The organism is Pseudomonas sp. B414, assembly GCF_055408445.1.
The window spans coordinates 56,297-100,873 of sequence record NZ_JBUZTQ010000018.1 but is presented as its reverse complement, the minus strand read 5'-3'; the positions used below and the strand labels follow the sequence as shown (position 1 = coordinate 100,873).

Genomic DNA, 44,577 nt, shown 5'->3' with positions numbered 1-44,577 from the left:
CCAGCGGTGGTCTGGTTTATCAAACACAACTTGCACTCGTAGCTCAGCTGGATAGAGTACTCGGCTACGAACCGAGCGGTCACAGGTTCGAATCCTGTCGAGTGCACCAAACACCAAAAAGCCTGCACATTGTGCGGGCTTTTTGCTGTCTGCGATTTGACGATTGCTGTCATGCTGGCGACTTGTCTTGTGTCTATTCTGGCTATTCCCTGTAGCCGCTGACGAGCTCTGCGAGGCTGCGAAGCAGTCGAATCAGATATTGCGGTGTATCAGTTAAATCCGGTTCACAGGGTTTGCGGTCGCTTCGCAACCGGACGCAGCCTTCGTTCCTCGTCAGCGGCTACAGGGTTTGGCGCTGTAACGTTTTGCGCAAGCTTGAGTTTCATCTTTGAGTTGTGCCTTGCGGTCTTCATCCTGCGTCGCACAAACACTGTGCAAGCGCCGTATGACGCCGCTTCGCAAGCTTTTGTTATTGCCAAGATTTATGCGTCATTAATTTTCAAGCCGTGTATGATTGCGCCCGTCAGCCCCGCCGGGGCTTGTGGAATACCTCCATGGACTTACCCAGTAGTAACTCAGCATCCCGTTTTACCAATCATGAATTGACTGATTGAACCTTCCGGCGTGCCCTGCTGCTGGGAGTGGAGTTCGCCTATGACCGAAGTTGAAGTAAAGAAAACACAAGAAAGCCTGCAAAGCCGCCTTGCTCAAGTGATTGAGCTGCTTAATCGCCAGCGTGTGGTCGAAGACCTGACTCATCGTCAGGAAGGCCATCACCATGACCGGGTCGAGAACCTGGTCCACCGGCAGAACCTTGTCGAGCTCCAGCGCAAGCTGGAAGACCTGCACTCCGCAGACGTTGCCTATATCCTCGAAGCATTGCCCCTGGACGACCGCCTTACGGTCTGGCAGTTGGTCAAGGCTGATCGCGATGGCGACATCCTGCTTGAAGTATCCGACTCGGTACGAGAAACCCTGATCGCCGACATGGACGATCACGAGCTCCTGGCAGCCGCCAAGGAGATGGATGCCGACGAACTTGCTGACCTGGCCCCCGAGCTGCCGCGAGACGTCGTCCACGAGCTGATGGAGACCCTGGATGGTCAGCAGCGTGAGCGCGTGCGCTCCGCACTGTCCTATAACGAGGATCAGGTCGGCGCGCTGATGGACTTCGAGATGGTGACGATCCGTGAGGATGTCAGCCTTGAAGTCGTACTGCGTTACCTGCGCCGTCTCAAAGAGCTGCCGGGGCATACCGACAAACTGTTTGTGGTTGATTACGACGGTGCGCTCAAAGGCGTGCTGCCGATCAAGCGTTTGCTGGTCAACGACCCTGAAAAACAAGTGTCCGAGGTCATGGCCAACGACCCGGTGAGTTTTCACCCGGACGAAGACGCCTACGATGCGGCTCAGGCGTTCGAGCGTTATGACTTGATCTCGGCCCCTGTAGTCGACAAGAACGGCAAGCTGATCGGCCGTTTGACCATCGATGAAATGGTCGACCTGATTCGTGAAGAGAGCGAAAACGAAGTTCTCAACATGGCCGGTTTGCGTGAAGAGGAAGATATCTTCGCCTCGGTGTGGAAATCCCTGCGTAACCGTTGGGCCTGGCTGGCGGTTAACCTGGTCACGGCATTTATTGCTTCGCGAGTGATCGGCCTGTTCGAAGGCTCGATTGAAAAGCTGGTAGCACTGGCAGCACTGATGCCCATCGTGGCCGGTATCGGCGGTAACTCCGGCAACCAGACCATCACCATGATTGTGCGGGCGATGGCGCTGGATCAGGTCAACACCGGCAGCACCTCGCGCCTGATGCGCAAGGAGCTGGCCGTGGGTCTGATCAATGGCCTGGTGTGGGGCGGGGTGATCGGTATTGTTGCCTACCTGTTGTATGGCAGCTGGTCACTGGGTGTGGTGATGACTGCGGCCATGACCCTCAACCTGCTGCTGGCAGCGCTGATGGGGGTATTGATTCCCATGACGCTGGCCAAGATGGGGCGTGACCCGGCCATGGGGGCGAGTGTGATGATCACTGCCATGACCGACAGTGGCGGGTTCTTTATCTTCCTGGGGCTGGCGACCATCTTCCTGCTCTGATTGCATTAGCCCCAGGCGTAAACAGCGCCCATAAAAAAAGCCAGCGAAAGCTGGCTTTTTTATGCCTGATTTAAATCAGGATTACTCGGAGGCTGCTTCAGCGTCGTGAGCAATCAGAGAGACCAGGGCGTTCTGTTGGCGGTGGGACAACTGGCGGAAGCGTTGGAGCAGCTCACGCTCATGCAGGGAAAGCTCGGGGCTGTCCAGGCGCATGCTGAGCTCGTCACCCAGTACGCCTTCCTGGATAAGGCTTTGCTCAAGGCGAGCAATGATTTCGGAGTTCATGCTGCGGTGATGGTTGCGAGCCACTTCGGCGATGCGCTCGCGCATTCCGTCTGGCAGGCGAACGACGAACTTGTCAGCCGTACGGCTGGAGTAAATAGCCTGTTTCAATGGGCGCATTTTAGTTAACCGGTTAGTTCAGGGGAGCGGTTCTCGGGAATTGGCCGCAGGATGAGATTAAGACCGTCCTTATAGCCAAATGTTCAACCTGAATTGCTAAGAGGCGCGCATCATGCCTCAAATCTGCCACTTCCCTGGCGTCAATTCTGTGACAAATATTGAACCGGATACAGGCGTTATGCCAGTAGCGATTAACAAAAATATACACCTGTAGGGGTGGGGTAGCGATTCACCGTTCATCCAGAAGGGCAAGAACCCTGATTTCAGCGCAATTGCGGGTCAAATTTGATTCTGCGGCCCAGGACCATTGCCACCAGCCAGCCGCTGAAAAACACCGCGGCGGCGATCAGCGGCAGATTGCCAAATTCATTACCGGCAAAGACATCGAGGGCAAGGCTCGATAACGCCAGCATTAACAGACCCAAAGCGATTTTGGACATGATTTCCTACCCATCTCTCAATGTGCTGTTCAAAAGACCCAGCGTTCCCCCGCATGGGGCTGGTCGGCGACGGGCTGATTGGTCGCCAGGTGAGGCGTCGCGCTACTGGCACCTTTCATTACCGCGACCTGTGGCAGCGGTTTGTTGAAAGTAGCTGCCATTTCCACAGGCTGCCCGGCCGAAGCAGGCTCGGGTTGAAAATGAAAAACCAGCAATACGGCCAGCGCGAGGGTGTTTAACAGTAATAGCGTGCTGTTCATGGCGGTCATCTCTGAGAGCATGGACGGGATACTGTTAATAGAGCAGCCTTCGTGCCAACTGCCTAAAGGCTGAAAAGCCTTATAAAACAGCTGTTTGAGGTGCATATTCAAGAGTGTTTGATTGCATTTTGCAATGATGGCTTTTTGATGTAGTGCAAATTGCACGATGACGCTGGATCGGTTGCGTAGATAGCCTGAGAGGTGTGCAGATTTTTGTAGCAGCTGACGAGCTCCGCGAGGCTGCGTCCGGCTGCGCAGCAGTCGTAAAATCATTCAGCCCAAGAGTTTCATATGCATCGCGCTCACCGGCCTTACGACGATTGCATCATCGGACGTAGCCTCGCTGAGCTCGTCAACTGCTACAGGGGTTTTGCCCGCATTGTGGGTGCTCTGTTCCTGGCCGGCATTGCTGAGGCGTTACGTAAAATGTGCTTAGGCAGTGTCTTACAGTTAAAATCCCTACTGACGACATGACAAACCCCGGCATGCCCGTTACCATGCACGCCGTTATTTGTCTCAGTAGCTCAATTGGATAGAGCATCCCCCTCCTAAGGGGAAGGTTGCAGGTTCGAACCCCGCCTGGGACACCATATTTTTCAAGGCTTCACGACCATCGATCCTGTGGTCGTTCATATCGTCTACCCCTTGTCCAATGACTAGAGCTGCACCCGTAGCCAGTCTCCAGGCGCTCGTCCTTGAATCCTGCGGGGCAGGGGCTCGTGCAACTGACCGCACACCACATCATGAACATGACTAATGTTTTAGTGAAATCAATTCGTTTTCATTCATGCAGTGGCCCGGCCTAACATACGTCTTAATGATTAACACTATTAAGATTGCTGAGTTAAACCCCTAAAAAATGTGCGGTGCTGATAAAGCAATTCGCAAACTCAGGGTTTATCTCAGGTGTCAGGGCGGCAGATCACCATGAGCAAAGAGTTCGAGTTTACGATAAAAAGTATTTGTTTTGATGAGAACTATCAGCCTTCAGACAATACGCGCGCCACCACCAACTTTGCCAATTTGGCGAGAGGGCAGAGCCGTCAGCAGAATTTGCGCAATACGCTGGCGATGATCGACAATCGTTTCAATGCCTTGGCGCATTGGGATAACCCTAATGGCGATCGTTATGCGGTTGAACTCGAAATCATTTCCGTTGCGATGGAGGTTGATAGCGAACGCCGCGGCAATGCCATCCCCTTGATTGAAGTCTTGAAAACGAAGATTGTTGATCGAAAAACCAACGAGCGTATTGAGGGCATTGTCGGGAATAATTTTTCCTCTTATGTGCGAGACTATGACTTTAGTGTGCTGTTGTTGGGGCACAACAAGCATCAATCCGAATTCAGCACGCCAGATAATTTTGGCGACCTGCATGGCAAACTGTTCAAGTGCTTTGTGAACTCAAGTACTTACCAAGAGCATTTCAACAAACCGCCTGTGATTTGCCTGAGTGTTTCGAGTAGCAAGACCTATCAGCGGACTGAGAATCAGCATCCGGTATTGGGTTATGAGTACCAGCAAGATGAATACTCGTTAACGGATGAGTACTTCAACAAGATGGGGCTGAAGGTTCGCTATTTTATGCCTGCCAACAGTGTGGCCCCACTGGCTTTTTATTTTGCCGGCGATTTGCTGGGCGATTACACCAATCTCGAATTGATTAGCACCATCAGCACAATGGATACCTTTCAGAAGATTTACCGGCCGGAGATTTACAATGCGAACTCTGCTGCGGGTAAATCCTATCAGCCCAGTTTGAAGCACCAGGATTATTCATTAACCCGAATTGTTTACGATCGGGAAGAGCGCAGCCAGCTGGCCATTGAGCAGGGGCGGTTTGTCGAGGAGCACTTTATCAAGCCCTACCAGGCGGTGCTTGATCAGTGGTCCGCCAGTTACGCCCTTTGACTCATCAAAAAATTACAAGGTTATCCGTCATGAAAAAATTGTTACCCACCTCAACGGCTGGCAGCTTGCCTAAACCCTCCTGGCTGGCACAACCTGAAACGCTTTGGTCACCCTGGAAGTTGCAAGGTGAGGAGTTGGTTGAGGGCAAACAAGATGCTTTGCGCCTTGCGTTGCAAGAGCAACAACAGGCCGGTATTGATATCGTCAGTGATGGTGAACAAACGCGCCAACATTTCGTCACTACCTTTATTGAACACCTCAGTGGCGTTGATTTCGAGAAACGTGAGACCGTTAGAATTCGTGATCGCTATGACGCGAGCGTGCCGACGGTGGTGGGGGCTGTGACTCGGCAAAAGCCGGTGTTTGTTGAAGATGCCAAGTTTTTACGTCAGCTCACCCAGCAACCCATTAAGTGGGCGCTGCCAGGTCCGATGACGATGATCGATACGCTTTATGATAATCATTATAAAAGTCGCGAAAAACTGGCTTGGGAATTCGCTAAAATTCTCAATCAGGAAGCTCGGGAGTTAGAAGCGGCGGGGGTTGATATTATCCAGTTTGATGAGCCCGCCTTTAATGTGTTCTTCGATGAGGTGAATGACTGGGGGGTTGCCACCCTGGAAAGGGCAATTGAAGGCCTTAAGTGTGAAACGGCTGTGCATATTTGCTATGGCTATGGCATCAAGGCCAATACCGATTGGAAAAAGACCCTGGGCTCGGAGTGGCGACAATATGAAGAAGCTTTCCCCAAGCTGCAAAAATCCAGTATCGATATTATCTCGCTGGAGTGCCACAACTCTCATGTGCCCATGGACTTGATTGAACTTATTCGCGGCAAAAAAGTAATGGTCGGGGCCATTGATGTGGCCAGCCATACCATTGAAACCCCCGAGGAAGTTGCCAACACACTGCGCAAGGCACTTCAGTTTGTTGATGCCGACAAGCTTTACCCGTGCACCAACTGTGGCATGGCTCCGTTACCTCGTGCAGTTGCAAGCGGCAAGCTGAATGCCTTGAGTGCCGGCGCGGAAATCGTTCGTAGAGAACTCTTGATCACGCCGAACACACCGCAGGTGATCACCTGATCGTGATTGGTGAGGTGAAAGCGTTGAATCTGCAAGAAACGGCTGCTACGCAGCCATTGGTGTATTTCAAAGGACAATATTGCAGCCTCGCCGTCCATGGCGCGCTGTGAGCGTTGGTCTGCATTGAGACACCTACAGGCTCCAGATAGGGTACTGGAGCCTGACCAGGATAAATTGCGCCTGACCACGGGCCTACTGCGGCCACAATGCCGACAAAAGCAACCTGGCATTTAACCGAGCAGGCCGCGACCTGCCAGGTTCTTCATCAACGCACTCACCCCAAACGCCCATTGCGGCGCTTGATCACTGCCGGTAACGCGGTTGTGCAAGGCACCCAAGGTTGGTGACGAGATGCTCACCACATCGTCCGCCTTATGGGTAAAGCCCTGGCCCGGCTGGTCACGGTCTTCGGTAGGGGCGAACAAGGTGCCGAGGAACAGTACAAAACCGTCCGGGTACTGGTGGTTGGCGTTGAGCGTTTGCCCGGCCAGGTCTGCCGGGTCGCGGCTGATCTGGTTCATCGAGCTTTTGCCATCAAGCACGTAGCCGTCGCTACCTTCTACACGCAGGGTCACTTCGCACTGGCGCACGTCGTTGAGGCTGAAATGTTCGTCGAACAGGCGGATAAACGGCCCCAGGGCGCAAGAGGCGTTGTTGTCCTTGGCCTTGCTCAGCAGCAGCGCGCTGCGGCCTTCGAAGTCGCGCAGGTTGACGTCGTTGCCCAGGGTGGCGCCGTGAATCCGGCCCTGGCTGTCCACCGCCAGCACCACTTCCGGTTCCGGGTTGTTCCAGCTTGAACCCGGGTGGATGCCGATTGCGTTGCCGCTGCCCACGGCGGCCAGTATCGGTGCCTTGGTGAAAATTTCAGCGTCCGGGCCGATGCCGACTTCCAGGTACTGCGACCACATATTCTGTTCGATCAGCACTTGTTTGAGGCGCATGGCTTCCGGCGAACCGGGGCGCAGGTTGCGCAGGTTGTTGCCGATCACTTCATGCACCAGGGCGCGGACTTCTTCGGCACGCAGGGCGTCGCCGCCAGCTTTTTCTTCGATCACTCGCTCGATCATGCTGGCGGCAAAGGTCACGCCCGCCGCCTTGATCACTTGCAAGTCTGCAGGGGCCAGCAGGTAGGGTTTGGCCATGTCGCGCTGTTCGCCGCTGTTGGCCAGCAATGCTTCAATCTTGCCCAGCGAGCTACCACGGATTTCACGCACGGCCTGTAGCGGGTTGTCGCTGTCGAGCAGCAGGCTGAGGGTAGGGAAGTGCGCAGTGCAGTCGATCACTTCGCCATCACGAATCACCACTACGGCCGGTCCGCCACGCTCGCCGGGCAGCCATACGCGACCGACCAGCGTGGCGCGTTGCCAGTCCTGTGGCAGGGAGTTTTCTACGGTCAATTGCAGGGTTTGCATTAGCGTGATCCTTGAAAGAGGGGGTGGGAGCGGGCTTGCTCGCGATGCAGGCGCTGCGGTTTTTCAGGAAAACCGAGGTGATGTCATCGCGAGCAAGCCCGCTCCCATAGGTCAGGTCATGTGTCCAGTGTGTTTAGTGAGAGTGGCGGGGTGGGCCGTTTTCCGGGATCACGCGCCAGTACAGGGTCGCCGGTTCCAGGCAGCCACCGGTGGACAACTGGCCAACCAGTTGGCGATAGAGTTCCTGCCACGGCGTTTGCGACGGGGCCAGCGGTGGTAGCGGTTCCTGGCGACGCTCGTTGAGCACGCTTTCGTCCACCAGCAGGTTGACGCTGCGGGCATTGAGATCGACGCGCAGGCGGTCACCGGTACGCAGCAGCGACAGACCGCCACCCACTGCCGATTCCGGGGACATATTGAGGATCGACGGGCTGGCGGAAGTACCGCTCTGGCGGCCATCGCCCATGCACGGCAGCGAATCGATGCCAGCCTTGATCAGATTGGACGGCGGCGCCATGTTCACCACTTCGCCACTGCCGGGAAAGCCGACGGTGCCGCAGCCGCGAATCACCAGGATGCAACGCTCGTCGATATCCAGCGACGGGTCGTTGATCCGCGCCGTGTAGTCTTCCGGGCCCTCGAACACGATGGCCCGCGCTTCGAAGCTGTTGGGTTGCAGCGGGTCGCTGAGGTAGGTCTTGCGAAAGGCCTCGCCCACTACCGACATTTTCATGATGGCGCTGTCGAAGAAATTGCCGCTGAGCACGATAAAACCGGCACGGTGCATCAGCGGGTCTTCGTAGGAGCGGATTACATCGCGGTCACCGGTGACGCAGTCGGCAACCACGTCACCCATGTTGCGACCACTGACCGTGAGGCAGTCGCGGTGCAGGCGGCCGACTTTGTCCAGTTCATGCATCACTGCCGGTACGCCGCCAGCGCGGTGGAAGCTTTCACCCAGGTATTCCCCGGCCGGCATGCAGTTGACCAGCAAGGGTACGTCTTCGCCGACGCGCTGCCAGTCTTCCAGCGACAGGTCGATGCCGCTGTGGCGGGCGATGGCAATCAAGTGCGGCGGGCAGTTGGTGGATGCGCCCAGCGCCGAGGCCACGGCAATGGCGTTTTCAAACGCAGCGTGGGTCATGATTTGCGACGGGCGTACGTCTTCACGCACCAGATCGACAATGCGCATGCCGGTGGCATAGGCCATCTGCCCGCGTTCGCGGTAGGGTGCCGGGATGCTGGCGCAGCCGGGCAACGACATGCCCAATGCTTCGGCCAGGGCGTTCATCGACAGGGCGGTGCCCATGGTATTGCAGTGGCCCACCGACGGTGACGAGGCGGTGGTCAGGGTCATAAAGCCTTCGTAGTCGATCTCGCCTGCACTCAGCAGATTGCGCGCATGCCACAGCACGGTGCCGGAGCCGATACGCTGGCCCTTGTGCCAACCGTCGAGCATCGGCCCGCCCGACAGCACAATCGACGGCAGGTCGGTGGTGGCCGCAGCCATCAGGCAGGCCGGGGTGGTCTTGTCGCAGCCGGTGGTCAGCACTACGCCGTCCAATGGGTAGCCGTGCAGCACTTCCACCAGACCCAGATAGGCAAGGTTGCGGTCCAGCGCGGCAGTGGGGCGGCGGGATTGCTCGGCGATCGGATGCACCGGGAATTCCATCGGAATGCCGCCCGCGTCGCGAATGCCGTCCTTGACCCGCTTGGCCAGTTCAATGTGATGACGGTTGCAGGGCGTCAGGTCGCTGCCGGTCTGGGCGATGCCGATAATCGGCCGCCCCGATTGCAGTTCAGCGCGGGTCAGGCCCTGGTTCATATAGCGTTCCACATACAGCGCGGTGAGGTCGGCGTGGCTTGGATCGTCGAACCACAGCTGGCTGCGCAGGCGGCGTGGGGTTGAATCGGTCATGGCAGGCTCCAGCAGGTTATTCAGGCAAAGTGTTGTTGCGGCGCAGTTGGCGGATCAGTCCGGCGTGGTCGAGTTCGCCGTCACCGGCCTCGACCATGGCCGTAAACAGGCTGTTCACCAGCGTGCCCACGGGCAGGTCCAGGCCCAGTTTTTGCGCCTGGGCCAGGGCCGTGCGGGTGTCCTTGAGCTGCCATTTGGCCGGGCCGCCGGGGGTGAAGTCGTTGTTGAGCATGCGTTGGCCGTGTTGGCGCCAGATTGGCGAATCAACAAAGCCACCCATCAACGCTTCATGGACTTTTGCCGGGTCCGCGCCGCCGCGCTCGGCTAGCAGCAGGCCTTCGGCGACGGTGGCGATGGTGCTGGCAACGATCAACTGGTTGACCAGCTTGGACAGCTCGCCGGTGCCCGCCGGGCCGACATGCACCGGGCGGCCCATGGCGGCCAGCACTTCGCGGCCTTGCTCGAAGGCTGCTGACTCACCGCCGACCATGATCGCCAGGCTGGCTTCTCGCGCACCGCGCTCGCCCCCCGACACCGGGGCGTCGAGGTAGCGCAGGCCGCGTTCGGCACATAGTTGTGCCTGTGCGGCGGCGGTGTCGACCGGGATCGAACTCATCACAATCACCAGCGCCCCCGGCGCCAGGGCCAGGGCGGCGCCGTTCTCAGCAAACAGCACCTCGTCACAGGTCGGGCCATCGCTGAGCATGCAGATCAGCACCTGAGCGCCGTCTGCGGCCTGGGCCGGGCTCTGGAACACCGCGGCGCCCTGTGCCGCCAGTTCCTGCAGCCTGGCCGGTGAGCGGTTCCAGGCCCGTACCGGGAAGCCAGCGTGTAGCAGGTTGCGGGCCATGGGCTGGCCCATGATCCCGGTACCGATAAAAGCTACGGTTGGCAGACTCATGCTTTGCCTCCTGCTGCGGGGGCCATGGCGGCGCCAATTTGCGACTCTTTATTGCGTGGCATCAGCACCATGCCCAGGCCACCGAGGCCGACCAGTGCGGCAATCACCATAAAGCCCGGGGTGTAACTGCCGGTCACGGTGAACAGGTAGCCGGTCAGGTAAGGGCCGATAAAGCCGCTGAGGTTACCGATGGAGTTGATCAGGCCGATGCCCACGGCCGCGCCGACGCCGGTCAGCACTTGCCCCGGTACGGCCCAGAACACGTTGATCGCGCTGTACACGCCCATCGCCAGCAGGATAAAGCCGATGACGATAATCCACGGCTGGTTGAGCCACAGCGCAACGGCAATCGAGACGGCCGCGAGCATCGCTGCACCGCCGGCATGCCAGTGACGTTCTTGCAGGCGGTCAGAGCGACGGCTCCACCAGATCATCGCCACCGCAGCTACGGCGTAGGGGATGGCGGTAATCAGGCCGTTCTGCATCAGGCCGATTTCCAGGCCGAAGGTGCCGCGGAACGAGGCCAGTACCGTGGGCATAAAGAAGTTCATTGCGTTGGAGCCCGAGGTGATCCCGAAGTACACCAGTGCCAGCAGCCATACCTGACGGTTGCACAGGGCCTTGCGGATCATCTGGCCTTTGGTTGGCTGCACGCCCACCACCAGCGGTTTGTTGCGCTCTTCCTGGGCCAGGGTGTTGATCAGCCAGTTGCGCTGTTTGTCGGTCAGCCAGTGGGCATCGGCCGGGTGGTCAGTGAGGTAGAAGTAGCAGACCACGCCGAGGATCACCGCAGGTACGGCTTCGACGATATACATCAGGCGCCAGCCGACAAAGCCCCAGGCATCGCCCATTTCCATCAGGCCCACCGACAGCGGTGCGCCGATGATTTGTGCGATGGGAACGCCGAGGTAAAAGCTGGCGATCATGCGTGCGCGATAGCGGCTCGGGAACCACAGCGACAGCAGGTAAATCACCCCCGGGAAAAACCCGGCTTCGGCGATGCCCAGCAACACGCGCAGGGACACGAAATGCACCGGCGTCTGCAAGAAGCCCATGGCCCCGGCGATAATGCCCCAGGTCACCATGATCCGCGCGATCCATACACGGGCGCCGTAGCGGTGCAGGAGGATGTTGCTCGGCACTTCGAACATAAAGTAGCCGAGGAAGAAAATCCCGGCGCCCAGGCCATAAATGGTCTGGCTGATACCGATGTCTTCGTTCATCCGCAGGGCGGCGAAACCGACGTTGTTGCGGTCCAGAAAGGCGACCACAAACAGCAGCACAAGAAAGGGGATCATGCGTTGGGTCACGCGTTTGATCGTCTGTTGTTCGATGTCGGAGACATCGGGGAGCGGGGTAGTGGTCATATCGCACGGCCTCATTTTTATTGTTGTGTGTAACGCCAACTTTTTTGCTCTTTGTGGGAGCGGGCTTGCCCGCGATGCAGGCACCTCGGTGTTGCAGTTAAACCGCAGTGATGCCATCGCGAGCAAGCCCGCTCCCACAGGTGGGGATCTGCATTTCTCTTAGTTGGCAGTGTCCTCGATATGCGCCCGTACGATGGCGTCGAAATCGGCGTCGGCAGTAAAGCCCAAGGCACGGGCGCGTGGCGCCTCTACCTTGCTTGGCCAGCTCTCGACGATGCGCTGGATGGTTGCATCCGGCTCCCAGCGAATCAGTTGGGTCACTTCATCACCGGCCACCCGTTGCAGCGCCGCCACCATATCGGCCACGGTGGTGGTCACCCCCGGTAGCGGGATGATGCGTTCATTGCCCAGGGTTTGCGCTGACAGGGTCATGCCCAGCAGCATTGATTCGATAATGCGTCGTGGCGAGGACAGGTAAACCCGGGTGTCCGGGCGTACCGGGCAGACGGCGGGCAGGCCCACCAGCGGCTCGCGGATGATCGAACTGAAAAAGGTCGATGCCGCCTTGTTCGGCTTGCCGGGGCGCACGGCCACAGTTGGCAGGCGCAGCACCCGGCCATCGACAAAACCCTTGCGCGCATAGTCGGCCACCAGCAATTCGCCCACGGCTTTTTGCATGCCATAGGACGATTGCGGGGTCAGTACGGTGTTGTCATCGACCACTTGCGGCAGTGCGCCGCCAAACACGGCAAAGCCGCTGGCGTAGACAAAGCGTGGTGCGTTGCCCTGTTTGCGCAGGGTTTCGAGCAGCAGCATCAGGCCGTGCAGGTTGACCTGCATGCCCAGGTCAAAGTCCGCCTCGGCGGCCGAGCTGACCACCGCTGCCAGGTGCCATACCAGGTCCACGCCATCGGTAACCCGGGCGATCACTGCGGGGTCGGCGACATCGCCGGTCACCAGTTCGATACGCGGGTCGGTGGGCAGGTCTTCGCCAGCGAAAGCGTCGAACAGCACGATACGTTCAATGGCCCGAGGTTTTTCGCCTTCGAAGGTCAGGGTGTTGAGGTCAAGCAGGCGCTGGGCCAGTTGTTTGCCGATAAAGCCAGTGCCGCCGGTGATCAGAATGCGCATATGTAGCTCCGTTTCTTATAGTTGTTTGAGCGTTGTATCAGTCGGCCTGCACGGTGAGCTGGCGCTGTTCGCCAAGACCGCTGATGCCCAGGTGCATGACCTGGCCTGCGCGCAGGTATACCGGTGTCGGCTTGACGCCCAGGCCTACGCCCGGCGGCGTCCCGGTGGAAATCACATCCCCAGGCTGCAGCGACATGCAGCGGCTCAGATAGGCAATCAAGGCCGGGATCTGAAACACCATGGTGCGGGTGTTGCCGTTCTGGTAGCGCTGTCCGTCGACCTCAAGCCACAGGTCAAGCTGGTGCGGATCGGCGATTTCGTCGCGGGTCACCAGCCATGGGCCGAGGGGGCCGAAGGTGTCAAAACCCTTGCCTTTGTCCCAGGTGCCGCCGCGTTCGATCTGCCATTCGCGCTCGGATACGTCGTTGATCACGCAGTAACCGGCCACATGCTCAAGGGCGTTGTGTTCATCGATATTGCGCCCGCCCTTGCCGATCACCACGCCCAGCTCGACTTCCCAGTCGGTCTTGGTCGAGTCGCGGGGGATTTCCACGTTATCGTTGGGGCCGCAGATGGCGCTGGTCCATTTGCTGAATACCACCGGTTCCGAGGGCACCGCCAGGCCGGACTCGGCAGCGTGGTCGGCGTAGTTCAGGCCGATGCAGATAAACTTGCCGACCTGACCGACACAGGCGCCGATACGTGGCGAGCCAGTAACCAGAGGCAGGCTGGCAGGGTCGATTTTGCTCAGTGTTTCAAGGCTGGCGGCTGACAGTGCAGTACCTGCGATATCGGCGATATGTGCCGACAAATCACGGATATTGCCTTGGGCATCGAGCAGACCGGGTTTTTCCTGACCTTTATCGCCGTAGCGCAGCAGTTTCATAAAAGCTCCTTTGGTGCATGGAAATAAATCTGGAGTGGGAGCGGGCTTGCTCGCGATTGCATCACCACAGTGTCACTGAAACACCGAGGTGCCTGCATCGCGAGCAGGCTCGCTCCCACAGGGTTTCCCACAAAATGCTTAGTTACTCATGCCGCCATCAATCACCTGGACGGTGCCGGTGGTGTAGCTGCTGGCATCACTGGCCAGGTACAGCGCCAGCTGGGCGATTTCTTCCGCGCTACCAATGCGGCCCATGGGCTGGCGATCAACGAAGGCCTGATACACCTCGGCCTCGGAGCGCCCCTGTTCAAGAGCCTGCTCGGCGATGCGCTGGCGCAGCGAAGGCGAGTCCACCGTGCCGGGGCAGATGGCGTTGCAGCGAATGCCCTGGCGCACATAGTCGGCGGCTACCGATTTAGTCAGGCCGATCACCGCAGCCTTGCTCGCGGTGTAGGCAAAGCGGTTGGGCACGCCTTTGACGCTGGATGCCACCGAAGCCATGTTGATGATCGAACCGCCGCCATTGCCCAGCATGCCCGGCAGGAACGCGCGGATCATGCGGTACATGGCGGTGACATTGAGGTCGAAAGAAAACTGCCAGGCCTGCTCGTCGCACTCCAGCAAGGCACCGCTGTGCACATAGCCTGCGCAGTTGAACAGGACATCGATAGCACCCACCTGCTGGCAGATGGCATCAATGGCGGATGCCTGGGTCACGTCCAGGGACAGGACTTGAATACCGGGGATGTCGTGCAGGGCTTCGATATGCAGGTCGGTGGCGATAACCTGCGCGCCCGCATCCCGGAAGGCCAGTACCGAAGCGCGGCCTATGCCTTGCGCCGCAGCGGTGATCAGAACGCGTTTGTTGGCTAGGTTCATGACGAGAGTCCGTTGTTATTATTTGGCCCAACGGATGCACACTAATATTGCTTTGCGATAATCGCCAATGAGATATTCTCAGGACTTAATAACCGGAGGTTATCGGATGGCGGATGTCGGATTTAACCAGTTGTGCAACTGGCTGCGGTTTCGCCATTTGGTGCTGATCGACACCCTGGCGCGCACGCAAAACATGCATGCCACCGCCCAGGAAATGAGCATCAGCCAGCCAGCCGTGAGCAAGATGCTGCGTGAAATCGAACATCAGTTGGGCTTCGACGTCTTTGCCCGTCTGCCGCGCAGCATGACCCTTACCGACCTGGGCAGCCACGTGGCGCGGTTCGCCCAGATTGCCTTGAATGACACCGGCCAGTTTGTCAGCCAGATCAACCATCTGCGTCAGGGCGGGCATGGCCTGCTCAAGGTCGGCACCATCTATGCGGCAACGGCCCTGGCGGTGCCGGCGGCGATTGTGCGGGTCAAGCAGGACTGGCCCTTGCTTACCGTACAGGTGCTCGAAGGCACCAGCGCCAATATGCTGACCCTGCTCGAACACAAGGAGCTGGACCTGGTGGTGGCGCGCTTTACCCTTGACCGTCACCGTGAACTGTTTGAGTTCCAGGCGCTGGCGCCGGAGCCGTTGTGTCTGGTCACGGGCAGTCAGCATCCATTGGCCGGTGCCAGTGAAGTGCCCTTGGCTGAACTCGGCAGTTGGCCCTGGGTGATCTACCCCACGGGTACACCCATGCGTGCGCGGGTAGAGAAGGCCTTTGTCGAAGCGGGCATGCAGACCCCGGAAAACACCGTCGAAACCGTGTCCCTGCAAACCACCATGCAACTGCTGCAAACCACACCCGCAGTGGCGATGCTGGCCGAGTCCATGGTTGAGCCGGAAATCCAGGCCGGGCGCCTGACCCGACTAGCGTTGCCGTTTCCGCTGGTGCTGGCCGATTACGGGGTGATCACCCGGCGCAACGAAGTGCCGCAGTGGTCGGCAAAAGCCTTTATTGATGCTTTATTGAGTGGCCCCGATGCCCTGCGTGGTGCTCGCCAGACGCCTTGATAACTCGCAGTTATTAACTGATCCAATCATGTAATTGGGCACAGGCCCAATCGCCCTCTAAAGTGAGCGTCGCCCCACCTGTCGGGTAGGGGCGCAACCGCTCATGAGAGGCGCGTATGAGAACAATAAAAAGCTACAAAACCCTGACCATCTTCTTTTTGTTTTTGATCGGGGTCGTCAATTACCTCGATCGCAGTGCTTTATCCATCGCCAACACCACCATTCAAAAAGACCTGGCCATCAGCCCGATGCAAATGGGCGTGATGCTGTCGGCGTTTTCCGTTGCCTACGCCTTTTCGCAATTACCCCTGGGTGCCTTGATCGACAAACTGGGCAGCAAGCTGGCGCTGGGCGGTTCACTGGTGGTGTGGTCGGTGGCGCAGGCGGCCTTCGGGCTGTTCAGTAGCTACGGCCATCTGGTCGGGCTGCGGGTATTGCTGGGGATTGGCGAAGCGCCGGTTTTTCCTTCGGCGGCCAAGGCCTTGTCGGAGTGGTTCGATACCCAGGAGCGCGGCACGGCCACTGGCTGGGTGTGGTCCTCGACCTGCATCGGGCCGTGTCTGGCGCCACCCTTGCTGACCGTCTTTATGGTGCATCTGGGCTGGCGCGGGATGTTTATCCTTACCGGCGTTATGGGCCTGCTGCTGGCGGTGTGCTGGTTCAAATTCTACAAAAGCAAGGCGCAATATATGGCCGAAACCGGCCGCGCAGAGCCGGTGCCCGTGCAACAGGCCAAAGCGCCGAAAGTGCGCTGGACCTCGTTGTTCAAGGATCGCAACACCTGGGGTGCGTTTCTCGGGTTTATGGGTGTGATCTATATGATCTGGCTCAACCTCACCTGGCTGCCCGGCTACTTTGAGCGTGAACATGGTCTGGACCTGTACCGCACTGCCTGGGTGGTGTCGCTGGCTTATCTGTTTGGTGCCCTGGGTACCATCGTTGCCGGCAAATGCTGCGACCGCCTGGTGGCACGCGGCATGCGGGTACTGGCCAGCCGCAAACTGATGGTGATACTGGGCCTGCTCGGCGGGGCACTGTTTACCCTGATCGTGGCCTTTACCACCAACGTGGTGGCCTGCGTGATCCTGCTGTGCCTGACCATGTTCTTTATCAACATCTCCAGCGCCACGGCGTGGATGATCGTCAACACCATCGTGCCGTCGGAGCGGGTGGCGTCCTTTGGTTCGATCCAGAACTTTGGCGGTTATCTTGCAGGCTCGATTGCGCCGATCCTCACTGGCTTCAGCGTGCAGCAAAGCGGCTCGTTCTCCACGGCATTTGTGATCAGCGCGGTAGTGGCGGCGTGCTCGGCCCTGGCTTACTTTACGTTGCTCAAGGAGCCACAGGCGCCAGTGGTGACGCTTAATGGTTCACCTGTAGCCGCATGAAATGAAGTAACCCTGTGGGAGCGGGCTTGCTCGCGATGGCATCACTGCGGTGTAACTGAAACACCGAGGTGCCTGCATCGCGAGCAAGCCCGCTCCCACAAATAATTGGTGGTGGCTCGCAGCCTGTTACAACCACGATTCGGCAACCCGCCGGTCCAGCTCTTCCCAGTCGGCCATGCCCAGTACCCGGGTGGTGTTCAGGCCGCGAAGGTAGCCGCGCAGCTGTTGCGCGCTGGCGTGAACCTCTGCAGTGCTGGTGGTTTCGCTGTGCAAGGCCTGTTCATACAGGCTCAGGTAATCATCCACCCGGTCGCGGTACTCGGGCAGTACCGCTTCGCGAATCAGGTCGAAAGTTCTCAGTTTTTGATTGGTATTCACGGGTCACCCTTTGTGAGATTACGGGCTATTGTTTTGAGTCCAACTATTTCCCAATGTATCTCACCTGTGGCCCGTGTTCCTACTGCCAGCGTCAGTTCGGCTGGAGTCCCATCAACGCCTCCTCCAGGGTGCCGATAGCAGCTTCGACCTGCTCAACCAGTTGCTTGAGTTGTTCTGCGGACACCTGCGGGTCCAGGCATGCCGCTTCCAGGCGCCGGCAGCACAGCACCAGTTGCTCGCCCTTGACCACTCGTGCAGCGCCTTTGATGCGATGTGCCAGCTCCACAAGCTTGTCGATCTCGCCGTCTTGCAGCAGCGCAGACATCCGTTGGCAGTCCTTGCGATTGCTCTTGATCAGCTCATCGAGGATCTCGCGGATCTTTAGCGGTTCGCTGCTGATCAGCAGCTCCAGCGGGCCAAGATCCACCACGGGCACGGTGTCCGGCAGCACTGTCAGTAGTTCGGTTTCAGGCTGTTCAAAGTCATCAATCTGTTGGTGCGCCATCAAGCGGGCATCCAGTTCATCCACGCTGATCGGCTTTATCAGGCACTCGTTCATGCCCGCAACAATGCACAGCTGAATCTCTTCCGGCTGGGCATCGGCGGTAAGGCCGATAATCACCGTAGGTTCCAGTGCGTTTTCCCGCTCATCGCGACGGATTGCGCGGGTCAGATCGGCCCCGTTCATTACCGGCATATGGCAGTCGGTAATAATCACGTCGAAAGGCTGCTTGCTCCAGCACTCATAGGCCTGCTGGCCGTTCTCCGCCTCGCTGACTTCGTGGCCCAGATACTTCAACTGCTGATACAAGACCTGGCGATTGACCTGATGGTCATCCACCACCAGCACTTGCAGGCTATACCGCTGCCTGGCCTGTGGCGGCGCCAACAGCGGCGTGACGCTGATGCGCTCAAGCACCTGCACGCGCAATTCGATCTTGACCTGGGTGCCCCGGCCCAGCGCACTGCTCATGCTTAACTGGCCGCCCATCATTTCGCACAGCGAGCGACAGATCACCAGGCCCAGGCCAGTGCCTTCGGTGTGCTGGACATTGCGCTGCACCTGGGCAAAGGGGCGGAATAGCCGTTGCTGGTCGACCGAGCTGATACCAACGCCTGTGTCTTCCACACTGAGGCTGACGTTAAGCAGGCTGTTGTCGAGCAAGGTGCCTGCGATACTGACCTTGACCGTGCCTTCCTCGGTAAATTTGATCGCATTGCTGACCAGATTAGAGAGGATCTGCTTGAAGCGCAGGGCATCGACCAGCACATCGCAATTGATGCTTGAGTCGATCTCCAGCAGCAAACGCAGGCGTTTTTGCCGGGCCAGCCCTTCAAACACCCGTGCCACCGATTCAACCAGCTCGCGCAGGTTGGCACGATTGGGCGACAGGCTCAGGCGTCCTGACTCGATGCGGGCAATGTCGAGGATATCGCCGATCAACTCCAGCAGGCTTTTGGCCGAGTTATGGGCAATTTCAATACTGGCGCGATCGATCGGTTCATCAGTGGCGCGCTTGAGTGCCAGCTCCAGAATACCAATCACCGCATTCATCGGCGTGCGGATTTCATGGCTCATGGTCGCCAGGAAACTGCTCTTGGCCTTGCTGGCGCTGTCAGCCTGGCTTTTGGCTTCCTGCAGTTGCTGCACCAGTTGGCGGTGTTCGCTGATATCCAGCCAACCGCAAATAACACCCTTGATGTTGCCCTGGCAGTCGTGGAACGGTTGCACCCAGTGGCTGACCGACACGACCTTGCCTTGCAGCTCGATGATCTGCAAAGACTCGATGGTTTGACCGTTGCCCAGCGCTTGCTGATAGTTTTGCTCAAGTTCGGGCGGGCTCTTGAAGTGCTCGCCGGGTAACTCATGCATGGCCTTGCTCAGCACCTGATCCTTGTGCAAACCAACACTTTTAAGGAAGCTGCGGTTGCACGACAGAATGACCCCGTTTACATCACACACATACAGCGGTGGCGGCATGCCGTCGGTCAGGGCTTCGACAAACTGCAACTGGTCGTTGAGCCTGCGCTCGGCCGTGAGCCGGGCCTTGATCTGGCGGCGCAGGTAGATCACCCACACCAGTACCAGTAACAATATGAGCGCGGCGCCGATGATGATTTGACGGATCAGCCGTTCGTAATCCATCCAGGTTTGCCCGCTCATGCCCGGTGGCGCACGCCAGCGGTTGGAAATTGCGCTGAGCTCGTCCGGTGAAATGCTCTGCAAGACCTTGTCGATAATGGATTGCAGTTCTGCATCACTGCGGCGCAAGGCGAAGCTGGCCGTGCCCGGGCCCAGGTCCAGCATATTGTTGATGACCAGCTTGTCGCGAAATAACCGTTCGCTGTAATAGCGCGCCGCAGGCAGTGCGATGACCGCAGCATCGGCCTTGTCTTCATAGAGCAGGTTCATCGAGTCCAGTGTGTCACCGGCTTCGATCAGGGTTGCTTTGGGGTAGTTTCTGCGCAGTTGCTGTATGGCTACATGCCCGCTGGGAATGGCCACCCGCTTGCCGATCAGACTGTCCAGCTTGCCTTGTTGGGCTGTGGTGCTGAGCAGCACAAAGGGGCCGTTGATCACCGGGCGGGTAAAACGCAGGTATTCCTCACGCTCCGGGCTGGCCGTCATCAGGGCCAGATCGGCGTCGCCCTTGAGCAGAGCCTCGATGATTTGCGGGTAACCGCCGCTGCGCGAGATCACCTGAAAATGCAGCCCGGTACTGAGGGTGATCACTTCGAGCAGATCGGCCACTTCACCGGAAAAGGTCCCGTTGGAATCGAAATAGGCACCGGGGGCCAGATCGTCATTGATCACCAGTCGCGCCACCGGATTACGCTTTATCCAGCGCAACTGTTGCGGGGTAAGGTCGATGGGTTCTTCGCCGGGAATAAAACTGTTGCCGATCCAGCGCTTGGCCAGGTGCGTGAGTCGATGGTCGCCAATGCTCTCAAGCGCGATGTTGAGCAGCCGTTGCAACTGCTGGTTATCGGCGCGCAAGGCATAGCCGTAACCGTCAATGGCCAGATCGCTGAAGCGCTCAAAGCGCACATAACCGTAGAACGCGTGATTAATCTGGTAATAGGCACTGTACAGGTCGTCAACATACACATCCGCCTGGCCGAAGGCAGCAGCGGCAATGGCCTTGTCATGGTCGGCATAGACCTGCAGATCTGCCCGCGGGTAGCGTTGCAGCAAATCGTCCATATGCTCGTCGGTGACCGCCACGCGCAAGCCGGCCAGATCGCCAGGGGAATTGCGTGGCTCGGCGCTGCGCTTGAATACCGCCAGCCGGTCGCGAGCATAAGGCTTGCTGAAAATCAGATCAGTGCCGGGCCCCTGGCTGCCATGGCTGCTGAGCACATCGATGCTGCCGTCTTGTAGCGCCTGGGCGGCGTCCTTGGTGTTGGCAAATGGCACGATCTTGACCTTCAGCGCCAGCAATTGGGCAATGAGGGCTGTTACATCGGCACTGATCCCTTCGTACTGGTTGCTCTGTACATTGATCGAGAACGGTGGCGACTCATCAGGTGATACCCCGACCCTGAGTTCGCCCTTATGGCGCAGCCAATGCCAGTCTTTTTCGGCAATGCCCAAATCCTCACGGTCGATACGTAACTGGCTGGAGAGCGTCGTGGGCGCCGAAGGCGGCGCAGCAGCCTGCAATTGGGCGCTGATCAGCAGCGAGCACAAGGCCAGCCAGAGCAAAGGTAAATACATCGAAAAGGGACCGAAGAAGGCAGAAGAAACAGCAACTGGCCGTTTGCAGGAGGGGCGTTCGTGGACGCAAGCCGACACGGCACAGTTGTCAGGGCTGGCGCGATTATAGTTCAAAGCCATCGCCTTTATTCATCGGTAACGGTTCTGCGCTGGCGAGCAGTCTGATCCTACAGTAGTCGATAAAGTGACTTTGCGGCATGGGTCGGGCAAACAGATAGCCCTGGGCAATGGTGCAGCCCAGCCCTATCAGGCGAGTCTGCTGTTCGGTGGTTTCCACCCCTTCGATCACCAGCGAAATATCCAGCGCGCGGGCCAGAGCCACCGAGCAACTGATAATCGCCGTACTTCGGGGGTTACTTTGCATTTTGTGGACAAACGCCCGATCCAGCTTGATCTCGTTGAATGGCAATTCGCTGAGTCGATCGAGGGATGAGTAACCCGCGCCAAAATCATCCATGGCCAGGCCACAACCGAGCATGCGCAGACGCACCAGGTTTTCAAGGCTGCTGGCCGGAGCACAGAGCATTCCCGATTCGGTGATTTCGAAGATCACGCTGGCCGCTGGCACCTGTGCGCGCTTGAGCATCATCGGAATGCGCTCGGTCAATGTGCTGCAGGCCAGTTGGGCCGGGTGCAGGTTGAACGCCAGGTTGATCGCCATACCCTCTGCTGCCAGACGCTGGTGCAGGCACAGACCCTGTTCGAACAGATGCCAGAACATCCTGTCGATCAGATTGTGCTGTTCCATCACCGGTAGAAAGTGCGCGGGGGCCAACACTCCCCACTGCGGATGCGCCCAGCGCGCGAGAACTTCTGCGCCCACCAGCTCCTGCCCCGCAAGGGTTACCTTGGGTTGGTAGTAGGCCTCGAAGGCGCCGTTGTCCAGGCCTTGCAGCACATCGTTGAGGGTGGGCAATTCAGCCGGTAGCAGCGGCCGGGGCGTGGCATTGCACTGCGCTCTGTAACGTTTGGCCAGCCGGTTGAAACCCTCGATATTGAACGGTTTGCCCAAATCACCAAGAAAGGTCAGGCCCAGGCAGTGGATCATCAAGACTGTGGCCTGGCGCAAGATCGGGTCCAGCCCGCTGCACAACACCACCGCACGCACTTTGCCACTGCTGGTGGCATGGCGCAGAAAGGCCAGGCCATCCATGCCGGCCATTTTCAGGTCGCACAGCACAATATCCACATGGCTGCAACCCGCCAGGGCAGCAATCGCCTCATTGCCGTCAGCGGCCTGCAACACCATGCCCGGCAGCAGTTTTTCCAGCGCGGTCACAGTGACCAGTCGCTGGAAGGGTTCATCCTCCAGCACCAAAACCGTCAAGTCTTGCATCGCGCACATCTACACAAATAGGAGGGAGATCAGTGTGCTAGCGTGCTTGATACGGCCAAATCGGAAATTTCCCATGTTTTCTAGGAAATTTCCCAAGCTAAACTTCCACAAGGCCTATAGCCGGATCCAGCTTGGCTAATAGTGTTAGCCTTTACTACTGTTCAGTGGCAAGCGCGTTCAAGAGGTTAAAGGCACCATGCATAGTGTTCTTATAGTTGACGATCATCCGGTGATACTGCTCGCGGTCAGGGTTCTGCTGGAAAAAAACGGCATGCGTGTGGTGGGTGAAGCGGACAACGGGCTTGATGCTGTTCAGTTGGTGCGCGAACTGACGCCGCAGGTGGTCGTGCTCGATATCGGTATCCCCAAGCTCGATGGCTTTAGTGTGATTACCCGTATCAAGGCCCTGAATGTGCGCAGCGAGATCCTGATACTGACCTCACAGCCAGCCGACTCGGTGTGCCGACGCTGTATCCAGCTCGGCGCGCGCGGCTTTATCAACAAGGAGGAGGGCCTGGATAAACTGGTCACTGCCATCAAGGCTGTGGATGCGGGCTATACCTTCTTTCCTTCGCTGACCTCTGACAGCGTCAGTTCGTCAGATCAACTGACCGAACTGAAGCAAATTCAATCACTGACCGACCGTGAATTGACGGTTTTGCAGCATTTGGCCCTGGGTTACTCAAACAAGCAGATCAGTGAAAAGCTGTTTCTGAGCAACAAGACCATCAGCACCTACAAAACCCGCTTGCTGCAAAAGCTGAGCGTCAATTCGCTGGTGGATCTGGCCGAGCTTGCCAAGCGCAATGCGCTGACTGCCTGATTGGTGGCGTAAAGTAGTGTAGGAAATTTCCTAGCATAATGTCGGCAACGTCCTACTCACTTTTACACGTCCGCCCCCTAAAGTTGCCCCAGCTCAACGGTACATCGATACCCGAGCTTGAAGGGGTTCCGCTGAACTCCCTCAAGGACAACATCAACTTAGGAGTGTGAAATGAAAGTTAAAACTTTGGCTGGCGCCATTATGGCAATTACGTTGGCGGCAACTTCGGCTGGTGTTATGGCTGCCGACAAGGATCAGGGTAAAGGCGTCATTACCTTTAAAGGCACCATCATTGATGCGCCTTGCTCTATTGCTCAAGATTCACAGTTTCAAACTGTTGAAATGGCCCAGGTTTCCAACGTTGCACTGAAGAATGGCGGCAAGTCCCAACCTACGCCATTCAAGATTGAACTGCTCGGTTGTGACTTGGGTGCGTTGAAGTCTGCAACCGCTACCTTCAGCGGTTCGCCAGCGACCAACCCTGATCTGTTGGCGCTCAAAGGCTCTGCTGGCGGCGCTAGCCTGGCCATTGCCGACCACAAGGGTGAGTTGATCAAGCTGGGTGCCACATCGCCTGCACAAACGTTGTCTAACGGTGATACCCACCTGCAGTTCAGCGCTTACCTGCAAGGTGACACTGTAGCGGGCACCGGTGGAGGCGAAGATGTTTCGGCGCTAATCACTCCGGGCGACTTCGAGACGTTCGCCAACTTCACCCTCGCGTATCAATAACTCGCTCCGTCATTGAGATGCCCCGAAGTGCGCACACGTGCGTGCTTCGGGGAAGCTTGCGGAGGTGTTGATGATTCGCTCAAGCGCGTTACTGCTGATACCGCTGTTTCTGTTTGGCCAGCCCGTCTATAGCGCCGAACCCGCTGATAAAAGTCAGCAAAAGGGACGCGTGCAACTGGTCGGCAGCATAGTGGACACGGGCTGTGCCATGCGCGTGGGCAATGCAGGTCAGACGGTGACCTTTCAGCCGGCTGCATTGCATGGGTTGGTGCGCGGCGATGCGTCGTTCAAGCAACCTTTAAATATCTACCTTAGCGATTGCGGAACCTCAAACAGCGGATCCAGTGCCAGGGCAGCACGGGCTTTGGAGTTGACCTTCGAGGGTGAAAGCAACGGCAGGTATTTCGGTGTTCAGGGTGGTGCCCAGGGCATTGCATTACAGATAAAAGACGCTCGTGGAAAACTGATTACACCCGGGATGTTGCTTGAAGACAGTTCCCGTATTGCCGACACCTTGGCACTTAATTATTTTCTGGAACTTGTAGGTACCGGAAATACCCTGCAGGCGGGTAACTATCACGCCACTATCAAGTTGAGTATTCAGCACTTCTAACTCATTGAAGTGGCGATGCTATATAAACCAAGGATTTTATTCGCGTGGATCATCGCCAGGTAATGACTGCCACCGTATTGTGTTGTATGGCGACGTGGGCCAGTGCAGCCCAGGAGTTTGAATTCAATACCGATGTATTGGACCTTAAAGATCGCCAGAACCTTGATCTTGGGGTGTTTGCTTCGGCGAACTTCATCATGCCGGGAGAATATACGCTGATGGTTCACCTTAACCGCGACACGCTCACTGAATTCCCTGTTGTCTTTATCACCCCGGACGATGATCCGAAGAACAGTCTCGCTTGCCTTTCCCCTGCTCTGGTCAATGAGCTGGGTCTGAAAGAGCAGGCGCTCAAAGGCCTGACCTGGTGGCGCGACGGTGCGTGTCTGCAATTCAGCAGTATTCCCGGTATGCAGGCCCGTGGTGACCTGGGGACTTCAGGGCTGTATTTGAGCGTCCCGCAGGACCAACTGGAATACACGGCGCCGAACTGGGACCCGCCTTCTCGCTGGGACGATGGTGTTACCGGGGCGTTGTTTGACTACAACTTCAACGCCCAGACCGCTGATCGCAAGGGTAAGCGCAGCGATAACCTCAATGGCAACGGCACCGTCGGTTTCAATATGGGTGCCTGGCGCCTGCGCGGTGACTGGCAATCGCAAATGCAGCGCAGTGCCGGTCAGGCGTCACAACAAGATTTCGCCTGGAGCCGTTTTTATGCGATGCGCGCACTGCCATCGTTGCGATCGAGCCTGATTGTCGGCGAAGGCTATCTGGACTCCGAGCTGTTCGGCAGCTTCCGCTATACCGGTGCGAACCTGAGCAGTAACGACAATATGTTGCCGCCCAATCTTCGAGGGTATGCCCCCGAAGTCAGCGGTGTAGCCCGCACCAATGCCCGTGTGGTGGTCAGCCAGCAGGGCAGAGTGCTCTACAACACCCAGGTGCCGCCTGGCCCCTTTCGTATCCAGGACCTTAACGATGCAGTCAGTGGCCAGCTGGATGTGCGCGTCGAGGAACAGGACGGCAGTGTTCAGGATTTCACAATGGACACCGCCAGCATTCCGTATCTGACGCGCCCCGGCTCCGTGCGCTACAAGCTGACAGGCGGCAAACCCTCCGACTGGGAGCATCAGATAGATGGCCCTATGTTCGCCACCGGCGAATTTTCCTGGGGTGTGAGCAATGGCTGGTCGCTGTACGGAGGCAGTCTGGGCGCCAAGGACTACGGTTCTTTGGCAGTGGGCGTAGGTCGCGACCTGTTGGCCTTTGGTGCGCTGTCGGTGGATGTCACCCAATCCCGTGCCACCGTACCTGCCAGCAGCAATGCACTGAGCGGCAAGTCTTACCGGGTCAGCTACTCCAAGCGCTTCGATGAGTACGACAGCCAGGTGACCTTTGCCGGCTATCGCTTCTCCGAAGAAAACTACATGAGCATGAATGAATTTATTGAAGCCCGGCGTGGCGACCGGCCGCTTAACCGCAGCAAGAACATGTACACCGCGACCATGAGCAAACAGTTTCGCGATGCGGATCTGAGCTTTTATTTCAACTATAGCCATCAAACTTACTGGGACAGCCGCGCCAGCGATCGCTTCAGCCTGTCAATGTCGCGTTACTTCGATGTGGGCGGTGTGAAAAACCTCAGCCTGTCGCTGACGGCTTACCAGAACAAGTCCAATGGCACCTCCGATGACGGCGCTTACCTCTCGGTCAGTATTCCATGGGGCGGCACCGGCTCGGTGAGCTACAACTCATCGGTCAACCGCGGTAACAGCAGCCATAGCCTGAGCTACTACGACAGCCTCGACGAACGTAACCAGTACATGTTGAGCGCGGGAAAAACATCCAGCGGCGAAACCGCCAGTGGCTTCTTCTCCCACCAGGGGGATCAGGCCCAAGTGGTTGCCAGTGGCAGTTACGAGACGGATGAATACACCACGGCCAGTCTGTCCTTGCAAGGCGGCGCCACGGTCACCGGTCACGGCGCGGCCCTGCACCGCAACAGTGTAATGGGCGGCACCCGGCTAATGGTCGATACCCAGGGCGTGGCTGATGTGCCGGTGCGCGGCAATGGCGGGGCGACCCGTACCAACCGCTTTGGCAAGGCAGTACTCACGGACGTCAACAGTTATTACCGCAACCAGGCCAGCATTGACCTGGATACTTTGCCGGACGATGTCGAAGCCACCCAGTCAATCATCCAGGCCACCTTCACCGAAGGCGCTATTGGCTATCGGCGTTTCGATGTGATCGCCGGTGCGAAGGCCATGGTCATCATCCTGATGGCCGATCGTGATGCACCGCCCTTTGGCGCAACCGTCAAAAACAGCCGTGGCCAGGAAACCGGGATTGTTGGCGACGAAGGCTGGACCTACCTGAGCGGCATGCAACCGGACGAAACCATGACGCTGAACTGGGGGGGTAGCGCTCGCTGCAATTTCACCCTGCCTCACCAGTCAGCCTCGCCTAAATCAACGCTGGAGCTGCTTTGCCAGCCCGTCAGCGAGGCGGAAAACGCCGCTACTTAATTCTTTGCTACAGGTCCGTACACCATGAACTTTTTCAAGCGCAACACCCTTATGACACTCGCTTTGCTGGGCGCGTGCGCTGCACACAGCGCCCAGGCAGCCGTATCGCTGGACCGCACCCGTGTGATTTTTATCGGTGGCGAAAAATCAGTCAGCCTGAGCATCAGCAACCAGAACGCGCAGTTGCCATACCTGGCCCAGGGCTGGATCGAAAACGAACAGGGCGAAAAAATCACCAGTCCCATGGTTGTGTTGCCCCCCGTGCAGCGCCTGGAGCCCGGAGCCAGCAGCCAGATAAAGATCCAGGGCCTGCCTGAACTGAACCTGCTGGCCCAGGATCGAGAATCGATTTTTTACTTCAATCTGCGCGAAATTCCGCCGCGCAGCGACAAGGCGAACACCTTGCAAATTGCCTTGCAGACCCGGGTAAAGCTGTTCTATCGCCCGGCGGCGCTTGCCGCGAAAAAGGGCCTGAGCGAAGCACCGTGGCAAGAGCAACTGACCCTGATCCGCAAGGGTGACAGCTACCAGATCAACAACCCGACGCCTTTCTTTATCACCGTTATCGAAGCTGCGCCCGGCCTCAAGGCTGCCAGCCCGGCAGACTTCAAGCCGCTGATGATACCGCCCAAGACCCAGCAGGATCTGGGCTTGAGCACCAAAGCTCTGGGCGACAAACCGGTGCTGACCTATGTCAATGACTACGGCGGCCGTCCGCAATTGCAGTTCAGCTGTGTCGCTGGAAGCTGCAGCGCCAGCCCCGTCAGCGATAAACGCTGAATTATGAGCCATGACCTGTTCAAGTGAGTCGAAATCATGATGCCTGGAACCTGCGGCCGCCTGGCGGCCCTGCTTTGCTGCGCAAGTGTTTCAACCCTGTCTCTGGCCGCTGACCATGATGTGCAGACGGCCGAGTTCCAGGTGATTGGCAGCTTGCTTGAAAGCGCTTGCTATCTGGACAGCAGTTCTGCCCACCAGATCCTCGACCTGGGTGATATGAGCACTGCAGGCCTGGCGCAGATTGGCGAGCAGGGCAGGCCGGTGACCCTGCAACTGAAACTGCAGGGCTGTGTGCGCAGCGAGGGCGGGCGCCGCGATGAGCGGCTTGGCACCCTGCTGTGGAGTGCCAGCGAACCTGTGGCCACGCTGACCTTCAGCGCCGTGGCCGACCCCGATACCCCGGAGCTGGTCAAGGTCGTCGGCGCCGGTGGCCTGGGCCTTCGGGTGCAGGATGTGCAGGGGCGCAACCTGCATCTGGGCCAGACCGCACCCGTGTGGTTTGTGACTCCGGGTGACAGCCAGCTGACTTATTACATCCGTCCTGAACGTACGGCCGCACCCCTGCGTCCGGGAGCCTTTCGCGCCAGTCTCAATGTGAACCTGGCTTATGACTGAGGACTGCATAATGGTGGGCTTGCGAGCTGCACTTATGGTGATGGCGCTGGGTTGTGTTTCATCAGTGAATGCTGCGCCCGAAGTCACTGTGACAATCAGCGGCACTGTTCTGGCGAGCCCTCCCTGCGTGATCAACGGCGACAGACTGATCAGCGCATCTTTTGGTGATGTGCAAGTCGATGATATCGACGGCAGCTACAAGACCATCCCCATCCCTTATTCCCTGGATTGCTCCCGCGCAGTACGCAACGAAGTTCGCATGCAGGTCAAAGGCAACCCGGCCGGGTTTCTGTCCAGTTTATTGGCAGTGCCTGGCAATACCGAGCTGGGTATCGCCCTGAAAAAAGACGGTGCCCCGTTTGCGATCAATACCTGGAGCAACTTCGACGCCAGTAAACGACCGGTGCTGCAAGCTGTGTTGACCAAGAGAGCCCAGAACAGCGAGATCAAGAATGGAACTTTCTCGGCCAGCGCAACGCTGATGGTGGACTATCGATGAGCGCCTTGTACCGGGTTTTGACAGTGCTGTTGGCGTCTGCACTGTCAGTGATTTGCATGGCTGACAACATGCAGTTCGGCGGCACCCTGCTGGCGCGGCCGACCTGTACGGTCAGTGACAAGGGTGGGCGTATGGATGTGCGCTTTGGCAACATCAACGTCAACCGGATCGATGGTGAGCAATACCGCCGGGCAATTCCGTACCAGATCAACTGCCCGGGTGCCAATACCAACACCACCTGGCGCATGCGCCTGACCCTCAAGGGCAACCCGGCCGGTTTCGAACCCAACAAGGCCCTTGAGACTTCTGTGCCGGATCTTGGCATCAAGGTCATGTTTGATGGCACCGCGCTCGCTCCCGAACAACCCCGACTCGTCCAAATCACCCCGACAGCCGTGCCATTGCTCGAAGCCGTGCCGGTCAAGCGTGCCGGCGGTGAATTGCCCGGTATCGGCTTTACGGCTTCGGCGCTGTTGCTGGCCGAGTTCTACTAGGAGCATTTATGCACAAGCGGAACATCAACCTGGGCCTCTGGTTCATCGTCAGCCTGTGGTTGCCCGCGGCAGCTGCAGAGGAGGACAACCTGTATTTTTCCGGCAGCCTGGTGAACGAGCCCTGTGTGCTAGCTGCTGAAGATGAGCAGATCGAACTGGACTTCAAGAGCGTTATCAACAAGGACCTTTACCTCAATGGTCGCACCCGTGGGCAGCCCATCACCTTGCGCCTGCAAAATTGCCAGTTGGGTACCGGTAAAAGCGCGGTCAATATCACCTTCAGTGGCAATGGCGCTGAAAGCATCGACCCGCCAGGCTTGCTGGTACTGCAAAGCGCCGATGTTCAGGGGTTGTTGGTTGGATTGGAAACAGTGGATGGTAAACCGTTGGTATTAAATAAGACCCACGACATGGGAACCTTTATCAAAGGTAGTAATGAGATTAATTTCAATGCTTATCTTCAAGGCGAGACCGCAGCCCTGGCGGATAAAGCTATAGGGGTGGGTTCGTTTTATGCAACGCTTAATTTTATGCTGGGCTATGAGTGATTGGTTGAGTAACAGTGCGGTAAAGTGCTTCTTGGCGCGCATTCTATGTGCAGGTGCTTGCTGTTGTTGCGTGCGAATGTTTAAGGGGGTTGATTTTTAATGTGATTATTATTCATGTGTGTGCTGGTGATGCTGGGTTTTGCAACGCAAGTGCATGAATTTCCGATCATTGCGGTGACGGATGATTCAAATCCAGCAAGGGTATAAAGTGATTTTCTTCACACTGACCAACGGGTCTGTCAAGGTTACGGAGCTAAGTGACTGTGGGTATGTCTTGAGTTTGGCGAGGTGTAAGGTATAGCTGGCTCTTATCCGTAATGGAGTGGCTTTGTATTGTTCTCGTGATCAACAGATTAATGTGATGGCTACATGGTATATGACGATGGAGGAGGTGCTTGCATTGTATGATAAAGCCGGTTTTTATCTAATGCCTTACAAGGATTCGGTTACCATTGTATCGAATATGGATCTCTCGAATGCATGTCTGGCATTTGCCATTAGTGATGGTGTGGCAAAAGGAAGGTATAGTAATTTCTATGATATGTCCAAGCTTCCTGCAGTATGTGAGCTGAGCGGGAATACAAACATCGACCATAGAATGCTGTCCGACAATGCTCTCAATGGTGCTTGGTCTTCGGCTCGTATTTCTCTTAAATGTACGGGCGAACCTAAAGTTCTCGTTAAGGCTTCGCGAACCAACTTCAATGGGGTCAGGCTCAGAAGTGATGGCAGCCTTTACTCCGAGGTCACGATAAACGGTCAGAATGCCATCAGCGGTATCAATGTGTCTATTATAGACAATGTTAGCACACCACTTACTATCCTTTCAGCATTAAAAACCACGGGGCTGTCGCTTTAGGTCCGTTTTTCCGGTTCCACGGTAGTATCTGTGGAACCCTATTAATCCGGTAACAGCAGAGACAAACCGTTAGACGAACCCGGTTTCAAACACAGCGAAGTAAGGAGTTTGTAGTGAAATGGTTTTTAATGTTAGTGGCTGCGCTTGGAGTCTTAACCCAGGTGCAGGCAATGCCTAACCTGATCGTGACGTCGAGTCAACATGAGGGTGGCAACGGTGTAAGGTACTTCTATTCAGTATCTAATTGGACTACTCAAGATAAAGAAGTAACGATCTATTGTGGTCATAAACGCTCGTATTGTCGTGTTGCGGTTATTGTGGCTTTTGAAGGTGGGTTGCAGAGCTCGGCCTATAATGCAGTGGATTTAAATACTTCGGATGTCGAAGGTTCGATAGAGCTTGGTCAGCTCCTTTTTAAGTTGAATAATAAAGGTGCTTATATTATGCCATTTAAAACATCATTGATTCTAATAGGTTATGGTAATTTAGTACCTACGTGTGTTTTTATTGAAGTTATATCTGAGAATAGTACTGGCTATATATCGGGTCCTCTTACTTCTTGTGCCCCGATAAAACCGCCTCCGGAAAAATGTAATATTACCGGGTATACGACTATCGACCACAAGACGCTATCCGAGAATAAACTCGATGGCGCCAAGGCTTCAACTCAGCTGTTTTTTCAATGCGGCGGCTCTATCGGTGCTAAGGTCACGGCAACCCGTACAAACGTTTATGGTGTCAAGCTCAGAGATGATAATAGTCTTTACTCAGATATCACAATTAACGGTAAGGATGCTACCGGTGGCATCAATGTTCAGGGGCCCTCACTCGATGTCACGTCAACTTTGAAAACCCTGGGTGCTGTCGCCCCTGGCCCGTTCTCCGGCTCCACGGTGATAACGGTGGCTCCCTATTAAACCAGCCTGCGCTACGGCGTACCTTGTACGATTGGCAGTGGGGCCATCGCGGATAAGCCAGAGGATATCTGTGCAAGGCAACTGATTTTGCGTGCACTGCAAAACCTGTGGGAGCGGGCTTGCTCGCGATGCAGGCGACGCGGTTAAACAGTCAAACCGCATCGCTCCAATCGCGAGCAAGCCCGCTCCCACAGGGGTTAAGTTTCTCCACTTAGCCAACAGGCATTAAGGGATTTTGTGCCCATAGATCTAACCCTGTGAACCGGCCACCCCCACCCCTTTAACCTGCTTGCCCGGCTCTCGCCCAACCCTGGCCGAACGCACCAGCATCAACGCCCCCAGCAAGGCCATCCCGGCCAGAAAGTACATGCCTGCATGGGGGTTATTGAAGTACCCCTCGGCCCAGGTTTTCACCGTTGGTGCCAGGAAGCCCCCGAGATTACCCAGCGCGCCAATGACCGCAATCCCGCTGGCCGCCGCCGCACCACTCAAAAACCGCGTAGGCAATGTCCAGAACAACGGTTGCACGGTGATAAACCCGGCTGCCGCAACGCAGAACGCCAGAATCACCAGCGGCAGGCTGCCACTTAACGTCGAACCCACCATCCCCACCGCCGCCAATGCCAGCATCAGTGCGGCATAACGGGTTTGCTGGCCTTTGCGGTCGGCATGGCGGGTCACCAGATACAGCATGATCACGGTGGCGATCCACGGGATGGAGGTCAGTGCGCCCACCTTCAAGCCAATCCCGGTGCCCAGCAGTTCAGCAATTCGCGTCGGCAGGTAGAACAGCACGCCATACACGCTGACCTGAATGGTGAAGTAGATCAGGGTGAAGTACAGCACCACCGGGTTGAACATGGCTGCGCGCCATGACGACGGGCCCTTGTTGGCCTTGAGCTGTTGCTCTTTGTCCAGTTCATGCTCGATCGCGGCCTTTTCTTCAGTGCTTAGCCATTTGGCATCGCGGGGTTTGTCGGTCAGGTAGAAGAAGGCAAAGACGCCGATGATCGACGCCGCCAAACCTTCGGTGACAAACATCCATTGCCAGCCAGTGAGGCCAAACTGTGCGCTTTCCAGCAGCCAGCCCGATACCGGGCCACCGACCATCAACGACACCGGCACGCCGAAGTAGTAGATGCCATAGGCCGAGCCGCGCTGGTTCTGCGGGAACCAGTAGGTCAGGTACAGCACCACGCCTGGCGACAGTCCGGCTTCGGCGACACCCAGCAGAAAACGCAGGATATAAAAGCTGGTTTCGTCGTGGGCAAACATCATCGCCGCCGACACCAGGCCCCAGGTGACCATGATCCGGCTTAGCCAGATGCGCGCGCCGATCTTGTGCAACATCAGGTTGCTGGGTACTTCAAAGACCGCATAGCCGATAAAGAAAATCCCCGCACCCAATGCAAACGCTGCATTGCTCAGGCCGGTGTCCGCCTGGAGGGCGTGTTTGGCAAAGCCGATATTGGAACGGTCGATAATCGCCATGGCGAACATCAGGGCGACAAAGGGCAGGATGCGCCAGCGGATCTTGCTGAGCGCCTGTTGCAATACAGGGTTGGACATGGGGTGCTCCGTTTGTTTTTTTTATGGAGTACAGCGGTCAGTTTTTTTTCAGGGCCGCCCGCGCATAGGCCGCGACGATGACAAAACAGCCCATCGGCAACAGGTAGGCCACGGCAGTGGAGGAGTGGTCGGCCACCAGGCCCATGACGTAGGGCAGCAGCGCGCCGCCGACAATGGCCATGATCATGAACGAGCTGCCACGCTTGGTATGCGGGCCGAGGTTTTTCACGCCCATGGCAAACAGGGTGGGGAACATGATCGACATAAAGAAGAACGTCGCCACCAGTGCCATCACCGACAGGCCTTCAACACCCAGCACTACCACGGCACATAGCGCCACGTTGATCAGCGCGTAGATCAGCAGCAGGCGCTGGGCATTGACCCGGCCCATCAGCCAGGTGCTGAAAAAGCGGCCAAACATAAAGCTGAGCATCGCCACCGAGAGCAGATACGCAGCTTGCTGGCTGCTCATTTGCGCCCAGTGTTCGGTGACGTAGTTGATAAAAAACGCGCCCACGCCCACCTGTGCACCGACATAGAAAAACTGGGTGATTACCCCGGTGACAAACTCGCGGTGCTGCCACAGGATTTTGTGATCGTGTTGTTGCGCCTGGACTTCCTGCTCACGCAGGTCGGGCAGCGGGGTGCGGGCGATCAGGATGGCGACCAGCAACACCAGCACGGCAATGACCAGATAGGTCATTTGCAGCGATTGGGTGGTGTCGGTGCTGTTGGCGCCGCTGAAGAACAATGCGCCGCCAATCAGGGGGCCGAAAAACTGCCCCAGGCCATTGAATGACTGCGCCAGGTTGAGGCGTCGCTCGGCACCGGCGGGTTCACCCAATACGGTGGCATAGGGGTTGGCCGCGGTTTCCAGGCAGCCCAGGCCGCAGGCGATGACAAACAGGGCAAACAGGAAAAACTGAAAGCTCTGCGCGGCAGCGGCGGGCATAAACAGCAGGGCGCCGGTGGCGTAGAGGCACAGGCCCAGGAGGATGCCAGCCTTATAGCCGTACTTGTCCATCAGCAGGCCGGCGGGCAGGGCGATGAGGAAGTAGGCGCCAAAGTAGGCGCTTTGCAGCAGGCCAGATTGCGCCTTGCTGACGTGCAGGGTTTCCTGAAAATGCTTGTTCAGAACATCGAGCAAGCCATAGGACAGACCCCAGAGAAAGAACAGGCAGGTCACCAGGATCAGTGCCCAGCGGTAGGACGTAACCGCCCGGGTAAAGGACGGCTCTGCGACGTTCGAGTGCTTGAGTGACATGACGCATCTCCTTTTTATTGTTGTTGGTGCGGTGTTGCGGCTTGCGTGGATCTACTGTGGTAACTGGCTTATATGGGAACTGGTTTATTGTGAGCACTGGCTAATTGTGAGCACTGGCTTATTGTGGGATCGGGCTTATGTGGGAGCGGGCTTGCCCGCGATGGCATCACTGCGGTGTGTCAGGCAGACCGTGTCGCCTGCATCGCGAGCAAGCCCGCTCCCACAGGGTCAAGGTGCATGCTGCAGGCTGAAAATCTGTGTCATCGCTGCCCATTTTTCGCCGGGCTTTGTCCACGGCGTAGGCTGCTGGAAGCGCCACATCAGCGTCTCCCATTCCTGTACCCGAGGATCGCTGGCGCCCGCTTGCGCAAAGCCCTCGGCGCTGAACTCGGGGGCGGTGTCCATGACCATAAATAGCCGTGTGCCCAGGCGCCATATCTGCATATCCTCCACCCCGTGCTGGCGTAGATGAGCGCTGATCTGCGGCCATATCTGCTGGTGCAAGCGCTCGTACTCGGCAATCAGCACCGGGTCGTCCTTCAGGTCCAGCGCCAGGCACTGGCGGCTCATGTCAGCGCCCGGTCCAGATGGGTGTAGCCGCCATCCACCACCAGCCATTGCCCGGTGGTATGGGAGGAGCGCGACGACAGCAGAAACAACACGCTGTCGGCGATTTCTGAAGGTGTGGTCATGCGCTGACCAAAGGGGATCTTTGCCACGATGCTCGCCAACTTGGCTTGCGGGTCGGCAAAGCTGTCGATCCAGCGTTCGTACAATGGGGTCATGACTTCGGCTGGAATCACCGCATTAACCCGAATGCCGTCCTTCAATAACGAGGTCGCCCATTCCCGGGTCAGCGACAATTGCGCGCCCTTGGCGGCGGTGTAGCCGCTGGTGCCGCCTTGCCCGGTAAGGGCGGTCTTGGAGCTGATATTGACGATGGAGCCGCGAGTAGCTTTGAGCGCATCCACGCACAGGTGAGTCATCAGGTAGTAATGGATCAGGTTTTTTTCCAGCGATTCGACAAAGGCCGAGCGCCCGGCTTCAAGCCCGACGCCATCGTTGGCCCCGGCGTTGTTGACCAGCCCGTCAATCCGGTCAAAGCGTTGCAACACGCTGGCGACGGCGGCGCGGCAGGCGTCTTCGTCGCGTAGTTCAACTTGCACAAACAGGCTCTGCGTGCCGCGCTGGTCCAGTTGCCGCGCCAGTTCATCGGACAGCGGGCTATGGCCGAAAATCACCGGGATCGCGCCTTCGTCGGCCAGGCCCAAAGAGATGGCCGCGCCAATCCCCGAGCCGCCGCCGGTGACGATAAAGACCTTGTCTTGCAGGTACAGATTCATTGCCTCACTCCCTCAATGTTATAGACGCGGCACGCCGTGCCCCCCCAGACGGCCGCGTGTTGCGACACGCTGCCGACCAGGCTGCAGGTGGCCTGGTAGTCGCTGGCCAGCAGGCATACCGGCCAGTCGGAACCGAACATCAGGCGCTCGGGGCCAAACAGCTCCAGCGCGGTGTGCAGATAGGGCGTCAGTTGCGCGCTGTGCCAGTCCTGCCAATGGGCCTCGGTGATCAGCCCCGACAGCTTGCAGCTGACATGGGGCAGGGCGGCCAGCGCTGCGAGTTGTCGGGTCCAGGCCTTTAAATCGTTGGCCTGCACATCGGGCTTGCCCAGATGATCGAGCACCAGATGATGCTGGTCATGTTGCTGGCATAGCTGGGTGACAGCGCCAAGGTCCCTGGCCTTGACCAGCACTTCGTAGACCAGGCCCTGACGTTGCAGGCTGTTCAACCCCCGGTTAAATGCCGGGTTTTGCATAAAGTCAGCGGGCGAACTTTCGTCCTGCAACTGGTGACGAAAGCCACGCAAAACCGGGTTCTGCGCCCAGCGTTCCAGCGACTGTTCAAGGTCGCTGGCGCACAGGTCTAGCCAACCCACCACGGCGCGAATCCACGGGTAGCGTTGCGCCAGATTCAGCAACTGATCGGTTTCACTGGTACAGGCACGAGCCTGTACGGCAATGCAGCCGTCAAAACCAGCTGCATCCAGCAGCGGGCGCAGATCGTCGGGCTGAAAGTCGCGGCGCAAACTGCCCATGTCGCGGCCTATCCAGGGGTAAGCCGCGGCGTCATAGCGCCAGAAATGCTGGTGGGCATCCAGTCGCAGCGGGTGGGTGGCAGCCATGATTCAGCCCCGATACCGGTACTGTTCGCGGGATGCGGCTTTCATCTGGATCGAGAAGCCCGGTGCCTGCGGTGGCATATAGGCCGCATTACGAATCACGCAGGGGTCTTCGAAGTGCTCGTGCAGATGGTCGACAAATTCCACCACCCGGCCGTCATGGGTGCCGGCGATACACAGGTAGTCGATCATCGACAGGTGTTGTACGTATTCGCACAAGCCAACGCCCCCTGCATGCGGGCACACCGGCAAGTTGTACTTGGCGGCCATCAGCATCACCGCCAGTACCTCATTGACCCCGCCGAGGCGGCAGGCGTCGATCTGCACCACGTCGATGGCTTCGCGCATGATCAGTTGCTTGAACACGATACGGTTCTGGCACATCTCGCCGGTCGCGACCTTGACCGGGGCAACACCGAGGCGGATTTTGCGATGGCCTTCCACATCGTCCGGGCTGGTGGGTTCTTCGATAAACCACGGCTTGGCAAACGACAGTTCACGCACCCAGTCGATGGCGGCGTTGACTTCCCACACCTGGTTGGCGTCGATCATCAGCTTGCGCTCCGGGCCTATCACTTCGCGGGCGATGCGCACGCGGCGGATATCGTCTTGCAGGTCGTGGCCGACTTTCAATTTGATATGGGAGAAGCCTGCATCCACCGCTTCCTGGCACAGGCGGCGCAGCTTGTCGTCGGCATAGCCCAGCCACCCGGCCGAGGTGGTGTAGCAGGGGTAGCCATCGGCTTCGAGCAAGGCCAGGCGTTCGGCCTTGCCCTGGGCGCGTTCACGCAGCAGGGTCAGGGCTTCGGCCGGAGTGATGCAGTCGGTGATATAGCGGAAATCAATGCAGCGCACCAGTTGCTCGGGGCTCATATCGGCCACCAGGCGCCATACCGGTTTGCCTTCGGCCTTGGCCCACAGGTCCCAGGCGGCGTTGACCACGGCGCCGGTGGCCAGGTGGATGGCGCCCTTGTCCGGGCCGATCCAGCGCAGTTGGCTGTCGCTGGTGACATGGCGCCAGAAACGGCCCATGTCTTCGGCGATCCATTCCAGTTTCAAACCCACCAGCAGGCTGGACAGGGCCTTGATCGAAGCGCAGCAGATTTCATTGCCACGGCCGATGGTAAAGGTCAGGCCGTGCCCTTCCAGGTTGGGGGTGTCGGTTTCGAGGATGACATAGGCCGCTGAGTAATCAGGGTCCGGGTTCATCGCGTCCGAGCCATCGAGGGATTGCGAGGTGGGGAAGCGGATGTCTTCAACCCGTACGGCGGTAATCGTGGTCATGGTGCAGCTCCCTGTCAGTCGGCATTTACGGTGCGTTGCTGTTGTTCACCCAGGCCGCTGATGCCCAGGCGCATGGTCTGGCCGGCGCGCAGGTATACGGGTTCTGGCTTGATACCGAGGCCAACGCCCGGCGGGGTGCCGGTGGAAATCACGTCACCCGGTTGCAGGCTCATGAATTGGCTGAGGTAGCTGATGATTTTCGGGATCTGGAAAATCATCGTGCGGGTATTGCCGTTCTGGTAGCGATGGCCGTCCACTTCCAGCCACAGGTCGAGCTGATGCGGGTCGGCGATTTCGTCGCGGGTGACCAGCCAGGGGCCGAGCGGGCCGAAGGTGTCGCAGCCTTTACCCTTGTCCCAGGTGCCGCCCAGTTCCAGCTGGAACTCGCGCTCGGACACGTCGTTGATCACGCAGTAACCGGCCACATGCTCCAGGGCGTCGCTTTCGCTGATATAGCGCCCGCCTTTGCCTATGACCACGCCCAGCTCGACTTCCCAGTCGGTTTTGCGCGAATTGCGCGGGATCTCGACATTGTCGTTGGGGCCGACAATGGCGCTGGTCCATTTGCTGAATACCACGGGCTCGGCGGGGATCGCGGCGCCGGTTTCGGCGGCGTGGTCGGCGTAGTTGAGGCCGATGCAGATAAATTTGCCGACCTGGCCGACACAGGCGCCGATGCGGGGTGAGCCTGCAACGAGGGGCAGGGTGGCGGGATCGATATCTTGCAGGCGGGCGATGCCTTGCGGGCTGAGCGTATCGCCAGCGATATCCGTGACCACAGCGGACAAGTCACGCATTTGGCCGTTGTTATCGAGCAGGGCAGGGCGTTCCTGGCCTTTTTCACCGTAGCGCAGCAGTTTCATAAAAATTCCTTGGTAAATACCTGTTGGAAATCCTGTGGGAGCGGGCTTGCTCGCGATGGCATCACTGCGGTGTGTCAGGCAAACCTGATTGCCTGTATCGCGAGCAAGCCCGCTCCCACAAGATCAAGATCAAAGTCAAAAGCGCTGGCGTCAGTTGCTCCAGCCGCCGTCAATGATTTGTGCGGTACCGGTGGTAAAGCCGCTGGCACTCGAACCCAGGTACAGCGCCAACTGGGCGATTTCCTCAGCGGTGCCGATACGGCCCATGGGCTGGCGCGCGGCAAAGGCGGCATACACCTCATCCACACTGCGGCCTTCGCGCTCGGCTTGTTCGCGGATGCGTTGACGCAGGGAAGGGGAGTCGACAGTGCCGGGGCAGATGGCGTTGCAGCGGATATTCTGGCTGACAAAATCCGCCGCCACGGAACGGGTCAGGCCAATCACCGCGCCCTTGCTGGCGCAATAGGCAAAGCGGTTGGGCACGCCTTTTACACTGGAGGCCACCGACGCCATATTGATGATCGAACCGCCACCGTGACTCAGCATGCCCGGCAAGAAGGCGCGGATCATGCGGTACATAGCCGTTACGTTAAGGTCCAGGGCGAAGCTGAAGTCTTGCTCACTGCACTCCAGGATATTGCCGCTGTGCACCACGCCTGCGCAGTTGAACAGCACGTCCAGCGGGCCCAGCTCGTTGGCCAGGCGCTCGATGGCAGCGGCATCAGTGACATCCAGAAGCAGTTTGTGTGCGCCGTCGAGGGACTCGAGGGCGGCGGCATTGATGTCGGCGGCGAAGACTTCGGCGCCGGCCGCAAGGTAGGCCTGGACACTGGCCTGGCCAATACCCTGGGCGGCCGCAGTGATCAGCACGCGTTTGCCGGAAAGATCCATGGAGGCTCCATAGTGATGTTGTTTATTTTTGTTTTTGTAGCAAGAGGCCCAATGGTCAGGCCATTGCAGGCGTAGCAAATGGCAAAACGACACAAGTAACGGGATAAGGTTTGCTATGATCGCTTTACGTTATCCGTCCAATGGTCAGGCCATTGGGCCTTTTGTAGCATGCACCTCAAGCTTCAACAAGCGTCTTTTTTTCCTTAAAACGCTAGTAGATTGCTGTTCACGCCAGAGCTGATTTCACAATGCCATTTCAAGTTATTGATAACCAAAGACTTTATCGGCAGATCGCCGACCAGCTGCGCGCCTTGATCGACAGTGGTGAATTTCCGCCGGGTAGTCGCTTGCCCGCCGAGCGCGAACTGGCCAAGTTGCTCGGCGTCAGTCGCGCTTCGGTGCGCGAAGCGATGATTGCCCTGGAAGTCATAGGCCTGGTCGATGTGCGCGTCGGTAACGGCGTGCTGGTGTGTGAGCCACCGGTGCAAGCCGTGTCTAATGAGCCGGTAATGGCCCAGGCCACGCGCAATCAGTGGAAGGAGCTGGACCCGGAGCTGAACCTGGAAATCGACTTCAATGCCGAAATCCCGCCCTTTGCCTTGCTTCAGGCCCGACGCCTGATCGAGCCGGAAGCGGCGGCACTGGCGGCGGTCAATGCCAGCGATGAAGAGTTGACGGGCATTCGCGAAGCTTTCGAGCGTAACGTGCAGGACAACCGCGACGGTTCCCATACTCACCCCGGCGACCGCCTGTTTCATATCCGTATTGCCCAGGCTTCGGACAACCCGGCCTATGCCCTGATGATCCAGCATCTGCTTGGCCATCGTTACGGCAGCATGTTTCAGCGTTTGCAAAGCCACTACACCCCGGACGATATGATTCATCGTTCGGAAAATGAGCACCGCCGTGTGCTGCAAGCGCTGGAGCAGCACGACCCGGATGCTGCACGTCAGGCCATGGCCGAGCATCTGGATGAAGTGATTCGTATCTTTAGCCGTAACCCTCGCTGATCTTCAAATGACAGTCCGGCAGGATTGGGAAAATTCCTACATTTTTGAGGATTTCCCCTAGGTAAATCTCTTACCGCTCCCTAGACAATCGACCTACAGCATTCACTATGGGTCGACCTTAATGCCTGGCAACTCCCTGCGTATCCTGATTCTTGAAGATGACTGCTTTCAGCGTGCCCTCGCGGTCAGCCTGTTTCGCTCGCTGGGCTGCCATGAGGTGTTTGAAGCCAGTGATGGCAGCGAGGCGCTGGCGGTTTTGCAACAAGTGGGTGCAGTGGATATCGCCGTGTGTGACCTGCAGATGGAGGGCATGGACGGGCTGGCCTTTTTGCGTCGTGCAGGCACTTCGGCGCAGGTCAAGTCCGTGATTGTCAGCAGCGCGCTGTCTGCTGATCTACGCCGTGCGGCCCATCAGATCATAAGTCTGCTGGGCATTGAATTGCTGGGGGATGTGGGCAAGACGCTGTATGCCGAAACCCTGGAGCCTTTGCTGAAGAAGTATCAGGGCAGCGGCGCCGATGCATTCGAAGCGAGCATACAACTGGCCTGCGAGGAAGAGGTGCGCCAGGCACTGGCCCTGCAGCAATTGCAGGCCTGGTATCAGCCCAAGTTCGACCTGCAGACCGGCGAGGTGTGTGGTATTGAAGTGCTTTGCCGTTGGCTGCACCCAAGCAAAGGGCTACTGCCACCCGCAGTGTTTATCCCGGTGCTGGAGCGCTGCGGGCTAATGGATGAGCTGTTGTTTGCTCAACTGGATCAGGCGTTATGCCTGCAGGAGCAGGCCCGGGTCCAGGGCTTTAGCTTGAATATGGCGTTCAATCTGCAAGCTGCGCAATTGGCCAATCCCCAACTGACCTACACGCTCAAGGGCATTTTGACCCGGTATGCCACGCCGGGTTCGCGGCTGACCTTTGAACTGACCGAAACCGGCCTGCTGCAAGCTCCGGCTGCGAGCCTGGAGAATCTGGTGCGCCTGCGCATGATGGGCTGCCGGTTGTCGATTGATGATTTTGGTGCCGGGTTTTCCTCGCTGCAGCGGCTATGTCAGTTGCCGTTTAACGAGATCAAGCTCGACGGTGAGTTTGTTCGCAACCTGCAGCATGAGCCACGCTGCGAAGCCGCGATCAGCAGCACCCTGGCTTTGGGCAAGGCCTTGGGCATGTCGGTGGTGGTCGAGGGCATTGAAACTGAGGCCCAGTTCCTGCGGTTGCTGGAGTTGGGTTGCCTGCAAGGGCAGGGCTACTGGTTCGCCCGGCCCATGAACGGGCCGGACTTATTGAGCTGGTTGCAGCAGCGCGAGCTGAGCGTGGCCTGTTAACCGGCCATTATTGAAATGAGTAGGGCGTGAGTGCGGTAGGGTCGATGTTCTGATCGACTTTAACCATCGCATCCTTGAGCGGGCAGAGCAGGCCGACGCTGGTTTTGCGGCAGTCCTTGGCGCTCTGGAAGTCAGCCTTGAGCGGCTTTTGCCCGCCGCTCAGTTGGGTCAGGTTGCGGATCTGGTCCATTGACTGGGCTTCAAAAGCGATACGCAAAAAATACTCGCCGGTTTTGACTTCCTGGTAGCGCTCAAACTGCAGGGTGCCTACGGGTGGGATATTATTTTCGATGTAGTCACCCAGCTTCCAGCCGAAGCCGAGCATGGTGCGCAGGTAAGAGATATTGGTGTCGTGGGCCACCAGCAGCATCAGCTGCACATCCGGCGGGGTGCTCGGCGCGTCCTTTATGGCCAGTGACGTGCCTTGTTTGAGTTCCAGGGAAATCTGGTTCATCAACTCGGACGCACCACGGCTGGCGATATAGGGGATGTCGTTGAGGTAATCGTACTTGGCCTTGGTCAGCACCATCAGGCTGGAGACATCGCCAGCGCTACGGGCGTTGCCGAACGCGACCTTGTCCAGTGGCAAGCCCTGGCTGTATTCGAGGCGGAACACTTCGCCCATATTGGCGCCCGCGCTCAGGCCCTTGATTGCGAAACGTCCCTTGGCGTTTTGTTCCAGCTTCCAGGGCTCTTTACCGTAGGGGCAATCGGTGCCAGGCAGGCAGGCGACTTCACGCAGTTTTTCTTCGAAAGGTTTATAGCGCGCCTGTGCGGCTTCGACGCTGCCACCCAGGGCCTTGAGGATTTCTGCCTTGGCCTTGACCGGGTCGAGGGCGGCAAAGGGCATTTCATTGGCCTGGAACAGGGCGTCCTGTTCACCTGTTACATAAGTCGGTTGCAGGCCGCAGCCGGGAAACATGCCGTCGAGCAGGGCCTGGGCCGTGGCTTTGGTGCGTTGCAGGGGGCTGGCATGGACCAGCAATTGGCTGGCATCCGGGCAGCCCTTGGGGATCAGCCCGGCGTTGCGCAGCACTTCGCCCCGGTAGCGACCCATTTCGACGGCACCGGTGTAGCCATGGCCGGTGAGGTTGCCGAAGGGCACCAGCCAGGTCGGCCACTTACGCTGGGTGACAGTGGTCAGCAGTTTTTCATTGGACTTGGTGGGCGGGCGTACTCCGTGGCGGCTGACCTGTACGACTTTATCCAGAACATAGCCATCGCTGGTGGGTGTCTGGGCAAAGACTGCCGGGCTGATCATGCTGGTCAGCAACATGCTTGTGCAAAGAGGGAGTAACTTTCTCATCGTTCTTCCTTGGGTCATCCTGGACGCAGTGGGCGCAGTGTAGTCGCTGATGAGGAACGAAGGCTGCGAGCTTCTTATCAAAACCTCGCAGCCTTCGTTCCTCGTCAGCGACTACCCAAAAGTCGAGCTGATGCGTATTTTGTACAGATTGCCGCTAGCGGCCTGCACCCAACAAGGAAAGTGTCATGACGAGCGATGGTCAGGGTTCACTCGCACAGCAATTGGCGGGCATTGATGAGATTGAATGCGTGACTCCTGATCTCAATGGCGTGCCCCGTGGCAAGGTGATGACCGCTGCGGGCTTCCTTGAAGGCCGTCGCTTGCAGATGGCCCGTGGCGTGCTGCTGCAATGCATCATGGGCGGTTACCCCGAGTCGCGCTTCTATGGCAGTGAGGACGGTGATCTGGCGCTGGTACCGGACCCGGCCCATATCCATCGTCTGCCCTGGAGCCAGCCGCCCCGAGCCCTGGCCATTTGTGATGCCGATGAGTTCAGCGGTGAGAGCTCGGCGTTGTCAACCCGCGGCCAGTTGAAGGCCGTTATCGCCCGTTATGCGGCTCGCGGGCTGGCGCCGGTGGTGGCGACCGAACTTGAGTTCTTTGTGTTTGCTCCCAACCCCGACCCGACCCAGGCATTCCGTCCGCCAGTAGGCCTGGATGGCCGTCGCGAGGACGGTTTTTCGGCGTTCAGCATCAGTTCCAATAACGGTCTGCGGCCCTTCTTTAGCGAAGTTTACGAATGCATGGCGGCGCTGGGTTTGCCCCGTGACACCTTTATGCACGAGATGGGCGTCAGCCAGTTCGAGATCAACCTGTTGCACGGTGATCCGCTGTTGCTCGCCGATCAGACTTTTCTGTTCAAGCACCTGCTCAAGGAGGTCGCCCTTAAACATGGCCTGACCGTGGT

At 57.9% G+C, this 44,577-nt stretch carries 41 protein-coding genes, 2 tRNA genes and 1 pseudogene (1 of these 44 running past the window's edge); 22 read left to right on the top strand and 22 right to left on the bottom strand.

Features of this window, described 5'->3' with window-relative positions:
• Nucleotides 1-32: 32 nt before the first annotated feature.
• Nucleotides 33-109, top strand: a tRNA-Arg gene (locus ACZRMH_RS16295).
• A gap of 545 nt (nt 110-654) precedes the next feature.
• Nucleotides 655-2,097 (top strand): magnesium transporter, encoded by a 1,443-nt coding sequence (gene mgtE, locus ACZRMH_RS16290; protein WP_464014287.1) that lies wholly within the window; start codon nt 655-657, stop codon nt 2,095-2,097.
• Between the two features lie 81 nt (nt 2,098-2,178).
• Here mgtE and ACZRMH_RS16285 read toward each other — a convergent pair whose 3' ends face one another.
• The 3 genes from ACZRMH_RS16285 to ACZRMH_RS16275 all read right to left on the bottom strand — a co-directional run bounded on the left by ACZRMH_RS16285 (nt 2,179) and on the right by ACZRMH_RS16275 (nt 3,472).
• Nucleotides 2,179-2,499, bottom strand: coding sequence for an Arc family DNA-binding protein (locus ACZRMH_RS16285; RefSeq protein ID WP_019823397.1), 321 nt, complete (start codon nt 2,497-2,499; stop codon nt 2,179-2,181).
• Between the two features lie 263 nt (nt 2,500-2,762).
• Nucleotides 2,763-2,939, bottom strand: coding sequence for a PA3371 family protein (locus ACZRMH_RS16280; RefSeq protein WP_464014286.1), 177 nt, complete (start codon nt 2,937-2,939; stop codon nt 2,763-2,765).
• Between the two features lie 29 nt (nt 2,940-2,968).
• Entirely contained in the window at nt 2,969-3,472 is a 504-nt protein-coding gene (locus ACZRMH_RS16275; RefSeq protein WP_464014285.1) for a hypothetical protein, read from the bottom strand.
• A gap of 240 nt (nt 3,473-3,712) precedes the next feature.
• Here ACZRMH_RS16275 and ACZRMH_RS16270 point away from each other — a divergent pair.
• The 4 genes and pseudogenes from ACZRMH_RS16270 to ACZRMH_RS16255 form a co-directional block, all read left to right on the top strand.
• Nucleotides 3,713-3,789: transfer RNA gene (locus ACZRMH_RS16270), tRNA-Arg, on the top strand.
• Nucleotides 3,790-4,126: 337 nt separating this feature from the next.
• Nucleotides 4,127-5,110 carry a DUF1852 domain-containing protein gene (locus tag ACZRMH_RS16265; protein ID WP_464014284.1) on the top strand — a complete coding sequence of 328 codons (984 nt, stop codon included), beginning with the start codon at nt 4,127-4,129 and terminating at the stop codon, nt 5,108-5,110.
• Nucleotides 5,111-5,139: 29 nt separating this feature from the next.
• A complete protein-coding gene (locus ACZRMH_RS16260) occupies nt 5,140-6,195 on the top strand; it encodes a methionine synthase (RefSeq protein ID WP_464014283.1) in 1,056 nt (351 codons plus the stop codon).
• A pseudogene (locus ACZRMH_RS16255) lies at nt 6,165-6,305 on the top strand (flavin reductase); the annotation flags it as partial. The gene ACZRMH_RS16260 and the pseudogene ACZRMH_RS16255, both read left to right, overlap by 31 nt.
• A 120-nt stretch (nt 6,306-6,425) precedes the next feature.
• Here ACZRMH_RS16255 and ACZRMH_RS16250 read toward each other — a convergent pair.
• The 7 genes from ACZRMH_RS16250 to ACZRMH_RS16220 form a co-directional block, all read right to left on the bottom strand.
• Nucleotides 6,426-7,607, bottom strand: coding sequence for a fumarylacetoacetate hydrolase family protein (locus ACZRMH_RS16250; RefSeq protein ID WP_464014282.1), 1,182 nt, complete (start codon nt 7,605-7,607; stop codon nt 6,426-6,428).
• Between the two features lie 133 nt (nt 7,608-7,740).
• Nucleotides 7,741-9,525 (bottom strand): IlvD/Edd family dehydratase, encoded by a 1,785-nt coding sequence (locus ACZRMH_RS16245; RefSeq protein ID WP_464014281.1) that lies wholly within the window; start codon nt 9,523-9,525, stop codon nt 7,741-7,743.
• A 16-nt stretch (nt 9,526-9,541) separates the two neighbouring features.
• Nucleotides 9,542-10,426, bottom strand: a complete 885-nt coding sequence (locus ACZRMH_RS16240; protein ID WP_464014280.1) for an NAD(P)-dependent oxidoreductase — start codon at nt 10,424-10,426, stop codon at nt 9,542-9,544.
• Nucleotides 10,423-11,793 carry an MFS transporter gene (locus tag ACZRMH_RS16235; protein WP_464014279.1) on the bottom strand — a complete coding sequence of 457 codons (1,371 nt, stop codon included), beginning with the start codon at nt 11,791-11,793 and terminating at the stop codon, nt 10,423-10,425. Before ACZRMH_RS16235 ends, ACZRMH_RS16240 begins: the two co-directional genes overlap by 4 nt.
• Nucleotides 11,794-11,952: 159 nt before the next feature.
• Nucleotides 11,953-12,924, bottom strand: a complete 972-nt coding sequence (gene denD / locus ACZRMH_RS16230; protein ID WP_464014278.1) for a D-erythronate dehydrogenase — start codon at nt 12,922-12,924, stop codon at nt 11,953-11,955.
• Nucleotides 12,925-12,961: 37 nt separating this feature from the next.
• Entirely contained in the window at nt 12,962-13,810 is an 849-nt protein-coding gene (locus tag ACZRMH_RS16225) for an ureidoglycolate lyase (RefSeq protein WP_464014277.1), read from the bottom strand.
• 138 nt (nt 13,811-13,948) lie between these two features.
• Complete coding sequence (locus ACZRMH_RS16220) at nt 13,949-14,689, bottom strand: SDR family oxidoreductase (RefSeq protein ID WP_464014276.1); 741 nt, start codon at nt 14,687-14,689, stop codon at nt 13,949-13,951.
• A gap of 106 nt (nt 14,690-14,795) precedes the next feature.
• Between ACZRMH_RS16220 and ACZRMH_RS16215 the strand changes: the two genes are divergently transcribed.
• Together ACZRMH_RS16215 and ACZRMH_RS16210 are read left to right on the top strand one after the other, a co-directional pair.
• Nucleotides 14,796-15,752 carry a LysR family transcriptional regulator gene (locus ACZRMH_RS16215; protein ID WP_464014275.1) on the top strand — a complete coding sequence of 319 codons (957 nt, stop codon included), beginning with the start codon at nt 14,796-14,798 and terminating at the stop codon, nt 15,750-15,752.
• A gap of 116 nt (nt 15,753-15,868) precedes the next feature.
• Nucleotides 15,869-17,140: an MFS transporter gene (locus tag ACZRMH_RS16210; protein ID WP_464014274.1), complete on the top strand. Its 1,272-nt coding sequence runs from the start codon at nt 15,869-15,871 to the stop codon at nt 17,138-17,140.
• Nucleotides 17,141-17,266: 126 nt separating this feature from the next.
• Here the strand turns inward: ACZRMH_RS16210 and ACZRMH_RS16205 are convergent, their stop codons facing one another.
• The 3 genes from ACZRMH_RS16205 to ACZRMH_RS16195 all read right to left on the bottom strand — a co-directional run bounded on the left by ACZRMH_RS16205 (nt 17,267) and on the right by ACZRMH_RS16195 (nt 22,572).
• Complete coding sequence (locus ACZRMH_RS16205) at nt 17,267-17,518, bottom strand: hypothetical protein (protein WP_464014273.1); 252 nt, start codon at nt 17,516-17,518, stop codon at nt 17,267-17,269.
• A 91-nt stretch (nt 17,519-17,609) separates the two neighbouring features.
• Complete coding sequence (locus tag ACZRMH_RS16200) at nt 17,610-21,236, bottom strand: transporter substrate-binding domain-containing protein (protein WP_464014272.1); 3,627 nt, start codon at nt 21,234-21,236, stop codon at nt 17,610-17,612.
• Between the two features lie 103 nt (nt 21,237-21,339).
• Nucleotides 21,340-22,572, bottom strand: coding sequence for an EAL domain-containing response regulator (locus ACZRMH_RS16195; protein WP_464014271.1), 1,233 nt, complete (start codon nt 22,570-22,572; stop codon nt 21,340-21,342).
• A 196-nt stretch (nt 22,573-22,768) separates the two neighbouring features.
• Here ACZRMH_RS16195 and ACZRMH_RS16190 point away from each other — a divergent pair, with 196 nt between their 5' ends.
• The 11 genes from ACZRMH_RS16190 (at nt 22,769) to ACZRMH_RS16140 (ending at nt 31,983) form a co-directional block, all read left to right on the top strand.
• Nucleotides 22,769-23,395 (top strand): response regulator, encoded by a 627-nt coding sequence (locus ACZRMH_RS16190; RefSeq protein WP_464014270.1) that lies wholly within the window; start codon nt 22,769-22,771, stop codon nt 23,393-23,395.
• 171 nt (nt 23,396-23,566) lie between these two features.
• Nucleotides 23,567-24,127 (top strand): fimbrial protein, encoded by a 561-nt coding sequence (locus tag ACZRMH_RS16185; protein ID WP_464014269.1) that lies wholly within the window; start codon nt 23,567-23,569, stop codon nt 24,125-24,127.
• A gap of 70 nt (nt 24,128-24,197) precedes the next feature.
• Entirely contained in the window at nt 24,198-24,740 is a 543-nt protein-coding gene (locus ACZRMH_RS16180; protein ID WP_464014268.1) for a fimbrial protein, read from the top strand.
• 44 nt (nt 24,741-24,784) lie between these two features.
• A complete protein-coding gene (locus ACZRMH_RS16175) occupies nt 24,785-27,271 on the top strand; it encodes an outer membrane usher protein (RefSeq protein ID WP_464014267.1) in 2,487 nt (828 codons plus the stop codon).
• Nucleotides 27,272-27,295: 24 nt separating this feature from the next.
• Nucleotides 27,296-28,051: a fimbria/pilus periplasmic chaperone gene (locus tag ACZRMH_RS16170; protein ID WP_464014266.1), complete on the top strand. Its 756-nt coding sequence runs from the start codon at nt 27,296-27,298 to the stop codon at nt 28,049-28,051.
• Between the two features lie 36 nt (nt 28,052-28,087).
• Nucleotides 28,088-28,666, top strand: a complete 579-nt coding sequence (locus ACZRMH_RS16165) for a fimbrial protein (RefSeq protein ID WP_464014265.1) — start codon at nt 28,088-28,090, stop codon at nt 28,664-28,666.
• Between the two features lie 10 nt (nt 28,667-28,676).
• Nucleotides 28,677-29,165, top strand: a complete 489-nt coding sequence (locus ACZRMH_RS16160) for a fimbrial protein (protein ID WP_464014264.1) — start codon at nt 28,677-28,679, stop codon at nt 29,163-29,165.
• The gene (locus ACZRMH_RS16155; protein ID WP_464014263.1) at nt 29,162-29,659 is read left to right on the top strand and encodes a fimbrial protein; all 498 of its coding nucleotides are present in this window, start codon (nt 29,162-29,164) and stop codon (nt 29,657-29,659) included. Before ACZRMH_RS16160 ends, ACZRMH_RS16155 begins: the two co-directional genes overlap by 4 nt.
• 8 nt (nt 29,660-29,667) lie before the next feature.
• On the top strand, nt 29,668-30,207 hold the full coding sequence (locus ACZRMH_RS16150) for a fimbrial protein (RefSeq protein ID WP_464014262.1): 540 nt from the start codon (nt 29,668-29,670) through the stop codon (nt 30,205-30,207).
• Nucleotides 30,208-30,568: 361 nt separating this feature from the next.
• Nucleotides 30,569-31,066 carry an MrpH family fimbial adhesin gene (locus tag ACZRMH_RS16145; protein ID WP_464014261.1) on the top strand — a complete coding sequence of 166 codons (498 nt, stop codon included), beginning with the start codon at nt 30,569-30,571 and terminating at the stop codon, nt 31,064-31,066.
• Between the two features lie 113 nt (nt 31,067-31,179).
• Nucleotides 31,180-31,983, top strand: a complete 804-nt coding sequence (locus ACZRMH_RS16140) for an MrpH family fimbial adhesin (RefSeq protein WP_464014260.1) — start codon at nt 31,180-31,182, stop codon at nt 31,981-31,983.
• Nucleotides 31,984-32,232: 249 nt separating this feature from the next.
• Here the strand turns inward: ACZRMH_RS16140 and ACZRMH_RS16135 are convergent, their stop codons facing one another.
• The 8 genes from ACZRMH_RS16135 to ACZRMH_RS16100 form a co-directional block, all read right to left on the bottom strand.
• Nucleotides 32,233-33,552 (bottom strand): MFS transporter, encoded by a 1,320-nt coding sequence (locus ACZRMH_RS16135; protein WP_464014259.1) that lies wholly within the window; start codon nt 33,550-33,552, stop codon nt 32,233-32,235.
• 37 nt (nt 33,553-33,589) lie between these two features.
• Complete coding sequence (gene fucP / locus ACZRMH_RS16130; protein ID WP_464014258.1) at nt 33,590-34,816, bottom strand: L-fucose:H+ symporter permease; 1,227 nt, start codon at nt 34,814-34,816, stop codon at nt 33,590-33,592.
• A gap of 228 nt (nt 34,817-35,044) precedes the next feature.
• A complete protein-coding gene (locus ACZRMH_RS16125; RefSeq protein WP_464014257.1) occupies nt 35,045-35,386 on the bottom strand; it encodes an L-rhamnose mutarotase in 342 nt (113 codons plus the stop codon).
• Nucleotides 35,383-36,159, bottom strand: a complete 777-nt coding sequence (locus tag ACZRMH_RS16120; protein ID WP_464014256.1) for an L-fucose dehydrogenase — start codon at nt 36,157-36,159, stop codon at nt 35,383-35,385. The genes ACZRMH_RS16125 and ACZRMH_RS16120 overlap by 4 nt, the downstream gene beginning before the upstream one ends.
• Nucleotides 36,156-37,001, bottom strand: coding sequence for an amidohydrolase family protein (locus tag ACZRMH_RS16115; protein ID WP_464014255.1), 846 nt, complete (start codon nt 36,999-37,001; stop codon nt 36,156-36,158). Before ACZRMH_RS16115 ends, ACZRMH_RS16120 begins: the two co-directional genes overlap by 4 nt.
• A 3-nt stretch (nt 37,002-37,004) precedes the next feature.
• A complete protein-coding gene (locus ACZRMH_RS16110; RefSeq protein WP_464014254.1) occupies nt 37,005-38,282 on the bottom strand; it encodes an L-fuconate dehydratase in 1,278 nt (425 codons plus the stop codon).
• A 14-nt stretch (nt 38,283-38,296) separates the two neighbouring features.
• Nucleotides 38,297-39,145: an ureidoglycolate lyase gene (locus ACZRMH_RS16105; protein WP_464014253.1), complete on the bottom strand. Its 849-nt coding sequence runs from the start codon at nt 39,143-39,145 to the stop codon at nt 38,297-38,299.
• Nucleotides 39,146-39,295: 150 nt separating this feature from the next.
• Nucleotides 39,296-40,036 (bottom strand): SDR family oxidoreductase, encoded by a 741-nt coding sequence (locus ACZRMH_RS16100; protein ID WP_464014252.1) that lies wholly within the window; start codon nt 40,034-40,036, stop codon nt 39,296-39,298.
• A 248-nt stretch (nt 40,037-40,284) separates the two neighbouring features.
• Here ACZRMH_RS16100 and ACZRMH_RS16095 point away from each other — a divergent pair, with 248 nt between their 5' ends.
• A complete protein-coding gene (locus ACZRMH_RS16095) occupies nt 40,285-41,046 on the top strand; it encodes a FadR/GntR family transcriptional regulator (RefSeq protein WP_464014251.1) in 762 nt (253 codons plus the stop codon).
• Between the two features lie 121 nt (nt 41,047-41,167).
• On the top strand, nt 41,168-42,364 hold the full coding sequence (locus ACZRMH_RS16090; protein WP_464014250.1) for an EAL domain-containing response regulator: 1,197 nt from the start codon (nt 41,168-41,170) through the stop codon (nt 42,362-42,364).
• Nucleotides 42,365-42,371: 7 nt separating this feature from the next.
• Here ACZRMH_RS16090 and ACZRMH_RS16085 read toward each other — a convergent pair whose 3' ends face one another.
• Nucleotides 42,372-43,670, bottom strand: coding sequence for a histidine-type phosphatase (locus ACZRMH_RS16085; RefSeq protein ID WP_464014249.1), 1,299 nt, complete (start codon nt 43,668-43,670; stop codon nt 42,372-42,374).
• 287 nt (nt 43,671-43,957) lie between these two features.
• Between ACZRMH_RS16085 and ACZRMH_RS16080 the strand changes: the two genes are divergently transcribed.
• A protein-coding gene (locus ACZRMH_RS16080; RefSeq protein ID WP_464014289.1) for a glutamine synthetase family protein crosses the window boundary here: on the top strand, nt 43,958-44,577 show its start. 622 nt of this gene lie beyond the right edge of the window; 620 of the gene's 1,242 nt are visible here — the first part of the coding sequence; it begins with the start codon at nt 43,958-43,960; its stop codon lies off the right edge, out of view.

What these genes read in the sequence shown, in the direction of transcription:
- mgtE (WP_464014287.1), top strand. Translation starts at nt 655, where the DNA reads ATGACCGAAGTTGAAGTAAAGAAAACACAAGAAAGCCTGCAAAGCCGC.
- ACZRMH_RS16285 (WP_019823397.1), bottom strand. Translation starts at nt 2,499, where the DNA reads ATGCGCCCATTGAAACAGGCTATTTACTCCAGCCGTACGGCTGACAAG.
- ACZRMH_RS16280 (WP_464014286.1), bottom strand. Translation starts at nt 2,939, where the DNA reads ATGTCCAAAATCGCTTTGGGTCTGTTAATGCTGGCGTTATCGAGCCTT.
- ACZRMH_RS16275 (WP_464014285.1), bottom strand. Translation starts at nt 3,472, where the DNA reads ATGATTTTACGACTGCTGCGCAGCCGGACGCAGCCTCGCGGAGCTCGT.
- ACZRMH_RS16265 (WP_464014284.1), top strand. Translation starts at nt 4,127, where the DNA reads ATGAGCAAAGAGTTCGAGTTTACGATAAAAAGTATTTGTTTTGATGAG.
- ACZRMH_RS16260 (WP_464014283.1), top strand. Translation starts at nt 5,140, where the DNA reads ATGAAAAAATTGTTACCCACCTCAACGGCTGGCAGCTTGCCTAAACCC.
- ACZRMH_RS16250 (WP_464014282.1), bottom strand. Translation starts at nt 7,607, where the DNA reads ATGCAAACCCTGCAATTGACCGTAGAAAACTCCCTGCCACAGGACTGG.
- ACZRMH_RS16245 (WP_464014281.1), bottom strand. Translation starts at nt 9,525, where the DNA reads ATGACCGATTCAACCCCACGCCGCCTGCGCAGCCAGCTGTGGTTCGAC.
- ACZRMH_RS16240 (WP_464014280.1), bottom strand. Translation starts at nt 10,426, where the DNA reads ATGAGTCTGCCAACCGTAGCTTTTATCGGTACCGGGATCATGGGCCAG.
- ACZRMH_RS16235 (WP_464014279.1), bottom strand. Translation starts at nt 11,793, where the DNA reads ATGACCACTACCCCGCTCCCCGATGTCTCCGACATCGAACAACAGACG.
- denD (WP_464014278.1), bottom strand. Translation starts at nt 12,924, where the DNA reads ATGCGCATTCTGATCACCGGCGGCACTGGCTTTATCGGCAAACAACTG.
- ACZRMH_RS16225 (WP_464014277.1), bottom strand. Translation starts at nt 13,810, where the DNA reads ATGAAACTGCTGCGCTACGGCGATAAAGGTCAGGAAAAACCCGGTCTG.
- ACZRMH_RS16220 (WP_464014276.1), bottom strand. Translation starts at nt 14,689, where the DNA reads ATGAACCTAGCCAACAAACGCGTTCTGATCACCGCTGCGGCGCAAGGC.
- ACZRMH_RS16215 (WP_464014275.1), top strand. Translation starts at nt 14,796, where the DNA reads ATGGCGGATGTCGGATTTAACCAGTTGTGCAACTGGCTGCGGTTTCGC.
- ACZRMH_RS16210 (WP_464014274.1), top strand. Translation starts at nt 15,869, where the DNA reads ATGAGAACAATAAAAAGCTACAAAACCCTGACCATCTTCTTTTTGTTT.
- ACZRMH_RS16200 (WP_464014272.1), bottom strand. Translation starts at nt 21,236, where the DNA reads ATGTATTTACCTTTGCTCTGGCTGGCCTTGTGCTCGCTGCTGATCAGC.
- ACZRMH_RS16195 (WP_464014271.1), bottom strand. Translation starts at nt 22,572, where the DNA reads ATGCAAGACTTGACGGTTTTGGTGCTGGAGGATGAACCCTTCCAGCGA.
- ACZRMH_RS16190 (WP_464014270.1), top strand. Translation starts at nt 22,769, where the DNA reads ATGCATAGTGTTCTTATAGTTGACGATCATCCGGTGATACTGCTCGCG.
- ACZRMH_RS16185 (WP_464014269.1), top strand. Translation starts at nt 23,567, where the DNA reads ATGAAAGTTAAAACTTTGGCTGGCGCCATTATGGCAATTACGTTGGCG.
- ACZRMH_RS16180 (WP_464014268.1), top strand. Translation starts at nt 24,198, where the DNA reads ATGATTCGCTCAAGCGCGTTACTGCTGATACCGCTGTTTCTGTTTGGC.
- ACZRMH_RS16170 (WP_464014266.1), top strand. Translation starts at nt 27,296, where the DNA reads ATGAACTTTTTCAAGCGCAACACCCTTATGACACTCGCTTTGCTGGGC.
- ACZRMH_RS16165 (WP_464014265.1), top strand. Translation starts at nt 28,088, where the DNA reads ATGATGCCTGGAACCTGCGGCCGCCTGGCGGCCCTGCTTTGCTGCGCA.
- ACZRMH_RS16160 (WP_464014264.1), top strand. Translation starts at nt 28,677, where the DNA reads ATGGTGGGCTTGCGAGCTGCACTTATGGTGATGGCGCTGGGTTGTGTT.
- ACZRMH_RS16155 (WP_464014263.1), top strand. Translation starts at nt 29,162, where the DNA reads ATGAGCGCCTTGTACCGGGTTTTGACAGTGCTGTTGGCGTCTGCACTG.
- ACZRMH_RS16150 (WP_464014262.1), top strand. Translation starts at nt 29,668, where the DNA reads ATGCACAAGCGGAACATCAACCTGGGCCTCTGGTTCATCGTCAGCCTG.
- ACZRMH_RS16145 (WP_464014261.1), top strand. Translation starts at nt 30,569, where the DNA reads ATGGCTACATGGTATATGACGATGGAGGAGGTGCTTGCATTGTATGAT.
- ACZRMH_RS16135 (WP_464014259.1), bottom strand. Translation starts at nt 33,552, where the DNA reads ATGTCCAACCCTGTATTGCAACAGGCGCTCAGCAAGATCCGCTGGCGC.
- fucP (WP_464014258.1), bottom strand. Translation starts at nt 34,816, where the DNA reads ATGTCACTCAAGCACTCGAACGTCGCAGAGCCGTCCTTTACCCGGGCG.
- ACZRMH_RS16125 (WP_464014257.1), bottom strand. Translation starts at nt 35,386, where the DNA reads ATGAGCCGCCAGTGCCTGGCGCTGGACCTGAAGGACGACCCGGTGCTG.
- ACZRMH_RS16120 (WP_464014256.1), bottom strand. Translation starts at nt 36,159, where the DNA reads ATGAATCTGTACCTGCAAGACAAGGTCTTTATCGTCACCGGCGGCGGC.
- ACZRMH_RS16115 (WP_464014255.1), bottom strand. Translation starts at nt 37,001, where the DNA reads ATGGCTGCCACCCACCCGCTGCGACTGGATGCCCACCAGCATTTCTGG.
- ACZRMH_RS16110 (WP_464014254.1), bottom strand. Translation starts at nt 38,282, where the DNA reads ATGACCACGATTACCGCCGTACGGGTTGAAGACATCCGCTTCCCCACC.
- ACZRMH_RS16105 (WP_464014253.1), bottom strand. Translation starts at nt 39,145, where the DNA reads ATGAAACTGCTGCGCTACGGTGAAAAAGGCCAGGAACGCCCTGCCCTG.
- ACZRMH_RS16100 (WP_464014252.1), bottom strand. Translation starts at nt 40,036, where the DNA reads ATGGATCTTTCCGGCAAACGCGTGCTGATCACTGCGGCCGCCCAGGGT.
- ACZRMH_RS16095 (WP_464014251.1), top strand. Translation starts at nt 40,285, where the DNA reads ATGCCATTTCAAGTTATTGATAACCAAAGACTTTATCGGCAGATCGCC.
- ACZRMH_RS16090 (WP_464014250.1), top strand. Translation starts at nt 41,168, where the DNA reads ATGCCTGGCAACTCCCTGCGTATCCTGATTCTTGAAGATGACTGCTTT.
- ACZRMH_RS16085 (WP_464014249.1), bottom strand. Translation starts at nt 43,670, where the DNA reads ATGAGAAAGTTACTCCCTCTTTGCACAAGCATGTTGCTGACCAGCATG.